Source organism: Streptomyces humicola (assembly GCF_024436035.1).
Taxonomy (GTDB): Bacteria; Actinomycetota; Actinomycetes; order Streptomycetales; family Streptomycetaceae; genus Streptantibioticus_B; species Streptantibioticus_B humicola.
This window is the reverse complement of record NZ_JANFNG010000002.1, coordinates 1-56,086: the sequence shown is the minus strand read 5'-3', so window position 1 is coordinate 56,086 and position 56,086 is coordinate 1. Positions and strand designations below refer to the sequence as shown.

General features: G+C 66.9%; 53 protein-coding genes and 6 pseudogenes. 31 read left to right on the top strand and 28 right to left on the bottom strand.

The window, feature by feature from the left end; translation table 11 throughout:
- Positions 1-438 precede the first annotated feature (438 nt).
- A complete protein-coding gene (locus NGB36_RS03685) occupies positions 439-897 on the bottom strand; it encodes a hypothetical protein (protein WP_255918583.1) in 459 nt (152 codons plus the stop codon).
- A gap of 497 nt (positions 898-1,394) precedes the next feature.
- Between NGB36_RS03685 and NGB36_RS03680 the strand changes: the two genes are divergently transcribed.
- Positions 1,395-1,688 carry a hypothetical protein gene (locus tag NGB36_RS03680; protein WP_255918582.1) on the top strand — a complete coding sequence of 98 codons (294 nt, stop codon included), beginning with the start codon at positions 1,395-1,397 and terminating at the stop codon, positions 1,686-1,688.
- A gap of 443 nt (positions 1,689-2,131) precedes the next feature.
- Entirely contained in the window at positions 2,132-2,653 is a 522-nt protein-coding gene (locus NGB36_RS03675; RefSeq protein ID WP_255918581.1) for a hypothetical protein, read from the top strand.
- A gap of 394 nt (positions 2,654-3,047) precedes the next feature.
- Here the strand turns inward: NGB36_RS03675 and NGB36_RS03670 are convergent.
- A pseudogene (locus tag NGB36_RS03670) lies at positions 3,048-3,483 on the bottom strand (transposase); the annotation flags it as partial.
- Positions 3,484-3,574: 91 nt separating this feature from the next.
- On the opposite strand from NGB36_RS03670, the gene NGB36_RS03665 reads away from it, so the two are divergent.
- Together NGB36_RS03665 and NGB36_RS03660 are read left to right on the top strand one after the other, a co-directional pair.
- Positions 3,575-3,793, top strand: a complete 219-nt coding sequence (locus NGB36_RS03665) for a hypothetical protein (protein ID WP_255918579.1) — start codon at positions 3,575-3,577, stop codon at positions 3,791-3,793.
- Positions 3,794-4,044: 251 nt separating this feature from the next.
- On the top strand, positions 4,045-4,557 hold the full coding sequence (locus NGB36_RS03660; RefSeq protein WP_255918578.1) for a hypothetical protein: 513 nt from the start codon (positions 4,045-4,047) through the stop codon (positions 4,555-4,557).
- Positions 4,558-4,796: 239 nt separating this feature from the next.
- Here the strand turns inward: NGB36_RS03660 and NGB36_RS03655 are convergent, their stop codons facing one another.
- Entirely contained in the window at positions 4,797-5,021 is a 225-nt protein-coding gene (locus NGB36_RS03655) for a helicase associated domain-containing protein (RefSeq protein ID WP_255918577.1), read from the bottom strand.
- Positions 5,022-5,059: 38 nt separating this feature from the next.
- On the opposite strand from NGB36_RS03655, the pseudogene NGB36_RS03650 reads away from it, so the two are divergent.
- Positions 5,060-5,631: pseudogene (locus NGB36_RS03650) on the top strand (IS6 family transposase); the annotation flags it as partial.
- Between the two features lie 203 nt (positions 5,632-5,834).
- On the opposite strand, the pseudogene NGB36_RS03645 reads toward NGB36_RS03650, so the two are convergent.
- Both NGB36_RS03645 and NGB36_RS03640 read right to left on the bottom strand, forming a co-directional pair.
- A pseudogene (locus NGB36_RS03645) lies at positions 5,835-6,637 on the bottom strand (cytochrome P450).
- A gap of 67 nt (positions 6,638-6,704) precedes the next feature.
- Complete coding sequence (locus NGB36_RS03640) at positions 6,705-7,541, bottom strand: DUF1259 domain-containing protein (RefSeq protein WP_255918576.1); 837 nt, start codon at positions 7,539-7,541, stop codon at positions 6,705-6,707.
- A 328-nt stretch (positions 7,542-7,869) separates the two neighbouring features.
- Here NGB36_RS03640 and NGB36_RS03635 point away from each other — a divergent pair, with 328 nt between their 5' ends.
- The gene (locus NGB36_RS03635; protein ID WP_255918575.1) at positions 7,870-8,073 is read left to right on the top strand and encodes a hypothetical protein; all 204 of its coding nucleotides are present in this window, start codon (positions 7,870-7,872) and stop codon (positions 8,071-8,073) included.
- A gap of 173 nt (positions 8,074-8,246) precedes the next feature.
- Here the strand turns inward: NGB36_RS03635 and NGB36_RS03630 are convergent, their stop codons facing one another.
- The 4 genes from NGB36_RS03630 to NGB36_RS03615 all read right to left on the bottom strand — a co-directional run bounded on the left by NGB36_RS03630 (position 8,247) and on the right by NGB36_RS03615 (position 10,409).
- Positions 8,247-8,393 (bottom strand): hypothetical protein, encoded by a 147-nt coding sequence (locus NGB36_RS03630; RefSeq protein ID WP_255918574.1) that lies wholly within the window; start codon positions 8,391-8,393, stop codon positions 8,247-8,249.
- A gap of 41 nt (positions 8,394-8,434) precedes the next feature.
- Positions 8,435-8,563: a hypothetical protein gene (locus NGB36_RS03625; protein ID WP_255918573.1), complete on the bottom strand. Its 129-nt coding sequence runs from the start codon at positions 8,561-8,563 to the stop codon at positions 8,435-8,437.
- Between the two features lie 329 nt (positions 8,564-8,892).
- Complete coding sequence (locus tag NGB36_RS03620) at positions 8,893-9,147, bottom strand: chaplin (protein ID WP_372509359.1); 255 nt, start codon at positions 9,145-9,147, stop codon at positions 8,893-8,895.
- Between the two features lie 1,043 nt (positions 9,148-10,190).
- Positions 10,191-10,409 carry a helix-turn-helix domain-containing protein gene (locus NGB36_RS03615; protein ID WP_255918572.1) on the bottom strand — a complete coding sequence of 73 codons (219 nt, stop codon included), beginning with the start codon at positions 10,407-10,409 and terminating at the stop codon, positions 10,191-10,193.
- Positions 10,410-10,540: 131 nt separating this feature from the next.
- Here NGB36_RS03615 and NGB36_RS03610 point away from each other — a divergent pair.
- A pseudogene (locus NGB36_RS03610) lies at positions 10,541-10,761 on the top strand (IS6 family transposase); the annotation flags it as partial.
- Positions 10,762-10,884: 123 nt separating this feature from the next.
- Here NGB36_RS03610 and NGB36_RS03605 read toward each other — a convergent pair.
- Both NGB36_RS03605 and NGB36_RS03600 read right to left on the bottom strand, forming a co-directional pair.
- Positions 10,885-11,871 (bottom strand): GDP-L-fucose synthase family protein, encoded by a 987-nt coding sequence (locus NGB36_RS03605; protein ID WP_255918571.1) that lies wholly within the window; start codon positions 11,869-11,871, stop codon positions 10,885-10,887.
- Positions 11,861-13,408 carry a tyrosine-protein kinase domain-containing protein gene (locus NGB36_RS03600; RefSeq protein WP_255918570.1) on the bottom strand — a complete coding sequence of 516 codons (1,548 nt, stop codon included), beginning with the start codon at positions 13,406-13,408 and terminating at the stop codon, positions 11,861-11,863. Before NGB36_RS03600 ends, NGB36_RS03605 begins: the two co-directional genes overlap by 11 nt.
- A gap of 157 nt (positions 13,409-13,565) precedes the next feature.
- Here NGB36_RS03600 and gmd point away from each other — a divergent pair, with 157 nt between their 5' ends.
- Positions 13,566-14,585, top strand: coding sequence for a GDP-mannose 4,6-dehydratase (gene gmd / locus NGB36_RS03595; RefSeq protein WP_255918569.1), 1,020 nt, complete (start codon positions 13,566-13,568; stop codon positions 14,583-14,585).
- A 1,033-nt stretch (positions 14,586-15,618) separates the two neighbouring features.
- Here the strand turns inward: gmd and NGB36_RS03585 are convergent.
- Complete coding sequence (locus tag NGB36_RS03585) at positions 15,619-16,656, bottom strand: glycosyltransferase (RefSeq protein ID WP_255919035.1); 1,038 nt, start codon at positions 16,654-16,656, stop codon at positions 15,619-15,621.
- 453 nt (positions 16,657-17,109) lie between these two features.
- Between NGB36_RS03585 and NGB36_RS03580 the strand changes: the two genes are divergently transcribed.
- Both NGB36_RS03580 and NGB36_RS03575 read left to right on the top strand, forming a co-directional pair.
- Positions 17,110-18,279 (top strand): lipopolysaccharide biosynthesis protein, encoded by a 1,170-nt coding sequence (locus NGB36_RS03580; protein ID WP_255918568.1) that lies wholly within the window; start codon positions 17,110-17,112, stop codon positions 18,277-18,279.
- Between the two features lie 124 nt (positions 18,280-18,403).
- The gene (locus tag NGB36_RS03575) at positions 18,404-19,597 is read left to right on the top strand and encodes a hypothetical protein (protein ID WP_255918567.1); all 1,194 of its coding nucleotides are present in this window, start codon (positions 18,404-18,406) and stop codon (positions 19,595-19,597) included.
- 48 nt (positions 19,598-19,645) lie between these two features.
- Here the strand turns inward: NGB36_RS03575 and NGB36_RS03570 are convergent, their stop codons facing one another.
- Positions 19,646-20,416 (bottom strand): transposase, encoded by a 771-nt coding sequence (locus NGB36_RS03570; RefSeq protein ID WP_255918566.1) that lies wholly within the window; start codon positions 20,414-20,416, stop codon positions 19,646-19,648.
- A gap of 627 nt (positions 20,417-21,043) precedes the next feature.
- Between NGB36_RS03570 and NGB36_RS03565 the strand changes: the two genes are divergently transcribed.
- Positions 21,044-21,286 (top strand): hypothetical protein, encoded by a 243-nt coding sequence (locus tag NGB36_RS03565; RefSeq protein ID WP_372509358.1) that lies wholly within the window; start codon positions 21,044-21,046, stop codon positions 21,284-21,286.
- A 659-nt stretch (positions 21,287-21,945) separates the two neighbouring features.
- Here NGB36_RS03565 and NGB36_RS03560 read toward each other — a convergent pair.
- The 8 genes from NGB36_RS03560 to NGB36_RS03525 all read right to left on the bottom strand — a co-directional run bounded on the left by NGB36_RS03560 (position 21,946) and on the right by NGB36_RS03525 (position 30,161).
- Complete coding sequence (locus NGB36_RS03560) at positions 21,946-22,869, bottom strand: FkbM family methyltransferase (protein ID WP_255918565.1); 924 nt, start codon at positions 22,867-22,869, stop codon at positions 21,946-21,948.
- 52 nt (positions 22,870-22,921) lie between these two features.
- Entirely contained in the window at positions 22,922-23,704 is a 783-nt protein-coding gene (locus NGB36_RS03555) for a glycosyltransferase (RefSeq protein ID WP_255918564.1), read from the bottom strand.
- Positions 23,701-24,882, bottom strand: a complete 1,182-nt coding sequence (locus NGB36_RS03550) for a glycosyltransferase (protein ID WP_255919005.1) — start codon at positions 24,880-24,882, stop codon at positions 23,701-23,703. Before NGB36_RS03550 ends, NGB36_RS03555 begins: the two co-directional genes overlap by 4 nt.
- A gap of 216 nt (positions 24,883-25,098) precedes the next feature.
- The gene (locus NGB36_RS03545; RefSeq protein WP_255919004.1) at positions 25,099-25,725 is read right to left on the bottom strand and encodes a class I SAM-dependent methyltransferase; all 627 of its coding nucleotides are present in this window, start codon (positions 25,723-25,725) and stop codon (positions 25,099-25,101) included.
- 116 nt (positions 25,726-25,841) lie between these two features.
- Complete coding sequence (locus NGB36_RS03540; RefSeq protein ID WP_255918563.1) at positions 25,842-26,756, bottom strand: glycosyltransferase; 915 nt, start codon at positions 26,754-26,756, stop codon at positions 25,842-25,844.
- Between the two features lie 272 nt (positions 26,757-27,028).
- Positions 27,029-28,270: a glycosyltransferase family 4 protein gene (locus NGB36_RS03535; RefSeq protein ID WP_255918562.1), complete on the bottom strand. Its 1,242-nt coding sequence runs from the start codon at positions 28,268-28,270 to the stop codon at positions 27,029-27,031.
- Positions 28,267-29,160, bottom strand: a complete 894-nt coding sequence (locus NGB36_RS03530) for a WecB/TagA/CpsF family glycosyltransferase (RefSeq protein WP_255918561.1) — start codon at positions 29,158-29,160, stop codon at positions 28,267-28,269. The genes NGB36_RS03535 and NGB36_RS03530 overlap by 4 nt, the downstream gene beginning before the upstream one ends.
- Positions 29,157-30,161: a UDP-glucuronic acid decarboxylase family protein gene (locus NGB36_RS03525; protein WP_255918560.1), complete on the bottom strand. Its 1,005-nt coding sequence runs from the start codon at positions 30,159-30,161 to the stop codon at positions 29,157-29,159. The genes NGB36_RS03530 and NGB36_RS03525 overlap by 4 nt, the downstream gene beginning before the upstream one ends.
- Positions 30,162-30,356: 195 nt before the next feature.
- Between NGB36_RS03525 and NGB36_RS03520 the strand changes: the two genes are divergently transcribed.
- Together NGB36_RS03520 and NGB36_RS03515 are read left to right on the top strand one after the other, a co-directional pair.
- A complete protein-coding gene (locus NGB36_RS03520; protein ID WP_255918559.1) occupies positions 30,357-30,965 on the top strand; it encodes a sugar transferase in 609 nt (202 codons plus the stop codon).
- A gap of 266 nt (positions 30,966-31,231) precedes the next feature.
- On the top strand, positions 31,232-31,768 hold the full coding sequence (locus NGB36_RS03515) for an arsenate reductase/protein-tyrosine-phosphatase family protein (protein WP_255918558.1): 537 nt from the start codon (positions 31,232-31,234) through the stop codon (positions 31,766-31,768).
- A gap of 20 nt (positions 31,769-31,788) precedes the next feature.
- Here the strand turns inward: NGB36_RS03515 and NGB36_RS03510 are convergent, their stop codons facing one another.
- On the bottom strand, positions 31,789-33,615 hold the full coding sequence (locus tag NGB36_RS03510) for a DUF4012 domain-containing protein (RefSeq protein WP_255918557.1): 1,827 nt from the start codon (positions 33,613-33,615) through the stop codon (positions 31,789-31,791).
- A 953-nt stretch (positions 33,616-34,568) separates the two neighbouring features.
- Positions 34,569-35,171: a hypothetical protein gene (locus tag NGB36_RS03505; protein ID WP_255918556.1), complete on the bottom strand. Its 603-nt coding sequence runs from the start codon at positions 35,169-35,171 to the stop codon at positions 34,569-34,571.
- A 621-nt stretch (positions 35,172-35,792) separates the two neighbouring features.
- On the opposite strand from NGB36_RS03505, the gene NGB36_RS03500 reads away from it, so the two are divergent.
- The gene (locus NGB36_RS03500; RefSeq protein WP_255919034.1) at positions 35,793-35,942 is read left to right on the top strand and encodes a hypothetical protein; all 150 of its coding nucleotides are present in this window, start codon (positions 35,793-35,795) and stop codon (positions 35,940-35,942) included.
- A gap of 755 nt (positions 35,943-36,697) precedes the next feature.
- On the opposite strand, the pseudogene NGB36_RS03495 reads toward NGB36_RS03500, so the two are convergent.
- The 3 genes and pseudogenes from NGB36_RS03495 to NGB36_RS03485 all read right to left on the bottom strand — a co-directional run.
- Positions 36,698-36,940 (bottom strand): annotated as a pseudogene (locus NGB36_RS03495) (DNA-directed RNA polymerase subunit alpha C-terminal domain-containing protein); the annotation flags it as partial.
- Between the two features lie 410 nt (positions 36,941-37,350).
- Entirely contained in the window at positions 37,351-37,809 is a 459-nt protein-coding gene (locus tag NGB36_RS03490; protein ID WP_255918555.1) for a hypothetical protein, read from the bottom strand.
- Positions 37,810-38,378: 569 nt separating this feature from the next.
- The gene (locus NGB36_RS03485) at positions 38,379-39,146 is read right to left on the bottom strand and encodes a GNAT family N-acetyltransferase (RefSeq protein ID WP_372509357.1); all 768 of its coding nucleotides are present in this window, start codon (positions 39,144-39,146) and stop codon (positions 38,379-38,381) included.
- 177 nt (positions 39,147-39,323) lie between these two features.
- Here NGB36_RS03485 and NGB36_RS03475 point away from each other — a divergent pair.
- Positions 39,324-39,470: pseudogene (locus tag NGB36_RS03475) on the top strand (putative ATP-grasp-modified RiPP); the annotation flags it as partial.
- A 30-nt stretch (positions 39,471-39,500) separates the two neighbouring features.
- Here NGB36_RS03475 and NGB36_RS03470 read toward each other — a convergent pair.
- Both NGB36_RS03470 and thpD read right to left on the bottom strand, forming a co-directional pair.
- Complete coding sequence (locus tag NGB36_RS03470; RefSeq protein ID WP_255918553.1) at positions 39,501-40,814, bottom strand: MFS transporter; 1,314 nt, start codon at positions 40,812-40,814, stop codon at positions 39,501-39,503.
- 431 nt (positions 40,815-41,245) lie between these two features.
- Complete coding sequence (gene thpD / locus NGB36_RS03465; RefSeq protein WP_255918552.1) at positions 41,246-42,148, bottom strand: ectoine hydroxylase; 903 nt, start codon at positions 42,146-42,148, stop codon at positions 41,246-41,248.
- Between the two features lie 333 nt (positions 42,149-42,481).
- Between thpD and NGB36_RS03460 the strand changes: the two genes are divergently transcribed.
- The 16 genes from NGB36_RS03460 to NGB36_RS03385 form a co-directional block, all read left to right on the top strand.
- Positions 42,482-43,036 carry a CGNR zinc finger domain-containing protein gene (locus tag NGB36_RS03460; protein ID WP_255918551.1) on the top strand — a complete coding sequence of 185 codons (555 nt, stop codon included), beginning with the start codon at positions 42,482-42,484 and terminating at the stop codon, positions 43,034-43,036.
- A gap of 361 nt (positions 43,037-43,397) precedes the next feature.
- Positions 43,398-44,381, top strand: a complete 984-nt coding sequence (locus NGB36_RS03455) for a helix-turn-helix transcriptional regulator (protein ID WP_255918550.1) — start codon at positions 43,398-43,400, stop codon at positions 44,379-44,381.
- Between the two features lie 67 nt (positions 44,382-44,448).
- Entirely contained in the window at positions 44,449-44,736 is a 288-nt protein-coding gene (locus NGB36_RS03450) for a hypothetical protein (RefSeq protein ID WP_255918549.1), read from the top strand.
- A gap of 394 nt (positions 44,737-45,130) precedes the next feature.
- Positions 45,131-46,381: a type III PLP-dependent enzyme domain-containing protein gene (locus tag NGB36_RS03445; RefSeq protein ID WP_255918548.1), complete on the top strand. Its 1,251-nt coding sequence runs from the start codon at positions 45,131-45,133 to the stop codon at positions 46,379-46,381.
- A gap of 30 nt (positions 46,382-46,411) precedes the next feature.
- Positions 46,412-47,365 carry a 4'-phosphopantetheinyl transferase superfamily protein gene (locus tag NGB36_RS03440; protein ID WP_255918547.1) on the top strand — a complete coding sequence of 318 codons (954 nt, stop codon included), beginning with the start codon at positions 46,412-46,414 and terminating at the stop codon, positions 47,363-47,365.
- Positions 47,365-48,915: a class I adenylate-forming enzyme family protein gene (locus NGB36_RS03435; RefSeq protein WP_255918546.1), complete on the top strand. Its 1,551-nt coding sequence runs from the start codon at positions 47,365-47,367 to the stop codon at positions 48,913-48,915. Before NGB36_RS03440 ends, NGB36_RS03435 begins: the two co-directional genes overlap by 1 nt.
- 67 nt (positions 48,916-48,982) lie before the next feature.
- Positions 48,983-49,246 (top strand): acyl carrier protein, encoded by a 264-nt coding sequence (locus tag NGB36_RS03430; protein WP_099918042.1) that lies wholly within the window; start codon positions 48,983-48,985, stop codon positions 49,244-49,246.
- On the top strand, positions 49,243-50,505 hold the full coding sequence (gene ectB, locus NGB36_RS03425; protein ID WP_255918545.1) for a diaminobutyrate--2-oxoglutarate transaminase: 1,263 nt from the start codon (positions 49,243-49,245) through the stop codon (positions 50,503-50,505). Before NGB36_RS03430 ends, ectB begins: the two co-directional genes overlap by 4 nt.
- A 64-nt stretch (positions 50,506-50,569) precedes the next feature.
- On the top strand, positions 50,570-51,103 hold the full coding sequence (gene ectA / locus NGB36_RS03420; RefSeq protein WP_255918544.1) for a diaminobutyrate acetyltransferase: 534 nt from the start codon (positions 50,570-50,572) through the stop codon (positions 51,101-51,103).
- Between the two features lie 60 nt (positions 51,104-51,163).
- A complete protein-coding gene (locus NGB36_RS03415) occupies positions 51,164-52,369 on the top strand; it encodes a cytochrome P450 (protein WP_255918543.1) in 1,206 nt (401 codons plus the stop codon).
- Positions 52,370-52,394: 25 nt separating this feature from the next.
- A complete protein-coding gene (locus NGB36_RS03410; RefSeq protein WP_255918542.1) occupies positions 52,395-52,592 on the top strand; it encodes a ferredoxin in 198 nt (65 codons plus the stop codon).
- Positions 52,589-53,830 carry an NAD(P)/FAD-dependent oxidoreductase gene (locus NGB36_RS03405; RefSeq protein ID WP_255918541.1) on the top strand — a complete coding sequence of 414 codons (1,242 nt, stop codon included), beginning with the start codon at positions 52,589-52,591 and terminating at the stop codon, positions 53,828-53,830. The genes NGB36_RS03410 and NGB36_RS03405 overlap by 4 nt, the downstream gene beginning before the upstream one ends.
- Positions 53,831-53,893: 63 nt before the next feature.
- Complete coding sequence (locus NGB36_RS03400) at positions 53,894-54,304, top strand: ectoine synthase (RefSeq protein ID WP_255918540.1); 411 nt, start codon at positions 53,894-53,896, stop codon at positions 54,302-54,304.
- A gap of 151 nt (positions 54,305-54,455) precedes the next feature.
- A complete protein-coding gene (locus NGB36_RS03395) occupies positions 54,456-55,229 on the top strand; it encodes an NAD(P)H-dependent oxidoreductase (protein WP_255918539.1) in 774 nt (257 codons plus the stop codon).
- A 26-nt stretch (positions 55,230-55,255) separates the two neighbouring features.
- Positions 55,256-55,390, top strand: a complete 135-nt coding sequence (locus NGB36_RS03390) for a group II intron maturase-specific domain-containing protein (protein ID WP_308288798.1) — start codon at positions 55,256-55,258, stop codon at positions 55,388-55,390.
- Positions 55,391-55,732: 342 nt separating this feature from the next.
- Positions 55,733-56,086: transposase (locus tag NGB36_RS03385; protein WP_255918537.1), on the top strand; the 354-nt coding region annotated here is incomplete at its 3' end.

The following is a 56,086-nucleotide window of genomic DNA, read 5'->3' as shown; positions in this document are numbered from 1 at the left end:
CGGCATCGGGGACGGCGAGGAGCAGGCACCGCACCGTGGAGGCGCGGAGCCCGCCGGGTACCAGCCGACGATCGTGACGCCCGCCGTCTGCAGATGCTTGCCCTTGATCCACGACGCTGAGCGTTTCCCCGGGGAGTATCGCGAAACGAGTCGCTTGGCGATGTTGCCCTCAAGGCGGTGCTCGCGGGTCCACTCCAGCGCTTCCTGGACTTGCCCGGGCCAGTACGGCGGGATGCGGATCCGGTCGGCGTCCCATCGGAGCTGCTCGAGCAGGGACCGGCGGGCGAGGTACGGCACATCGCGTGGGGGATCGCCTCCATCGCGGCGCTGCGGGGCCTGGGGCGCCGCGCCATCGTCGGAGCACAACATCACGGTCAACACCGACAGCTGATCATCCATAGGCCGCACACCATTGCCTTGCCTGGTGGTCGGAGGCGCTCAGGTGGAGGCGGGGGAGTACATCGCCGCGAGTGCCAGGATGATCTCGTACGTCACCGCCCAGTCGGCGACATTCCCGCTCTCGATGCGGCGCATGACCTGTGCCATGGCGCCCATGTCCTGGCGTTGTACGGCGCTGAGGTAGTCGGCGACGTACGCGGAGATCACGGCCCTGTCGGTGGGCGGCCGGCGACAGGGCGCATGCGGGACGAAGCTGCGGGCTCGCCGCGCGATGGAGTCAAACTCCTCACCAATCAAGGCCAGTTCGGGGCAGACCTTGCTCAAGACGTTGCGCACCTCGGCCGGAGCGTGGTCGGTGATCTGCTCGGCGAGCACGAGTAGGAGGTATCCGATGCCGACGGCACCGAGGCGGTCACGCACGAGGAACGCGATGCGGTCGGCCTTGGTGTTCTCACCGGTCGCCACGCGGCGGATGATGGCCACGGCAGCGGCGCGCACCGTCCTACGGTGCGTCTGTGTGAGCTTCACCGGTTCAGGGCCGCACGGCGCCGTCGGCTCAATCAGCTAGGCCTGGCGGTTGTGGGGTGCGGCGGATGCGGTCGATGGCCCCGCGTACGTCGCGCTCTCGGTGTCGTCCGTTCTCAGCCTTGGCGGTCGCCGTGCCATGCCCGGGACCGCGGCTGAGGGTGCGCGGCCCACAGCGGGCGGTCCGGGACGCCTCGGCAGCAACTGGCCCCGTCGGCGCATGAGCGCTGGTAGTTGTGGTGGCAGTTGGCTGCCGAATTTGATGATCTTCGAGCGGAACCGATTCCTGGAGTCGCGTCGGCTGCCGCCTTGCCCTCGATAGCCGTCATGAGTGAACTTCAGCATTCACCTATTTGGTCGATGTTCGTGTGCAGTTGAGCAGTGCGCCCGTAATCTACCATCAGACATCCCTCCTGATCCGCGCAGCCGAACTCGCATACCGGGAAGTAAACGGGAAAGGTGGAAGTTCAATGCTCAACGCCAAAATGAAGGTTGGGTACATCGCCGCAACAGCGGCGCTGACCGCAGCGGGAATCCTCGCGGGAGCCGGCAACGCCGCAGCGGATACCATTACCTGCTCGGACACTCTTCCGGCGCACACCAACGGAAACATCGCCAACGACGTACCGCAGCAGACCAACAAGGATCTCGGACAGGTCGCCGATTTGCTTGCATGTACCGTCAAGCAGGCAAACAATGGCCTCAACGGCGCGGACAATGATCAAGTTCGTCAAAATCCCTTGGCGACGCTGACAACGCGGTGACATCAAGGGAGGACCATTGCCTCACTGACAAGGGTGTTACGTGCATGCTGACGTGGGAGAAGGCATGATGTTCCGGGGTTGTGTGGGTCCAATGCCCCCACGGAACCCCGGAACGCCACAGATCCTGGCGGCGACCTGCATCCTCCGCGGAAGAGCTACCGCGACTCCGTAGAAGCCATTCGCCGACCAGAAGATCGTCAACCACTCCTCGATTCAGCACCGGCATCCACGTGAGTGCGGGCAAGCGGGCCGGACACTGCGGCTATTGGCGACAATCTACGACTGGCCTGCCGCCGCGCCGGACTGATCACCCGAAAGCGGCGCTCAACAAGCCTGGCCGCGACCGGGCCGTCTGCTGGAACCGAAAGACGGCAGTCCGTCGCCCCTCATGCGCCGCGTACAGCGGTGAACGTGTCGAACGTTTCTTCGATAAAGGAGGATGTATGAAGCGTAAAAAAGGCGTGCTCGTAGCCGCCCTTGCAGCGATCGTAGCCCCTCTGGCCGCCACACTCCCGGCATCGGCCACGGCAGCGAACAACGGTCCCGTCCTTCCGGACAGGGATCCAGCACATCATCGCGACGCGGCCGACCATCGCCCGCCGCCATGGACACCCGGCTTCATCTACGTGGATCCCCAAAATACGATCGAGTCCGGCATCGATGGCCACGTCTCGTTCACCGTGTTCGGCCGTCACCTCCCCCCGGCCCAGGAATTCTCCCTTTCAAGCCCAAGCCTTGATGCAGCATGTAGCGGACTGCAATTCGGAAACCACGAGGTGCCGTCCGACCTCAACGGCCGCTTCAACTTCGCGGGCTTCGCCAGCGGCTGCCGACCTGGGGTCTACATGATTGAAGCGACCGAAGGTGCTGCGCGTGTGGCAGCGAAGTCCGCCGCTGCGATGTTGGCAGCGTCCGTCGGGCGGACGTACTTCGCGCGGGTCGTCGTCGAGCCGCCCCGCCCCTGAGAAATCTGATGCGGATCGACACACACCCCACCACTCCAGCTCATTCCTTTGAAGGTGCCCTACTCCGTGCCGGTCAGGCACGACCCCCTCAACGGGCCAACGGACTCTCCTCGAGTGCGGCATCCGCCTTGCTCATGACCCCGAACTGTTTTCGACAGGGGTTTCGGAGCCACTCGAGCAACAAGATCGAGAACCGGTCTGCTCCGTCCGTGAAAGGGATGGAACAATCGAGTGACGTCTCCTGGAGTGGGAGCAGGACGCGGTTGCGGCGTGACTAGTCAAGGCCGAGAATCGTTGTGCTCAGGGAAGCGAAGCGCATTTCTCCTTGTTGCATCCCAGAGAAGCAGGCCCTGAACCTCATGGTTCCAGGGCCTGCTCCGTCCTCGGATGGGCACGAGGTGCGGTCCAGCGTCAGCGCGGCGACGAAGGAGTACGGCCAGCCAGGGATGATCTGCGCGGCCGCGCGGGACCGGCCGTGGACGTGGCAGAACAGCCGCTCCGGCGAGCAGGCGGCGTCCGATCGCAGCCACGGTGAGCACGATCCGCCCGCCGAAGCGCGGCAGAGGCTGCGATACCAGCAGGTCACGTAGGGCGTCAGTGTTGGGTCGGCCACGGTTCAAGGCCCCGTACAGCGAACCGTAGCCGCGCTGGTGCTCGGCGATCAGCGACAACTCGACCGGGGTCCTCACCGGGCCGTCCGCGCACAGCAGCGCGTCGGTCAGCTCGAAGAACGCATCTGCTCGCGCGGACAGAGCCCCGTAGAAGGCCGTCCGAAAGCGTGACAGTTCCGCGAACACGTCCCGTTCGCCGACCTGCGCCAGCACACTCATCACCACGGCCTTCCTTGTGAACTCCTATATTCGTCGCAGAGTTCAGGATCACGAGGAAGGCCGCCCTCGTACACAGGGATCACCCCAATGAGTGACCATACGACAGCTATCGATCGAGGCCGAGGTTAAGGATCAAGCTGAGGCCGCCGGGCGTCCCCTCGCCGACCTGATCGCAGGCCGGGTACGGGATACCGTCCCCATCACATCGGCGCTCACCCCCGGCCTGGTCGGCGATCCGGCAGGCGCGCATCGCGTGTTGGTGGATGCTGCGACGCGTGTTGGCCCGACCCAGAAGAGCGCGGCGGGGTGAACTTCGTGCGGATATGAGGGTGTGGGCTGGGGGGCAGCGGGTTCCGTCGGAGTGTAGCGCTGAGGAGAACCAGCCTGGCGGGGCACGGCTTCAGCGCATTCATTCATACTTCTCGTCCCGGGATCGAGTCGATGTGAAGATCGGCATGAAAAGTATCTTGAGTCCCGGGATTGTGTTGATCTGATAGACGGTCATAGCCTCTTTCCGCGACCCCTGGATGCGGCATCTTGGAGGTGAGGGAGGGGACAGTCATGCTCACCATTACGCTCAGCGCCTACCGTACGTTTCCGGCCAACGAGTACGGGCAGTCGTCCGCCGGCTGGCGACCTGGACTGACCGACGAGGAGGTCTGGGAGGCCGCTCGCGGCCGCTGGAAGCTCGGCATCCGCGCCGACAGCGAGCGGTTCGTCCTGTTCACAGCTGTGGGCATCGTCGTCCTGGCCGTTGAGATCGATGGCATCTCCGACACCGACCCCGACGGTCGGCGCACCATCAACGGCACGATCCTCAAGCCCGGCCACCCCGTCTACGACAAGTACGTGGGCGGCAAGGCGCCCGTGGGCAAGAGTCAGAACCCGGTCCGGTACTTCGACGCGCCCTTCGACCGGACGGTGTGCGCCTGCGGGTGTGGAACCGAGACCCCGACGGGGCGCAACTTCGTCGCCGGACATGACCAGAGGGCGATCCACGAGCGTATCGCCAAGGTCGGCGGGGTCGTCCCCTTCCTGGACTGGTTCGACAAGACGTGGGCCGAGTCCAAGTGAGCAACCGACGCTGAGTCCCGCGCCGGCACTGCGTGGGATGTAGCCATGCCCGGCAGCTCGGGCCACCCGCGGCCCTTCTTGTGTCAGCGGCGGCCCGCAGCTTCCTCGGCCGATCGCTGACGTTCCTGGGCTTGCTCCCTGGCCTGGCCAGAGCTGCTCCTGGGCTCATGCCCGGCGGCTGCGAACAGTCCGAACGCAAACCACGAGGCGCAGCCCCAGACGTCACTGCACCCAGGGCCTTACTCCCATCGCATCCCCAGCGCCGAGAGCTCCTCGACACGTTCCGGCGCCAGTCGGTCCTTGCGGGCCCGGCTGTTGGCGATGAACACCCCGAGCGTGTACCCGGTCCCCTCGACTTCTTCGGTATGCCGGTGGGGGACCTCCAGGTGGCCTTCCCGCTGCTGGTACTGGCGGGCGGCCGCCAGATTCGCTGCCCACTGCTGGGCGCGCGTACGTCGAGGCACCGCACGCGCCTGGTCGTCTCGTGCCGGGCCCCATTGTGACGGTCCGCCGCTGGTGCGCCAAGTTCGGGCAGGCGTACGCTGACGGGCTGCGCCGTCGCCGTCCCCGGCCCGGCGACAAGTGGCATCTGGACGAGGTCTTCGTGAAGATCAATGGTGAGCGGAAGTACCTGTGGCGGGCCGTCGACCAGGACGGGAACGTGCTGGACATCCTCGTCCAGGGGCGGCGGGACAAGGCCGCGGCCAGGCGGGCCTTCCGGCATCTGATGAAGAAGAACGGTGCGGTGCCGCGGTGATCGTCACCGACAAGCTCCGCTCCTACGGCGCCGCCCACCGGGAGGTCATGCCGTCGGTGGAGCACCGCTCCCACAAGGGCCTGAACAACCGGGCCGAGAACAGCCACCAGCCAACGAGGCAACGCGAGCGTGCGATGAAAGGCTTCCGCAGCACCGGCGGAGCACAACGCTTCCTGTCCGCGTTCAGCGGCATCTCACCCCACTTCCGTACCCGGCGGCATCTCCGCACCGCCGCCGAACACCGCTTCGAGATGACCATCCGCTTCACCATCTGGGACCAGGTCGCTGGCGCTATCGGCCGACCCGCCGCGGCCTGAGCACAGGGCCCGGCACCCGGTCCCACGACGCCCCCACGCACCGTCAGACGCCCACGCACCGAACAACGTGACAGTGCCCCCGCTATCCCTTCCGGTCGTATCTCGGCTGACCCCCAGTTCTACCTGATGGCTTACCCGTGCTTCCACGGCCCGCCTCAAGGGCGCTCCGCGTCGCCTTCAACCCGACCGCCACCGGTCCGGTCCTACCAGGCCACCGGCAGCTCGATCGGGAAGCGGCGGATCGTCTCCGTGTCCCAGCGCACCTCCTCCGGTGGGACCGCGAGCCTCAGCCCCGGGAAGCGTTCCAGCAGCCGACCGATGGCCACCTCCAGTTCCGCCATGGCCAGCGGTACGGCGATGCAGCGGTGTCCGCCCCAGCCGAAGGTCATGTGCGGCACGCAGGGCCGGTCGGGGTCGATGACGTCCGGGTCCAGGTAGCGCTCCGGGTCGTGGTTCGCCGGGTATGGCGGCTGTCCGGGCCAGTGGAGAACAGCTGGTGCACGTACTCCTGCATCCGGCGCCAGTCCTCCCGGGGAATGCCGAGCAGGTCGAAGATGGTCTGCCGGGGAAGCGGGTTCGACAAATGCTGCACCAGATCCGCCGGCTGCCCCTGCGCGGCCATCTCGTCGAGCAGGGTGTCCGCGAGCCGAATGATCGTCTGCCTCATCTGGTCCACGTGCCGCTGGGTGAACGCCTGGGACGCCAGGTGCCGCAGACGGCTGCTGTGCGGAGGGTCCATCACATTGATCGACTCCGGGGAGACGATGGGCTCCGGCGTCAGCCGCGGGTAGTCGGACCCGATGATCCCCGCCCGGCTGAACCGCTGGTCGGTGGTCACTTGGCGTACCCCGTCGAACCCGGTGACCAGCCAAGCGTCGGCGTCACCGTACGGCAAACGGATCCGGGTGAGGGAATCGCGGGCCATGAGCGCCGCGAGCGAGGGATCGAACTCCAGCCCCTTGCTGAAGTCGAACGGGCACGTGATTGCTTCTCTGCCAGGGGTCACCGCGCGGTTCTCCTTTTTCCAGCCGCCTTCGCTGCTCCATGCCCATGCGTTGTCGTCGCCCGGCTCGTCAGCCCCCGACCGGTACAACGTTGGTGGCGTCCACCGCGGCGCGCAGGCCCCGGGCGAGCCCGACGCCGTCCCCGACCGCCCAGAAGTGGATGAAGAACAGGCGGGGTTCGTCCCAAAGTCCGTGGCTGTACAGCTCGACGAGTTCGGCCCCGGCGCGCCGCAGAGCCATGAGGACGTCCTGGACCTCTCCGGCGATCATGGCGCAGTCGCCGTTGATCGCGGCCCGGCCGCCGCCCACCGGCTGGAAGTTGAACGCGGTGGTCGATCCCAGGCCCGAGGGCAGGACCAGGTCGCCGTCGATGACGGTCTCACGGCGGACGAAGGTGCTCTTGTAGATCCCGTCGTCGGCGCTGCCCTTGACGCCCAGCGCGGCATCGATGCCCGTAGTGTCCACGTCGATGGGCCGTGGCAGGCCGGAAGGTGCCGGGGACGGTGTGCCGGTACGGTCGAACGCCGCACGCAGGCCGCGCGCGATCACCACCGGGTCGTGGCCGTGCGCGTGGACGTGGACCCACCACACGTCGGGGATCTGGGCGAGCAGGTGCTTGTGGATCGCGGTCTGCTCGATCCCGTGCTCGTGCAGGACGTCGGTGAACTGCTGCAGTTCGCCCTCGGTAACCACCACATCGCCCATCAGCAGCGCGCCGCCGTCGGCGTAACGGACGAAGGCCACGTGCGACCCGAGAGCGAGCGCCGGTTCGACGACGACGCCGTGGGAGACCGCCACGAGGTCCCGGCGCGGAAGACCCGTGTGGTACATCAGGTTCCGCTTCATGTCGCCCGTCCGGCCCAGCACGTCGGCCACGCACGTCCAGCCCGACGGGGTGGTGGGCACCGGCTCGACCGGCCCGCGCCTCGTCTCCTTCGCCGCCTGGTCGGCCAGGGCCCAAGCGGGGGCCGGCGCCCTCGGCCAGCATCGGCGTCAGGGCGGCCGTGGCCAGCACCCGCCGCCGCGACGCACCCGCTCGCGGGTGGGTGTCCTGCTGTCGGTCCTCAGTCATCATGTGAGCCTCCTGGCGAGATGGAAGCACACAGGACAGCGAACACCCGCCGGCACCGCCACCGCTTGGGGCCAGGTGGGTGTGACTCTCATCGGTCCCTTCACTCTTACAAGCCCGAGCCTGGATGCGGCGTGCAGCGGGGACAAGTTCGGCAGCCACACGGTGACGTCCGACCTGAACGGCAACTTCAACTTCGCGGGTTTCGCGAGCGGGTGCCTGCCCGGAACCTACGTGATCGAGGCGAACGACGCCGCCGAGCTGGCCAAGCGGGCGGATCGCACGTACTTCGCGCGCGTCACTGGTGAGCCTCCTGGCGGTCGTTACGCCTCGGCAGGGAATCGTCTGGGTTATACGGCTCATCGGTGATGCGGCCGCGCCTGGCATCGGCGGGTACGGCGCTGTCATGTGCTGAGTGCGTGCTTTTGAAGCCGCATGCCAGGCAATGCCGTTGGGCTGCGTCCTGGTACCGCGAGCGCTCGTGGAAAGTGTTCGAAAAGCGGAGGCGAGTCCAGTCCGCGCGCTGCGGACGACGCGGGTGGCTACAGCACGGTGAACAGGTCGGCGGTAGCGAGGGCGCTTGGGCCGCCGGGCGCGGTGACGTTGCTGAGGCCGCGGTAGATGATGGGGCGGGTGACGCCGAACCCGTCGGCGATCTGTTGGACGGTGTCGTCGCCAGATTCGCACATGGGCCTTGAGTGTCGGAACGCGATTTTGGCGGCGGCGCTGATCAGGGTTCCGGCTCGGTCTTAGGCTCTTGGTCCTGGCCGGTGTCGGGCTCGCTGCCGCTTCCGTACGGGCCGAACGGCCCAAGCTCCTCGTCCCGGCGGGCGCCCAGGAGCAGGGCGTTGCCCTTCATGCGGTGCTCGTTCGGGATCACTGATCGGGCGCTTTGATCTGGCTCGGGAGGCGGCCCAGGCGGAGTTCTTGCAGGTCTGGGATGTGGTGGTGGAGCGTGTCCACCAAGGCGCCGAGAATCTTGGCGATGGACGTCATGGTGTTCTCCGGGTTGGGCAGCGTGGTGCGTGCCGCACGGGCGATCGCTGGCTCGGGCTCGACGGTGGTGGCTGTGCCCCGCCACCTGGGGCACGCACCAGGCGGCGGGGCACAGTGGTGGGAGGACTCCACGGCGCGGCTGGCCGCAGTCCTCCGGTCGGGTACGAGAGGAATGCGCAGCCTCTCGACGCGTCAGCGGTTGACGCAGGCGTTGCCCGCGGCGGGGTTGAGCACGCCGGTCTCATCGAGGGTGTTGCCGCGGAGGTTGATCTGGAGGTAGGTCGGCTCTTGAAGGAGGTTCCCCGACGCGACGCCGGGTGAGCCGACTGAGGCTCCTTCGGTGCCGGCGTTGGCGGTGGCTGTGCCTGTGGTGGCGATATGGCCGCACCTGCGGCGGTGGTGAGGGCGACCGCTGTGGCGATACGGGACATGGGTGGACTCCTTCACGTGACGGACGACATGCTGATCAGCACCCCCGGACAACCGGCGGCCTCCGGGGTGCTGGCCAACGACGCGGCGGTCGTTTCGGCACGGCCCCTGCGACTATTCGTGTGCATATGCCACACGCAGTGGCGAACCGCTCCCCCGAAGACGACCGCGAAGATCCGGGCTGCTTGAGTGCGCACCCGTGGGTGCGGCTACCGAGGGGCAGGCAAGGGCTTGCGGAGGGCTGGGGCGGCAGCGCCGAGGAGGTCTGCGAGCTGAGCTGCCGTGCGGGTCGGGCAACCGCCCAACTCGACATGGCCTAGCCCGTCGATGGTGGTGACTGCACGCAAAGACGGAAGCTTCACACCCACGAAGGCCAGGGCGGCCTGAAGCCTGCACGCCGCTTCTTCGGCAGCCTTCAAGGCGTCCCGTGCGCGCTGCTCCCGGTTTGCCTGCTGTCGTTCTCTATCTGTTGACGTTGGCATGGAATGCTCCGCATTGGCCTGTTTTCCGGTTTTTGGGAATGACGGGGTAAAGGTAAGGGCCTTGTGCGGGGCGACGCGATGGCGCGTTCTCGGTCACAGGCGCGCTCGGCCGCCCTTGGGCGGCGCCGGTTGCGTGACGTTCGTAGGACGAGCGCCGGGTTCGGCGCGCCGGGCTGACGGTGAGTTGCGCCTTTGAGCTGCGCCTTTGCGAGGGGTGCGGCGAAGAGTGTTGGCCAGTGGTTGACGTGATGGTGTGCGTTGTGCAGGGAGGTGTTGGGGCGCTGTTCCGGAGCGTCGCGATCCCCCGTCACTCTTGCGGGTGATGATCGACACACCGGCATATTGACGTAGGCGTATCGTGCTGGCGGCATGTTCGTTGAGCAGGTGCCCTCGGCTCGGGGAGGGGGCAGGCGGCTCGGTCCCCGCACGTCATGGTGCTCGCGGGGGCCGGGCTCCGCGTCTTCCTCGGACTCTGGCCCCTGCTCCTGCTCGTACGCGCCGCACCGGCCGGGTCGGTGCTCGCCAGGGGTGATGCCGGGCAGGACGCCGCCCCCTTGGTCGGGTGCGGTGGCAGTGGGATCACGACGGCTCCGCAGCCTTGCGGATCGCGCCGCCACGCGGGCGGAAGACCACCCCAGCGTCGGCGAGAAGGCGGTGCACGCCGCCGTAGGAGCGATCGGTCTGCTCGGCCAGGGCCCTGATCGAGGCACCTTGCGCGTACTTCGTCTTCAGTTCGGCGGCGACGCGGTCACGCTCGGGACCGGACCGAAGACGGCGGGCCGGAGACGTTCGGGACATGGGTTCCTCCCCTTGCAGGACGGCACGTGGTGACCATGATCCTGGGTGGCTGCGTCGGCGGCCAGCCCTTCCGGGTGGGCGGCCCAGCCCTCAACGCCCGGGTCAGTGAACGGGGACTGTGCATGACCGGGGAGTACAGCCACCGGCCCATCCGGCAACGTGAACGCGCATGAAGGGCTTCCGCTGCGTCGGCAGAACCCAACGGTTCCTCGCCGTATTCAGTGCGATCTCACCGCATTTCCGGCCCCGCCGCCACTTGATGACCGCACCCGACTACCGCACCGAGATGCAGCACCGCTTCACCACCTGGAACCAGATCAACGGCGCCACCGCCATGTCCGCCACGGCCTGATCCACAGCCCGCCACCCACCCCACCACGACCCGACACGCCCTCAACCGGCCAGCCCTTGGACAACTTGACAAGGTCGGACCGGCAGCTGCCCGGCAGGACGCGCGGGGACGATTGTTCAACGGTCACGCCTGCCAGTCCGCATATACTGCGGCGATTCCCTCGCGCAATGTGACGGCTGGCTTCCAACCGAGCCCGGTGAGGCGGGAGATGTCCAGGAGTTTTCTGGGCGTGCCGTCGGGCTTGGATGTGTCCCAGGCGATGCGGCCGCCGTATCCGACGACGGACCGTACGGTCTCGGCGAGTTGACGGATCGCGATATCCTCGCCGCAGCCGACGTTGACCGGCTCGTCGCCGTCATAGCTCCGTAGCAGGATTGCGCAGGCCGCGGCGAGGTCGTCGACGTGCAGGAATTCGCGGCGCGGGGTGCCCGAGCCCCACAGGGTTACCTCAGCCGCGCCGTCGCGCTTCGCCTCGTGGAAACGGCGGATCAGGGCAGGCAGGACGTGCGAGGTGGCGAGGTCGAAGTTGTCGCCCGGACCGTACAGGTTGGTGGGCATCGCCGAGATGTACGAGGCGCCGTACTGCCGACGGTAGGACTGAATCTGGACGATCCCGGCGATCTTGGCGAGCGCGTAAGCTTCGTTCGTCGGCTCCAGCGGGCCGGTGAGTAGCATTTCCTCGCGGATCGGCTGTGGGGCGAACTTCGGGTAGATGCAGGACGAGCCGAGGAAGAGCAGTCGGCCGACTCCGGCGGCGTACGAACCCGCGATCACGCTAAGCTGGATGCGCAGGTTGTCCTCGATGAACTGCACGGGGAAGGTGCTGTTGGCCATGATGCCGCCGACCCTCGCGGCGGCCAGCACTACCGCGTGCGGGCGGATGTCCGCCAGGAACCTGCCGGTCTTCTCGGCATCGCGCAGATCCAGCTGACCGCGGTCGCGGGTGATCACCTCATGTCCGTCGGCGATGAGCCGGTGGGTGACCGCCGACCCGACCAGACCACGGTGGCCGGCGACGAAAATGCGGGCACTCGACGGCAGCCAGACCTGCTCGTCTGCCCCGTCGACCGCCGCTGCAGGTGTCGCCTCCACGGCCGGCTCATCCGCCATGGCGGTGGTCGTGGTGGCCTCCGATCGCTCTTGCGGAGTCGGCGCCACCGCCGGCGAGGGGATGGTCGCTGATGGGTTCACCGATCGGACCGACTGGGCTCATCGTTGCGGACCGTTTCCATTTCCCTCTGCGGCATGACTGCGGCACCGTGAAAGGCTGGGAATTCGGCCGGCTTCGCAGTGGCCGGTAAGCGTATGCATATCCGTAGACTTTCCTCTCGCCTTTCACTGAAGCCATGTTCAAGACCGTGCCCAGGACGGGAGTGCCGCTACGCCGAAGGGCGTCCAGAGCAGCGACGACCTGGGTACGACCGGTGCGGGCAGCGCGGACCACCAGCACGTATCCGTCCACCACCTGAGCCATCGCCGCTGTGTCCGCGACAGGGAGCACCGGGGAAGTGTCGATCACGATGTGGTCGAACTCCTCCGAGAGAGTGCTGAGCATGGTGCGGAACTGCTCGCTGCCGAGCAGTTCCGTCGGATTGGGCGGCACCGGCCCACTGGTCAACACCATGAACGTGCCGGCTGACTGCAGCACCTGCTGCACATGTGCCTGCCCGATCAGACAGGTTGTCAGCCCGGCGTCCGGGACCAGACCGAGAGCGCGGGAGGCGGTGGGACGGCGCAGGTCCGTCTCGACCAGGCACACTTTGGCACCGGATTCTGCCATCGTGGCGGCCAGGTTGACCGCGACGCTGGTCTTGCCCTCGCCGGGAATCGCGCTGGTCACCGCGATTACCTTGAGTGGCCGGTCGACTTCCACAAATCGGAGGTTGGTACGCAACTGCCGGAAGCCCTCGGCGCGCAGACCGTGCATGTCGTCCCGTGCAGCCACCAACTGCCGGGAGTTGCGCGAGTCGTGCACGATTCCGCCGAGAACGGGCGGACCGTCCGCCGCGGCCAGGAAGGCGGCCAGATTCTGGCTGGTTCGCACTGAGGTGTCGAGCGACTCGCGCAGCACCGTGCAGCCGACGCCGAGGGCGAGTCCGGACAGCAGACCGAGCGCGAGATTGAGAAAAGGTCGCGGGGAGATGGGCGCGGCAGGCGCGGAGGCGGGCTCCGTGACGCTCAGTTTCACCGGCGAGACCTTTGCGCCGGTCGGCCTCTCCAACCCGCTGACCATCTCGGCGAAACGCTCGGCGACAGCGTTGCTGATCAGGCTCGCCCGACGCGGTGCGGTGTCGGTGACGGTGATGCGGAGCAGTACGGTGTCGAGCTTGGCCGTCGCTGTGATCCTGCGGGCCAGTTGCTCCGGGGTCATGTCGAGCTTCAGGGCCTTCACGACGGGCCGGGTCACCAGGGGGCTCGCCGCCATCTCGGCGTAGGACTGCACCCGCGCCTGGGTGAAGTCGTTGCCCTGATTGAGCTGGGATGTGTCGGTCCCGGCCTGGATGGACACGAAGAGCGTGGTGCTGGCCCGGTACTCGGGTGTGGCGGAGTAGGTGGCCAGTACGCCGAGCCCCGCGCCCAGCAGCGTCAGTGCAGCGATGAGGCGCCAGCCGCGAGAGAGGACCCGTAGGTAGTCGCGCAGATCCAAGATGTCCGTCCCCGGTCGGAGCCAGTGGGTGTGAATCACCACTGTATGGGCCGAATCGGATAAATGATGGTAGAAGACTACCAAATGATTAATTTTTGGTCGCCGGGTCCGTACGCTGACGGAATCCCATCTGACAGCCCACCAGTAGGGAGTGCGTGTGACAGCCAAGACAGCGCTCATCACCGGCATCACCGGCCAGGACGGGTCGTACCTTGCTGAGCTGCTGCTGCAGAAGGGCTACCAGGTACACGGAATCGTCCGGCGAGCCTCCACCTTCAACACGCACCGCATCGACCATCTCTACAGCGACCCGCACGACCCCGGGGCGCGCCTGTTTCTCCACTACGGCGACCTCACCGACGGCACTCGTGTCGCAGGCCTGCTGGAGAAGGTGCGGCCCCACGAGGTGTACCACCTGGCCGCCCAGTCACATGTCCGGGTCTCCTTCGACGAACCCGAGTTCACCGGGAACATCACCGGGCTAAGCACGACACGGCTACTTGAAGCCATTCGGGCGATCGGCCTGCCCTGCCGCTTCTACCAGGCGTCCAGCTCCGAGATGTTCGGCGCGACACCGCCACCCCAGCACGAGGGCACTGCCTTCCACCCCCGCTCGCCCTACGGGGTTGCCAAGGTGTACGCCTACTGGGTCACCCGGAATTACCGGGAGGCATACGGCCTCTACACGGTCAACGGCATCCTGTTCAACCACGAGTCACCGCGCCGCGGACCGACCTTCGTCACCCGGAAGGTGGCCACGGCCGCCGCCCGGATCAAGGCGGGTCTGCAGGACGAGTTGTACCTGGGCAACCTCGACGCCCGCCGCGACTGGGGCTACGCACCGGAGTACGTCGACGCGATGTGGCGCATGCTCCAGCAGGACGACCCGGACGACTTCGTCATCGCCACCGGCACGAGCTACAGTGTGCGGCAATTCGCCGAACACTGTTTCGCCCATGTGGGCCTCGACTGGCGCGACCACGTGCGCTTCGACGACCGCTACCTGCGCCCGTCGGAAGTCGATGACCTTGTCGGCGACGCTTCCAAGGCCGAGCGGATCCTCGGCTGGCGCCCGACCGTACGAGCGCCGCAACTGGCCGGCCTGATGGTCGATGCGGAACTGGCCGCTTTGCCGCAGACCACCACAGCGGACATCCCTGCCATGGCTGTGCCGTAACGGCGTGATCGGCGAGGTGCCTGCGTGCTCCTCAGACCCGAATCCGCAGGTAACCGGTGCCTTCGGGAGCTGATGGACGAACAAGTGCGTTCCTCGGGTTGAGATGATCGAGGGCGTCGAGTCCTGATCGTCCCTGCAAGAAAGGCACTCAGCGGGTGACCGGGGCTCCGCAGAAGCGAGGCTGTCCTAGTCCACGAAAAGGGGGTCTGATCTGCGGGAATGTGCTGCGACATGACGAAGGGGCGTGTCCCTAGGCGTTGGCATTAGTGCAGGTCAGCGGCCTGGACCCGTCAAGTCGACTCCGTGGCTGTCGCGTTGCAACTCACTACGCTACCGTCCCGAGCGCACCGCAGGGCCTGTCTTTGCGAGCATTCACTGAGTCAAGATGCTTGCATGCCAGGTCAATTCACCTGCCGAGAACCGTCCAAAGCGATGCGCTGAGCCGATGGCGGCAACGCGCTGACTGCGCGTGTCCCTAGTGCTAGTGACACGCCTCCGCCTAGATCAACATAGTATTCGTGCAGCCCTGCCGGCGGCTGCGGCGCCCACTCGGGCTCGGGGTGCGCACGCATGCCTTGAGGTCCTTCTTGCCGATGTCGAGTGCGGCGCACCTCTCGTGCTGCACGTCCATGAACCCCTCCGAAGGCCGTCGCGGTGTACTCGGGTGTGCCGTCCGGAGGGACCACAGGGCTGAAGAGTCTGGTCCACGTGCTCAAGCAACAATCGACCGATCCTGTCGACGATCCCCGACGCCAAACTGACACGACGAGCTCACAGGCATCACAGAACGCCGCGCACGCCAAGGGCCTGCCCGGGCGCAAGACCGACGTCGCGGACGCGCCGTGGCCGTGTCAGCTGGGCGAGTGCGGTCTGTTGAAGGCCTCCTTCGTGCCCCGGAGCCCATCCGGCATCTGCGTGACCTCACCCGCTACCGCTCGACCCTGGGATCGGAGCTCAGCCGGGAGGCCCAGCGACTGGAGAAAGAACTCGAGGATGCCGGGATCAAGCTCACGGCGTGCCGATCCGAAAGGACTTACCGGGCACGGCCGACGGCTGTCCGGACCGTCCCTCCCGAAAGTGTCGCTCCGAACCCGTTCGCCTCGAGCGTTTCGCGGATTCTCCTTACCCGCTCACTCCAGTCGCCCACCTCACGCATTCGTCGTAACGCGTTGTCCACGTGAGACTGCCACTTCTCCGGTGCGGCCAGGATGTCCAGCAACTGGTCGGCTGGAGCACTCCAGTCGACCTCGACCACCGGGTTGTATCCGATGAGCTCCACGAGCTCCGATGGCGCATGCCCGACGACAAGGCACCCTGACGCGATGCTCTCCAGGTAACGGTGCGTCATGGTCTCGACCTGTCCCGACCGGCGCGGATGCGTGATCGAGGAGGGGAAACATACAGAGACCACCGTATCTGATAAGCCATCACGCAAGGCCCGCTCGTCCGGGAACACCAACTGGTCACTCCAACTTGTATAGATGTGGCGGTGGCACCCACGCACTCGCACCGCCTCTCGCACTGCCTCATGCCACACCTCGAACCGTCGCCCGAGCTCCAGGACGCCGATTGACCTGTCGGCCAGCGGGCGCCGGGCAGTGAACCAGGACATTCGCGTGGCCTCCGGGAGGTGGACCACCTTGGAGTCCGGGAGCGCACCCGCTAGGAACTGCGCGGACTGTGCGGCGGTCACGAACACCACGCGCGGCCGGAGCGGTCGCAATCTTTGAACGTACTTACGCCATTGCGGCTCCCATACGTCCCAGCAGTATGGGACGACGTCACCCGTCAAGGCCGCCCCGTAGAGCTCCGCGAATCGTGCCCCCATCAGGGGTACGAGGACCGGCCCCCTGCGACGGCGCAGGGGGGACGGGAGCGCGATGTGGCCTTTGGCAAGGACCCGGCCGATTCGCCGGCTCACCGGGATCGGCTGGGGGACCGCTCCCTGGGCGGTCAACTCGGCAACGAGGTCCCTGACCGCGTAGTGCGATGGGTGTGTGTAAGCAGGGGGTACGGCCACACGGAGCATGGTCCGTTTGCGACGGCAGAGGCCGGTGAGAGCGATCTCCACTTCAGAAGCTCCTCTGAGGCGACGCGGGGATAGCAATTCCGAAAATACTCGCACATAATGCGCATCTACTTACAAACTATCAGTGATACATGCATGACCCTTCTCGCCAAGCCGCATCAACGGAGGCCGTATGCCCCTCGACATCCGGCCCTCTCACCTGGCTAAGTGGTGACGGGTTTTCGACCGTCCGAGAGGTCAGCGGAAGACCCACCGGACTCATCGACAGAGCCGGTCCATCGGACACCGGACGCTCCGAAGTCGGAGCCGCAGGCAGTACCCTCGGCTCCGCCGATCCCGCCGGAGGCCAAAACGCTCCCTGTCGCGCCGGCCGGCGGCAGGACGGCACCTCATCTGAGAGCCGCCGCCCGCTCGGTAGGCGTCAAAGCTGTGACCCTGCCCATCACCGCAGTCGCCATGCTGGTCACGACTCGGACCGTAGTGTCCTCTCTGGGAGTGCCCGGATACGCCCTTTTTGCGCTGGCCACCACGCTGACGGCGCTGTTGCCTCTCGGTGACCTCGGAGCCGGTGCTGCCGTCGTGAACGCGATGGCACGCAGCCGCGACGGGGACCGGGAGCCTTTGCGCCGTGCGATCACCTCGGGTGCGCGCGCCCTGATGTGCGCCGGCGCCCTCATCGCCGCCGTGGGTATCGTTCCGGCCTGCCTGGGGGTATGGACTCCTCTTCTCGGCCACACCGGACAACCGGGTGCCGACTCATGCGTCGCGGTCGCCTTCGCGTTGTTCGGCTGCGGCCTCCCGCTCGGCCTGGGCAAATCTGTCCTTATTGCACTGAACCGGGCTCACGTCGCCCTCATGCTGCAGGGGGCGGGAAGCGTGTTCGCCCTCCTGCTGCTGCTGACTGCCGCAGCCGTACACGCTCCCTCCGCGGCCTTCGTCGCGTCGGGCTTCCTGGCACAGTGCGCGGTGGGCGTACTCTGCCTGGTGTTGGGGAGCCGGCTCCTGGGAATGCCGTTGCTCCGCCTGATCGCGGACAGTGTCCGGCGACGTCAGCCCCGAGCGCGCATCCGCCATCTCGCCGTGCCGATGGTCGTCATCAACGCCGGGTCGGCGGTGGCCTACGCCACCGACCGGCTCGTCCTCAGCCACGTTGCCGATCCCACCAACGTCGCCGTCTACTCGGCCGGGGCGCAACTGTTCGCCCCGGTGATCGGCCTGATCAGCGTTGCGGGGATGCCGCTGTGGACGCTCTTCGCCCATCAAAGGGAGTCACAGGACGAGCCTTCCCGGCGCGATCTTCTCAGGCTGACCGCTCATTTCGCGGCAGGAGGACTGGTCGCCGCAGTGAGCGTCGTCCTACTCGGTCCCACGGTCGGCACGTGGATGATGCACGGCCGGATCCAAGTGGGCGCAGACCTCATGGCGGCATTCGCAGCCCTGCTGTTCGTCCAGGCCATCAACTACCCGGTAAGCATGTGGCTGACCGATGCCGCAGGCCTCCGCTTCCAAGCGGTCAGGGTCAGCATCATGGCGGCCGCCAATCTCGCCCTGTCCATCCCTCTCGCGCGCCTGATCGGTGCACCGGGCCCCGTGATCGGCTCGGTAGTCGCCTTCACCGCTGCCGTCTTTGTACCCAGCCTGCGAAAGGCCCTGTCCCATGCATGACACCACCGCGACACCCCCGCGCCACGAAATCCGCTCCATGCATCAGCGGTCGGCGAAAGCAGCGGTTGGCACACCACCACCCGCACCTGCCCCCCACGCACATGTCGCCCCGCCCACAAACGACATGCTGACCCCGATCGCTGCTGCGGTGCTCGGCCTGGGAACCGCATGGTCCCTGTACCCCAATGGCGGTGTGACGATCGGGCACGCCACCGCTTTGGCGATGGGACCCGTCGTCCTGACCGCCACGCGGCGATGGAAGCAGGGGCGCATGTGCCTGGCATTCCTCGCCCTGTGGCTGCTTGCGGCGGCGTTGACCGAGGTGATCGTCCACGACCCTCTGGGACACATGGTCTACGCACTGTGCCGCCCCCTCACCGTGGCGTTGAGCTTCTGCGCAGGAATGTGGGCGTTCCAACAGCACGACAAGGTTAAGAACACGTACATCGTGTCGCTTGCTGTCGGGCTGGTGGGAGGCATCGCGTTCGTTTCGACCGCAGGACTCGAAGCGGATCCGTGGAAATACGGATACGGTCCGGTGGGAAGCCTGGGGGCGGTCCTCCTGTCGGCCACGCTCCAAAGCCGGGGCAAACGTGTCCTCGCAGCATCGGTGATGCTGGCGGTAGCCCTACTGAACGTGGAACTCGGGTTCCGCTCAGAGTTCTTGATCGACTCCCTGGCCGGAGCGGTCGGCGTCCTTGCCTCCCGCGGCGGCTCGGGTACGGCGTGGAAGCGCTGCATGCTGATCGGAGCCAGTATCTGCGCGCTGGCAGGCGTCATCTACGTCTCGTACGGGCACATCGCCAGCAGCGGGCGGCTCGGCGTGCAGCAAGAAGCGAAGTGGGACGCACAGAGCCATATCGAGGGCGGCGCCCTGTTGGGAGCCCGACCGGCATTCGTTGCCTCCAGCGCCGTAATCGAGGACTCGCCGCTGGCAGGTCGCGGTGTGGCGCCGCAGGTGAGCCGGGAGACGCAGGCCGCATTCATGGAAAAGATGGACGCCATCGGCGTCACAGTCCACGAGGGCCTCACGCACTATTACTTCAGCCGGGGTCTCTTTCTGCACTCCGTACTTTTCCAACTGTGGGCCGAGACCGGGATCCTCGTACTCCCCGGACTGCTCTTCCCGGTGCTGCTCGTCCTGTGGGCACTGATCGCCGCGGTACGAGCGGGATCGGGGCCGGCTGCGCTGATCTTTTCCCTTGCCGTGGGACGATTGGGCTGGGACCTCCTCTTTTCGCCGTGGCCCCGGCTCCAGGGTGTGTACCTGGGGACTGCTGCAGCGGCTGCGGTGATCTACCTAAGGGCTGTCCCGTAAATGATCTACGGCCTAGTGTGGGTGTGGTCGGCTGTGGGTGCGCTTCGCCTATCCGGCGAGGTTGAGGTTGTGCAGGTGGGCGATTCCGCGCATGGCGTGGTGCACGCCGTCGCCCTTGAGCCGGCAGTCGCGCAATATCTTCCAGCCCTTCATGCGGGCGAAGACATGCTCGACGCGGGCGCGGACCCGTTTGTGGGACTTGTTGTGTTCTTGCTTCCACGCAGGCAATTCCTCGCCCTTCCTCCGTCGCCGGTGCGGGATGACCAGGCCGGTGCCGATGTACCCGCCGTCGGCGATCGTCGTGGTGTTCCCCACGGCCTCCTTCGCGCCGGACTCGCTCCAGGCCCGGCAGTCGTTACGGTTGCCGGGCTGCGGCCGGCCGACTACGACGACCAACCGGGTGTCGGCGTCGATCACGACCTGGTGGTTGGTCGAATACCGGTAGTTCTTCGACTGCTCGGCCACCGTGTGGTCGCGCGTGGGGACCAAGGTGCCGTCCACGATGAGCACCGCGTCCTTGCGGAACCGCTTACGCGGCTGCAGCGCCAGCAGCGGGCCAAGGTGATCGATGATCCGGTCCGCGGCGGACTTCGACACACCGAACAACGGGGCGAGTTGGCGCATGGTCAGGTTCGTGCGCCAGTAGGCCGCCACCAGCAGCACACGGTCTTCCAGTGGAAGACTCCACGGCCGGCCTCGCCCCGGCGCATCGGCGCCTTCACGCCGCAGCACGGTCACCAACTTCCCGAAGGCGCGCGGGCTCAGTCCGGAGAACGGCTCTATCCAGGAGGGCTCCGACGCCGTGATCACACCAGCCACACCCAAGATCATCCCACATCAAGATTACTTACGGGACAACCCTTAGCCCATCAGCAACGATCGTATGTGCCCACACGACTCTGAGAGGTCGGCTGCGAACGCGACCCGACGGGGCATTGTCCGGCCGGCCACGACTCACACCCCAACCTGGGTTCCGCAGCAGTAGGGCCGCCATAGTCCACGAAAACACGGGCTGATCAGCGAGAACGTCCGAAGGCATGGTGACGGAGCGTGTGACTGGGCGCTGGCATTCCTGCTGCTCAGCGCGTTAGGTTCGTCAAGGCCGTTATTTCGGAGCCGAGTTGCGAGACGTCGGCCTACTCGATCTCCAGCGCTCCTCCCTCGCCTCTTTCCGGGGATCAGCCACTCCAAGATCCTGACAAAGTGGGCAATCAGTCGCTCGGTTCTCTCCTATTCCGAGGGCAGATCGCCAGTGTCGCAGGGCGCTGACCAGGGCTACCTGGCCCTCGTAACACGCCTTCGCGCTGATCGTTTACACCTTCCTGCACGTCGGCAGTAGTCTTCGTGGACTATGCCAGCCCTACTGCTGCGGAACCCGGGCCCAATCCGCACGTAGCCGAAGCGAGCGGAGGCCGACGGACAGATAAGTGCCTTTCCTGTGATGAGATGATCGAGGTTCCTGCGCCGCGATCGTCCCCATGGCCCCCAGCCAGTCGCCGGGACAGGCTGCGCACGCAGGTCCCCGACCGCAAAGCGGTCCTCCGCCGCGTCTCCGCCGTCCTGGCCGGGCAGACCGACGAGTGGACCGAGCAGGGCCGCTACATCGGCCCCGACATCCTCGCCGAATGCCGCGGCCAGACCAGTACCAACCCCGGGGCGTCGCCGACGCCCCGGGAACTCGACCGGTAGGCCAATCGAGTGCCCCGCCTCAACCACCCCTCAGTCTCGGCGATACACCACGTCCGCGGACGCGACCGGAGTCAGACCATGGCGGGCACGGAAGGCTCGCACCTGCTCCGGTGCGATCCGGGCAAGGGCAGCGCGGATCGCCGCCGTCCGGCGGTTGCTGATCGGCCGCGGATCATGGACATGGCTGCCTGCCTCACCGCTGCCAGCCGGTCTCTTGGGCCAAGCTGGGCCCGCGCACCCTGCGGTCCGGCGGCAAGAACACCAGCAGCACCACCAAAGGGAGGCAACCCCTGGCCGCGGGGCGTGCTCGGCGAGGCCGCGACGGCCGCCGCCAAGACGGACACCCTCCTCGGACGCGCTACCGGCGCCTGGTCAAACGCGGTGGCCACAACAAGGATCTGGTCTCCGTCGCCCGTTCGATCCTGGTCATCGTCTGGCACCTCGTCAACAATCGACGCCACCTAGCAAGAGGTCGGCCCTGACTGGCACCAACGCCTGGCCGATCCGGTCCGCGGCACCCGTGACCTCGTCCGCGAACTCGAACGCCTCTCCCTCATCCCCGCCCGCACCGCAGCCTGACAACCCGACCGCACCAACCCCATTCGTCCGGCTCATGCCGCGCGGATGCGGCCGCCCGCCTGGCTGATCTTGATTTCTGATCAGAGCTGGTCGGCTCTTTCCGAGGGCGCGAAGACGATGTTTTCGTATCCGTACTCCTCTCTCAACTGGTGCGGGGCCGCACGGCCGTTGTGTAGTTCGAATGCGCGGTAGCCGAAGGACATGATGTGCTCGACCAGAAGCCGGCTGCGTGCGGCACCTGGCACGTCCATGTCACCCACTTCCAGCGACACGATCGGCCGCGGTCCGCTCAGCATGTCCTTCATTCCGCGAAGCACGTGCATCTCGGCGCTCTCCACGTCGATTTTCACCACGTCGGGAATGCACCCCTGGTCGCGCACGAAATCGTCGAGCCGCACAGCCGGGACAGAATATGTACGCTCGGTGAGATCGGCTCTCACCGATTCGGGGAGCCGGGCTCGAAAAGCGGAGTTGAACGCACTGAAACACGGCCCGTAATCATGCAAGTCAATCACTGAGGCTTCGGACCACACCGCCTTGTTGATCGGTGTGATATTTGGCTCCGTACCAGCATTCATCGTGAGGACGCTGAACGTCGACGGAGTCGGCTCGAACGCGAAGACTCGACCGGCGGGACCGACTGCCCTACTCGCCAGCATACTGAAGTACCCGACATGGGCGCCGACATCGATGAACGTCATGTCCCGCTGCAGGTGTCGGAGGTAGAACACGCTCAGGTCGTACTCGAAGAACCCGTTCCATCGCAATGAGATGGATACGTCGTCGGGCAATGTCACAACAATCCGCTGTCCCCATGGCGTACGGGCCTTCACCTGCAGGCTAAATCCATGCTGTTTCCATTTTTGCAGCCGGGACGGTGTGGGATAGGCGAGCCGTAGAGGATGGCGCAGCACGCGGTACCGGAGCCTGGTCCGACTGGCGCGGAACTGTCGGTCGAGGGCCCTTAGCGCACGCGTCCGGTCCTCGTCGATCACTGTGCTCATGGTTGCGTTCCCTGTCGGGCTCATAGCGTAATTCCCCTCGATTGGGGCCTACTTACCGGTCACATCTCTGGCCTGTTCGCATCTGTATGGCCCCCCAGGCTCGGCCGGCGTTCTTGACGACCGGCCACCAACAGCCTTCCCATGATCTCGCAACAGGTCCGAGGTATCGGCGCACGACAAGCCGAGGTTCACGGGTTGGCTCAGGGTTGTCGGCCGTCAAAGACGTCGGATGATAACGAAAGGAGGCGAGAAGTTGGGGGAGATATATGAGGGCGCCCTTTTGACGCAATCGGAGGTGCAGGTCGAAATCCATCGCGTAGCGCAACGACGAATCCAGCATGCCGGCCTCCTGGACAGCGCTTCTCCGGTACAGGGAACCGGGCTGCCAGACGAGGTTGGGACCGTACCTCATGAGGCTGGCTGCGAACTTCCCAGGACGCATGGTGTAAACGTGATCTCCTTGCGCGTCGATGACTCGGACCCTGCCGTAGACCATAACCGCGGCCGGACTCCTGTCGAGCTCTTCCACAGCGGCCGAAATCGAACCATCGGCAAGCAGGTCGTCATCACCCAGCCACGCGACATAGTCCGTCCGCGCGTCCTCCCAAGCCTGATTGATCGCATTGCTGATACCGTGGTCGTGTTCGACCATGAACTGGCATGAGTAATTTTCTGCGAGGGCACGGAGTCCTGGAGCCGCGGCGGCTGGAGCAACCATCACGATCTCGATGGACTCGTCCTGCCGACTGATCGATTCCAAGCACTGCTGAAGGTAGGGGAGGCGATGGCCGGTGGTCGGGACGGCCAGCCGAACACGTGGTGGCCTTGGTTTCATTCCGGATGCATCTCCCGGTCACTCTCAGAACAAATCAAGCCATTTGCCAGAAGTTTCTCGAAGAGCCGACGGCCTTGTCGGGAGAGATCAAATTTCTCCACCGCCAACTGCCTGGCGGCGTGACCCATTGCCTCCGCCATGGCGTCGTCGGAAAGGATGGCTTCCAGAGCCTCGGCAAGATTTCTTCTGTCTCGTCGTTGGACCAATAGGCCGGTCGTCCCGTGAATCAGGGTTTCTCGTAGCCCGCCCGTGTCGAATGCGATCACAGGACGGCCATGGGCTGCGGCCTCACAGGCGACCAGGCCAAGCCCTTCGGAGGCCCCCGAAGCGACGTCCACGCTCGGCACGCACAGCATGCGGTGCTGCCTCATCAGGGCAAAAACCGCCCTCTGCGACAGGCTCCCCGGGAAGCGAACCCTGGCACCGGGCGGCAGGCCTGCAGCCTGCTTCAGCAGGGCGCTCCGCTGCGGGCCGTCCCCCACCACCGTCACGTCGACCCGTCGACCACGAGCGATGTCCCCCACAGCCTGCAGCAGCAGGTCGCAGCCTTTGCTCTCGACAAGTCGGCCGACGAACAACACTGCGGAGCACTCCGCCGCGCTCCCGAGGTCGTCGCCGCTTGGAATCGGTACCCCCAGGTAGTGGACAGCGACCCGGGAGGGCGGCACACCGGATTCCAGAAGCCGAGTTCCCAGGAACTCGGACACCGGCAGGAAAAGCCGCACGTCCTCAACGAAACGCATCCAGTTCGCCGCGAGTTGACGCGTACTTCTCGATTGTCGGCGCTTGCTTCCGCGCAGCGTCAGCAGATCTGATCCGTGACACATCGCAACCAGTGGGACTCCGGCATTTTTGGTTACGTGCGCAATACGCCAGGCGCACTGCAGAAAGTGGGCGATCAAAACATCGGGGGCGAATGTACGAAGCGCGCCGCACAGGGCAGGGGACCTTCGAGTCGCTTTGAGGAGAATCGCTTGAGATCGTCCGAACGGACGATGGGATCCAAGTGCCCATGTGGTTCCCCGGACTTCGATGTCCGGAACGACATCGACACCGAACAAAGCAGCATCCACTCCACGCAATGCAGCAAGTTGGTTTGCGACAAATGTCTGGGAATAGGGTAGGATTTGTGGTGTGTACCAGGCGACTCTCGGCCTCACCTCAGTTGCCCTCTCCATTATTGACTCGGCTGCATCCGATGTCTGCGACGCCTTTGCCCGCCTGCGGGACTCCACGCGGGGGCACCTGAAATGCCATCGTACAGATGCCTTGACCTGACGGCACTTCATCTCTTCCCGAGTATGCGAAGACCCCGTAGTGGTGTCGGCTGCGAAACATCGGACCGCAAGCTGCTGATAGGTCAATGATCGGCCGATACCGCAGGCCGGGAGCTGTCAGTCGACTTCTGCTTCCACGATGAGCGCCCAGCTCTTTCGGGATTCCAGATTCCTGAAATTTGGATCGTCGCTGTGGCCTGGATCGTAGCGGCGCACACCGGTGAACCCGGCCGCTTCTAGTTCAGAACTGAGCGACTGAAAGTCCCAGAGATAGCCTCGGTGGTGACCGCATTCTTGGAAGGGGATACGCAGCAGGTCAACCGGGTGATGCGCTTCCCAAGCCGACCTGTCGATCGCTTCTCTTGTTTCCTCGTTATTCTTTACATAGAGCTCGACGGCGTATTCTACATCGGGGGTCGCCAACCTGATCTTCCCTCCTGGCGCCAGCGCCCTTCGCGCTTCTCTGAACATTATCCGGTTCGGCTCCATACGGATATGTTCGATCATGTTGTCGGCATAGACATGGCTCGCCGAGTCGTCCGGGACCGGCCAGGGTTTGGTGGCATCCATGTAGTATCGAGTGCGCCATGAAATATCGGTCCCGATCCAGCCGGGATGCCCGGTGCGATGTGCGCCAATTTCGATCTTGTACGGTTTGGTAACCACCGCCAGCGCACGTCTCAGACGAGCCTGGGCAATCGGGCGGTTCGCTCCGCCGACCATGAACTTGACGATTTCTCTCATGACAGCCACTCAGAAACGTTAACTGATTTCCCGGACCTGTCCTTCTCGCGGCTCTGCGTTTCGCAAGATTTCACACCGATGCGGTAGTACATCTTTCTGGGAATTGTGGTTGTTGGTCACCGTCGTGACCCGTTGCCGAGCATCCGATGCAGCCCATCGCAGAATCGGGTGGCCATCCCTTGGACGGTGTAGTCGGCGGAGTCCCTTAAACAGGCGGCACGGATCTGTTCGAGTCGGGAGCGGTTGCCGAGCAGGTCGACCACCGCTCCCGTGTACGACGTCACGTCGTCTGCAGTGACCAGGGAGTTGCAGCCGTCGGTCAAGTACTCGAACTCAGGGGCGTGCCAAGGCCAGTCGGTGGTGACGATGGGCGTGCGCAGGGTGAAGGAGTCCACCGCACACAGCCCGACTCGTCCGGGCATCAGCATCACGTCACTGACAGCGCCGAGCAGCGCGGTGCGCCGGCCCGTGGTGTGGCCCACGGCGACCACCGGGCTGCCTGGGCGGGAAGCGGCCTCCTCCACAAGATTCCGATCGGTGCCGTCCCCGGCTACCAAAAGGCGGAAGCCGGGCAGTCGACTCGCGATCCGGCGGGCGGATTCCAGCAGGAAGGGAATCCGCTTGGGCGCGTCCAGTCCGCCCAGAAACAGAGCCGTACGTCCGGTGACCAGGCCATACCTCTCGCGGAGCACCAACGTATCGGCGTACTCTGCCGTTCCCGGTCGCCGGGCACGGTCGGCGGTGGCGGACAACGCGGCGGTGTCGATGGAGTTGCGCACTACGGTGATGCGTTCCCGGGGAAAGCCTCGCGAGGCGACGTGTGCGGCTCCGCCCTCTGTGTAGGCGAAGAACCACGCGCCGCACCGTGTCAGCGTGTCCTTGGCAAAAGACTCGAGTCGGCTGGCCGGCTTGGTGTAAGTCCTGCCGTGGCCCCAGAAGGCCAGGCGGGGACCTCCCGACCTCACCCGCCCGATCAGTTGCGTCAGGAGAAGGGGGTACGTCTCCAGGTTGTGTAGTGCCTGCTCCAGCACGACCGCATCAGCGCAAGCCGCTTGCCGTTGCACACAGCGCCAATTCAGGTGCCGGCCACCCGGGACGGCGATCCGCCCGATGGGCACTTGCGTCGTGCAGGCGCAGGAAGACGCGTCACCTCTCGCCGTAAAGCCTGGTGGAGGAGGTCCGTGCAGCACCTCAAGCACAACGCCTTCGGCATTGAGAATGCCCTGCGCGAGGTCGAAGAAACGCGTGCGGTAGCCGGGAACGTACGGCTGTACCACAACGACGCGCCGCCGACTGGACTTACTCAGCATGTCGGCGCCCCGGCGGCGACAGCTTCCCGAGGGCCTGCGGCATGCCCTATGGCCTGTGAGTACACGGTGACCATCGCTTGCGTCCACGACCGGACGCTGTAGCGCTCGGCATGCACCCGCCGACAGTGCTCACGCAGACCCGGGAAGGTGCGGCCCGCCGCCGTGAGGATCCGTGGCAGATCATCAGCGTTGTGGTAAACAGCGCCCGTACCGTCGCGGGCCACACTGTCGGCCGCCCCCGTTCCGGCCAGGGCCAGCACAGGCACCCCTGCCGCCAACGCCTCCTGGCAGACCAGAGGCGCGCCCTCGAAACAGATGCTGGGGAAGACGAGACCGGTGTAGCGCGCGAGTACAGCGAGTACTTGCTCGCGCCGAAGCGCACCCAGCATCCGTACCCCGATCGGAGCGACGGCGCGGCAGGCCGATTCCAGCGGTCCGGAACCGACCACGTCGAGGGATTCCCCTTGCGGCCAGCTTCTCAGCAGCTGCACAATTCCCTTCTCCTCGGTCAGCCGGCCCACGAACAGCCAACGAGCACCCGTCCCGGACAGAGCCGGTGCGCTCTCCACCGAAAGGTCCCTTGGCACGTCGACGGAGTTCGGTACGACGACAAGTTTCCCGGCTGGCAACCCGAACCGCAGATAGAGGTCCCTGCTCCGCTCCGAGAGCGTCACCAATCGGTCGGCGCGGCGCAGCAGGGGATGGGCTGCTGTCCCTGCCCGACCGGCCCATGCGAGGGGAAGTGTTGCGCTGCGCATGCCTCGGTAGCAGCCATACCGTACCCCTGCCCACTGGTCGCCATCAGGGCATGCCGTGCAGATCTTGCCATCCCGGAAGAGCGTCCCGGCGGCACAGGCCGGTCGGTAATTGTGCAGGGTGGCGACGAGCGGGCCGCGCCAGTGTTTCAGCCAGCCGGTGCCGAGGTTGGGAAAGAGGTTGTGCACGTGGACCACGTCCGGGCGAAGGCGCTTCAGCTCGGCCAGTGGAGATCGCCCACGACCGGTTGCCACGGTCAGGCCCGCGCGCGCTGCGTAGAACGGTGTTGCCTGGAGCTCGTCGGTATGGGCGGCGACAATGGAGACGCGGTGTCCCGTCTGACGCAGTGCCTTGGCTTGATCGACGACCGCCTGGTTCTCCCCGCTGGGGCTCGCGGAGCGGTAGAAGCTGTGCACCAGGGCGACATGCAGGCGGCGGGGGGGCGGGACCAGATGGGGGTGACTACCTGTTGCCTTCATGTCCGCTCCTCCCGCCCAGCAAGGAACCCGATGTTGCGGGACGTCGAGCGCACCGAGGGCGCGGCCGTCCACGACACGCCATCACCCATCGCCTGCCGGGCGACACCGCCGAGGAAGCGGGCGTTGCCGAAGAGATAGCGGCGCCACAGCCGGCGTGGTTCGCAGCCGAGGCGGAAGGCCCACTCCAGTCCCCGGCGTTGCACCCACCGTGGGGCCTGGCGTTTGTGGCCGGCCACGAAGTCGAAGGCGGCGCCCACCGCCACGGTCACGACCGGGAGCGCAGCCGCGAGGTGCGCCGCCCGGATGTCCTGCTTGGGGGTTCCGAGGCCGACCCAGACGATGTCCGCGCCGGCGGAGGCGATGGCCTCTTCCTCGGCGCGCAGTTCTCCGGCGGTCAGGGGCCGAAACGGCGGCGAGCAGGTGCCCACGATCTGGGATCGGGGGAAGCGCTGGAGCAGTTCTGTCCGCAGCGCGTCCAGAACCTCAAGGGTGGAACCGAGCAGGTAGTGCCGGAGTCCGGCGTCCTGTCCGTGCGCGAATACGTCCAAAAACAGGTCGGGACCATACACCCGGGTGGCGGGCAGGGACGAGCCGCGGTGCAGCAACTGGTTGGCCCAGACCACCGATTGGCCGTCGGGGAGGTTCAGATCGGCGCTGCCCAGGATGCCGTGGAGTCGCGGATCGCGATCGGCGAGGGCGAGGGTGTGGGCGTTGCACAGGTGTACGTCACTGCCGCAGGCGTCGGTGGCCGAGCGGGTGTCGCGGTGGTGCCGGGCAAGCCGGACGACCTCGCGGGCCGCGCTCTCGCGGGTGTGGGCGGTGATGGGTACGCCGAGGCAGCTGACGGTGGGAACCGTGCGGTCGGGCACATCGGCCACCAGGACCGTCACGAGGCCGCTCCTGCCGTGAGCGCCGATTCGGGCGCCGGGAGTGCGGCCTCGCGCCCGGCCGGAGCGTCCTGGTTCAGGCGATTACTCAAGCTGGTGATGGTCTCACGCAGCCCCTGCTCCACGTCGGTCGTCGGTTCCCAGCCCAGCAGTTCGCGGGCAAGGGTGATGTCAGGGCGGCGTTTCTCCGGGTCGTCCTGCGGCCGGGGCACCAGCTGGATCTGCGAACCGGAGTCGGTGAGCTCGATGATCCATCGAGCGAGGTCGAGCATGGAGACCTCGTGCGGGGTGCCCAGGTTGATCGGGCCGCCGTGGGGGCTGGCCATCATCTGCACCAGTCCGCCGACCAGGTCGTCGACGTAGCACAGGGAACGGGTCTGGGTGCCGTCACCGGTGACGGTCAGGGGTTGCCCCTCCAGCGCCTGGCGGACGAAAGTGGGAATGGCCCGGCCGTCGTCGGGACGCATGCGGGGGCCGAAAGTGTTGAAGATTCTGACGAGCTTGGCGTCCACGCCGTGGCTCCTGCGGTACGCCATGGTCAGCGCCTCGCCGAACCGCTTGGCCTCGTCGTAGACCGAGCGCGGTCCCACCGGGTTGACATTGCCCCAGTAGTCCTCGCTCTGCGGGTGGATCTGCGGGTCGCCGTACGACTCGGAGGTGGAGGTCAGCAGGAACCGCGCGTCCTTCTCAGCGGCTAGGTCCAGGGCGTGCCAGGTGCCGGTCGACCCGACCCGCAGCGTCTCCAGGGGCAGCCTGAGGTAGTCCGCGGGCGAGGCGGGCGAGGCCAGGTGGAATAGGGCGTCAATCGAGCCGTCCACGTGGAGGCCCTGACAGACGTCCAGGTATTGGAACCGGAAACGGGGATGCTCCATCAGATGATCGATGTTGTGCAGACCGGACGTCAGGAAATTGTCCACACACACGACGTCACTGCCGCTGGCGAGCAATCGTTCGCACAGGTGGGAGCCGATGAATCCGGCCCCGCCAGTCACCACAGCACGCATGGGAGTCCTCTCGCTGACGGGCCGCGGACACCGTGAGCGAGTCGGCCCGAAGTGTCAATAGCAGAATGCAGGCTGACGTATGTTTACATTGATATGTCTATTATATGCAATTTCGCCGCGACGAACGGGCGACCCCCACCCGCCGTCAGGGCGGCGCACGCCCCCTGGTCGGCCTAGGCAGTAGGAGAGGTCGAGATGTCTGGATCAGCCGCCAAGGCAGTCAAACGGGCTATCGACGTCCTGGGTGCCGCGGTCCTGATCGTGCTGCTTTCCCCCGTCCTGCTCGCCGCGGCAGTCGCCATCAAGATCGACAGTCCCGGTCCCGTGCTCTTCCGGCAGCGCAGAACCGGCATGCGCGGTGAGGGGTTCCAGGTATTGAAGCTGCGTACCATGCGGGTCGGTTCCGAGCGGCAGCGACACACCTTGGCTGATCGCAACGAGACCGACGGGCACCTGTTCAAGATCCGCGAAGATCCGCGTGTCACCAGAGCGGGTCGCCTGCTGCGCCGCTTCTCGCTGGATGAACTGCCCCAGCTGTTCAATGTCTTGATGGGCCACATGTCGCTGGTCGGACCGCGGCCGCTGCCGCTGGAGGACTCGTCGTTCAGCGAACAGGCGAGCCGCAGGCTGCTGGTCCGCCCCGGGCTCACCGGGCCGTGGCAGATCAGCGGCCGGTCCACCCTCAGCTGGGAGGAGACCCTGCGGCTGGACCTGATGTACGTCGATACATGGTCGCTCCGCCTGGACCTGATGATCCTCGCGCGCACCCCGAGGGCGGTGCTGCGGGGAGAGGGGGCCTACTGAGGAAACGAGCAGCTCTGCCCCGGCTTCCGCAGTGGTCCTGGCGAACGTTGAGGCTTCGTCGGCCATCGTGGCCCGTCGAGCGTCGCGACGACCTGCGAAAACGCGAACGATCCTGCTGTCCAGGTGGTGCGGTCAGCCCGCTCACCTTGCAGTGACGACCCGCAGGGCGGACAACCGGACGCGACCTTCGCTGCAATACTCCTGTCATGCCCGGTCTCTCTGCCCCGTCGGCCCGAGGACACCGAAATCCGCCTTTCCGGGTGCTCATGGTCTGCACAGGCAACCTGCACCGCTCGCCGCTGGCCGAGCGTCTGCTGACGGCCCGCTTGGGCTCGTCCCGGGGGATGTTCCGGGTGACCAGTGCCGGCACAGCAGCCAGGCCGGGCGACCCTATGGATCCGGTGGCTGCGGCTCTCCTTGCCGAGTTGGGCGGGGACCCACACGGTGCCGTCGCCAGCCGGCTGACCGCGGAACTGGTGGAGAACGCCGATCTCGTACTGGGCGCTACGACGGAGCACCGCGATGCAGCGGTGAGGCTGTCACCCGTGTGGGCACTGCGGCGGACTTTCACCTTGCGCGAGTTCGCCCGGCTGCTGCGGGCCGATGATGCCGCCGGGGTGGCGGGGCCTGCGGACCGGACTGCCCTGCTGGTTCGGGGAGCATCGGCCCGGCGGGGTGCGGAGGGCCGCGCCGAGGACGACGACGTGGCCGACCCGTACGGCGCGCCCGATCAAGTGGCGCGGTCGTGCGCAGGACGGATCGCGGAGTCGGTCGAGCGGATTGTCGAAGCGGTACGCGGCTGACCTGTGCAGGCGAGCGGACGTCAACCATTGCACCGGAGGTTCGGCCGCACCGCGTAACGGAAAGGCCGCACCAGCCGCTGGAGTAGGAGGACCGGCGGCCGCGTGGAAGGAGGTTCCACCAGGTACAGCCTGAGCGTGCGAGTCGATTGCCGGGGAAGCTCCACGTCCAGCGTGAACACCGGATGCCCGCGCTCAGTAGTAACGTTCGCCAGCGCGATCCGGCCGTCCAGCGTAGCCTCGGCCAAGCCTGCTCCGGTGCTCGCGTAGTAGGAGACCAGCAGCCGGTTGTCGCCCGGCCGGGTGGTGTACGGCGGCGCGTCCACTCTCTGCGTGACGTACGCGGGGAGCCTGGTGGCGGGGGCCCGGTTAGTGAGCGCCACCGTCACGGTGACGTCCCGCCCGTCCCGTCCGCACCGTCCCGCCTCCCAGTCCAGCCTCCGGTCGAGGTAGTAGTCGAGTTTCGTCCCGGCCGCGTTGTTGACCACCAGCCCCGCGAAGGGTTCAGGGCCTTCCGGCAGGGCGCCCGCGAAATTTTCCTGCTGGAGCTCCCGTTGCTCGGACGGATGAGCGCTCCACGCCATGACCCGCCCCCTTTTCAGTTCTGTCCGCAGAGCGGACAGCAAGGCAGGGTAGTGCCGCCTGTCGGCACTGAGGAGTTTTCCAGCGGTGGCCTTGGCCACGTCGGTGAAGAAGCTCTTGCGCTCCATGGTGTCCGCGATTGCCGCGTAGCTGGAGCGTTCGGTCAGGTCCACCACGTTGCCGGCCGACACGGCGGTGCCGTCGGCCAGGCGCGCCGGACCGGTGACCGCGAGCAGCCCGGCCATCGCCCTCGGGTCGAGGGCGATGACGCCGTCGACTTTCTTGCCGCTGTGCCGCGACCAGGAGTCCGCCCAGATCTGCGCGGCGTACGGGAAGTGCGGACTGAGGTTGGCATTAACCCAGGTGGTGGTTGGGGCGTTCTGTGCGTAGTCGGCGGCGAACTCCTTGCCGAGATTCACCGACGCGCGGGAGCCAGCCATAACCGTGTCATTGCCGAAGTCCCCAAATTTCAGTTTCCCCTGAATGGCCGTCAGTACGGCGAACGCACCGGGCAGTCCTCCGGTACCGCGGGACTCGGCGGTGTTCTGGAAGATCACCAGATATCGCCGTTCACCCTGTCCGCCCATCATGGCGGGAACCACACGCGCTGCCGCGGCGGCGTCGGCCGTCGCTGGCGCGAGCCGGTCGAGCTGACCGGTGAGCTGCGTACGGGCCCGGTCCGCGGACGGGAGCCAGGTGCTGCCCGGAAGCTCGTCCGACTGCGTTCGAATGTCGGACGCCACCTGCGCGGCGCGGTTCAGGGACGGAGCCTCGCGGCGCAGGGCAGCGAGGTCGATGGGGCTTCCGCCCGCCCGCGCGTCGCCCGTGAGGCCGTCCGTGAGACGTAGCAGCGGGGGTAGCACCTCTGCTGTGACGCGATGGGTGGCCCAGGCCGCTCCACGTACGGTACGCACAGGGTCGCCCAGGAGGGGGACCTGAGCGGCCAGATACCAGGCCGGGCCAGTGGTGTAGTGGTGGGCCCGGGCGGCGTGGGCGGCGGCGGAGCGCAATTCGGGCGCCAGAGAGCCGAGGCCCCGCGCCCCGGCTCCCGCGGGATTCGCCGTCTTGAGGCTTTCCATCGCCGTCAGGCTGCGCTGGGCGGCCAGCAGTTCGGCACGCGCCAGCACACCGGTGACCGCGACCCATGCCGCCCCGGCCGCCAGCAGGGCCAGGACGCCCCATAGCAATGGCCGTGCCCGGCCATCGAGACGTGGCCAGGCACGGCTCTCGCTGTCGATCTGGTGGCGGGTTCCCCGAAGGAAGCGCATCGGCGGCTAGGCCCACCCATCACCGGTGCAGGCTGCGACGACGGCGCCGGTGCATGAGGTACGAGCCACCGCCGAACGCACCCAGCACGGCGGCCAAGCCGGCCGCGATCGTGGTACGGCTCGGACCACTTTCCCGCGGCGTAACCTGGCTGGCCACCGGTGCCGCGCTGATACTCGTGGACGTGGTGTCCGCCGCTCTGATGCGGAACAGTCTCCGTACGGTGACCGACTTGGATAGATAGTGTCCGGATGACAGCCCGGTCAGGGAGAAGGTATGCGGGCCGGGCGTCGTGTTCCTAGGGATGATCACGCCCCCCGACGCAGTGCCGCGCCGGTCGGCTCGGACAATTCTCAGCTGCCTTGTGTCGAGCCTGACTGCGACCTTTTCCCTTGCGGTAAAACGCGTACCGAGGAAGTACAGCGGGAGGCCGGCGAACGGCCGCGTGGTACTGAGGAACAGAGATCCGGGCCCTGGCGGGTACGGAGCAGCGGCGGCCGGTGTCGCGACCACGGTCGCGGGAACGGCGAACAGAGCGGCGACGGAGGTTGCCGCCGCGACGCGTCGAAGCGCGTTTATGGACATCGTGACCGGGCTCCTTCAACTGGGACGGCGCGTCCTGCGGCGAAGGACAGCAGTAGAGACGGACGGGGCACAGTGATACATATGACGTAACCGGCCCCGGATATCGGCCTGGGCGGCAAAACACCCTGATGGCGGACCTGAGTTCCAGGCCGGCGCCGATCGCCCCTGACTGACAGCCCGGCCAAAGTTCGAGGAGCCTGCCCCGGCTCGTGTGGGTCGGAGCACTCGTCCCGACCCCGCCGCGCCGCGGGCCCCTACGACTCGGGTGTCGGATGGTTCGTCAGGGAGGCTGGCCCCCGGTGCCGCTCGGCAAGGGTGCGGAGCATCCCGCCCACCGCACCTCGCCTGACCACCCACCAACCCACCCTTCTTATGGCCTGCTCATGACCAGCACGTCCGCCACCAGGCTCGCCTGCGGGCGGCGGACGGCAGCGTAGAAGGCGTCGATATCCACGGCTGCGGCCTGCGCCAGCTGCTCGACCTGCCGTTTACCCAGCGAACATCCGGTGGCACGGGCGATCGCCGCGCTCGCCGCAGTGAACGATCCGCGCGCCGCCTCCAGCGCAGCCAGCTTGCGCAGCCCGTGCGAGTGCAGCCCCACCGGCAAGTTGAGCACCTCATCAGCCGGATACAGGTTCCGTGCTCCCTTGGCGCGGTAGGCCAGCCGCTCCACCGTCACCTCGCCGAAGACCGTCGCTAACTGGCGGGTGTGGCAACGCTCCACGAAACGGCGTTCCACCTGGTCAGCACCGGTCCTCGCAGACTGCCGCTTCTCCCGCACGGTCCGAAGGTCGAGGTGATCTTGCAGCAGCGTGCGCATCAACTCCCGCCCGGCTGCACCGATCTGCTCCTCAAGCTCCGCGTGCGTGCTCTGCCGCACCTGCGGAGCGGACAACTGGGCCACTATCGCCTCGAGCCGCTCCCGCGATCGCGCGAAGTCCCCGCCCTCGAGCCTGACGGCGTAGCCTTCCATCCAGGCTCCTTCTACTCGTTCAGGTGTCAGCAACTCGAACGTAGCGAGAAGGAGCCTGCTCTATCGGCAGAACCCAGGCATCGTCCCTGGTCATCGTTCCCTCCAACAGAGCCGCACCCGATCGGTATACCGGGTCGAGTGCGGCAGGCCGCTCACCGATTCGCGGAGTGTCGCACAGGGGAGACGCAGTAGCGATCATGGGGCGCGCTTGGGCTGGTGGTCGCTCGCCGGGGGCTGGCGGCTGGCAGGCCGGGCACCGTTTGTCACGGCCTTGGCGGGTGACGACGGTGCCCCGGCGGCGGCACCTGTCGCAGTTTCAGGCTCGGGCGATGTCAATAGTGACATCCCTCACACTTAACTGCGTTTGTCCGGCAGACGGGGCATCGTCGCATTCACCCCGCGCCCGGGCGCCTTCCGGAGGTACCGGCTCCACGGGGTCCAAGACGATCGGATGGTTCTAGGCGTGCATGGTTTGTGCATGGTTTGTGCGTGATCATCCCGCTGACTGCACCGCCCGAGACACCGCCCTATACGGCCTTACCCGGCTTACCTGCCACGACCACCTACGTGCCAACGACGACACCGAGGGGCCGCCTGATGGATGCATTCACCACTGGTCTCATGCAGCGCATAAGGAGCACGGAACACGATCTGAAACGGGCCCGCGAGGACGGTGACGACTTCCTCGTCGAGGTGGAGCAGGGCGAGCTGGACGATCTGCGCCGGATCGCCGCCAAGCACGGCGTCCAGGTGGCGGCCCGCGGGCGATAGCGGTGCAGATGCAGCGTTCCGTCTATCGCACAAAGCGAGCCGACCCGGACCGACTCGCCACAGGCCCCCACGGCGCGACTCAACGAGGAGGAACGATCCCCATGGCCATATCCTGCACCCCCGACCAGTTCCGCAAAGCCCACGGCGACCTCGGCCGATGGTCAGCCGTCGACTTCGAAGTCTTCGAGCACCTGATCCAGTTCCAGGCCGTTACATCCCCGGTGCGCTCGCCGGACCCGGACCGTCCTCCCAGCGACACCGGGGCGGCCGGAGATAGCACTACACGATCTTGCTGATCAATCGACCGGATTGGCTACGGCCTGCTGGCCAGCCGCTGGCCGAAGCCGGCAGCCGGCCCACAGTCGACGGCAGAGGCCACCGGGCTCCAGCATCGGTAGCGGCGCGCCTCAGACGCCTGCCGAACTCGACGCGTACCCGTGGCAGGCCGCCCTCGACGCACTCCCCACCTGACTCCGCTCGCCAGGACCCAGGACGGGCCCCGGGGGATGCCGGAGGGGTCACCCGCATGGCAGCTTTACCGCGCGGCTACCTGCGGAGCGGAGGCACACTGAGCCTACGGATGCCCGGGAGTCCGGGTGCCACGCCCTCCCGGCAGGACGGGCCACGATAGCGGTCAGCACCTGGCGTGCTGGCCGCTCACGTGTCGCCCGAGTCGGTCGGTGGTGAGTTCGGCGCGCCGGGTTTCGGTGGTGGACAGCCGGACCCCGGGCTTCCCTCGGAGCCGCTGTGCGGTTTTAGTACTGCTCGGTTTCGATGAACCCGGTGTCGTCGGTGCCGTAGGCGGTGGTGGTGGGGTCGAATCCGGGCGGGCTGTCTTTGAAGGCCAGGCCCATGCCGGCCAGTTTCGCTTTGACCTCGTCGATCGATTTCGATCCGAAGTTGCGGATGTCGAGCAGGTCGGCCTCGCTGCGGCCTACGAGTTCGCCGATGGAGTGGATGCCTTCGCGTTTGAGGCAGTTGTAGGAGCGGACGGTGAGTATGTCGATGACGGGCAGCGACGTCTGTCGGTGAGTTCCAGCAACGACTGGGTGGGGTCGGCGTCTGGAATGTCGATGAGTTTCAGCAACACCGCCGGGGCTGCGGTCAGTCTCTCTTCCCAGCGAAGTTGGTCGCCGCAGATGCCGCTGACCTCGGTGGACTGGATTGGCTGAGACAGCCGTCACGGACAGGGATACCCCGCTCGCTGGACGCCCCGGCGGCGACGGCGAGCTATTCCGCCGTGTCAGCCGAAAGCTCCCGGACAAAGTCAGCCTGCTCGTCGGCCATCCAGCATTCGGTGGCCAGGCGGGCCACGGTCATGCAGGCATGAGTGTGACCCGCCGCGCCGTCTGCTGGTCGCAGCCGTGTCCTTCAGGGTTTCCGAGCTGGAGCCTCAGCTCGCCCGGGCTTACAGCCCCCGATCCTGCTGCTCGAAGTGCTCATAGAGTGTCGGCACTGCCCAGAAGATTGTGGCAAGCAGCCAGCCGAAGGCGACGAGACTGCCGATGTCCTGCGCCCCGGACATGTTCGTCGACGATACCTCGGTGTGCCGGCGCATCACCGCGAAGAACATAAACAGGAATGGCAGCACCAGTGCGGTGCCGCTGCCGCCAAGGAACAACGTCCACCCGCGGGCTGTTCGGATGGGGTGCTTCGCGATGTAGCCGATGATGCTCACAGCCATCACGATGACCGCTAGGGCGCCGAACGCCAGGCCCAGTACCAAGAAGGTCACGATGCTCTCGACCACCAGGTAAGTGACGCCCATCGCCGCGAAGCCGACGATTGCAGCACTGTGTCCCTCGCTCATGATTCCCCCTAGGCTGGCCAGCAGGATGTCAGGCACCAGCATGTGCCACGCCAGCATGCCACTGCCAGGTATTGTCCGGAAGTATCCGGGTAACCTCGGACAGCGGTAATACTCTCTCCCCCCACCGACACGCGCCCCGGGCGTCAACGCCAGCACGGGGCTGACGACGATCCGTCATGTGACTTGGCTCGGCTAGCAGTTCGACACTGCGAACCGGGCCCGGTGGCGCCCCGTTGGAATCCACGTCTCCACGCGGGGGCCTGACGTCCCACCAACCATCCGCTTTGCACCTCCTTTGCCGGTTTCGCCGCGTAGCGGCGTCGTTCACCGCGAAGCGGTGAGCTCCTGATGATCTGCGGGCATTTGGCGGTGGTGGTTCGGCTTGGTGATGTCAGTGCTGTGGGTGTGGGGTTTATGCTGTTCAGCGTGTTGTGGTCGGGGATTCGAGTAGTGACACGTATGCCGATCTGGTGCTGACGTTTTTGGTGATGATGTAGGTCGGTTGGGTGCCTTTCGGTACAGCATGGGGCGTGTTGACGCTGGTCATCCCTGAAGGGGCAGGGCCCGGACGGCTGACAGTGCCTTGTCTACGCCCCAGACTGCCGCCTTACCGAGCAGCCCTGGCGTCAGGCCGTCCGGATCCGGTCTCGCACCTCCGGCCGCACCTTGAACCCGGCCGCCTTGTACGTGGCGACGCCGCCGACGTTGGAACTCGGCGTGCACACACGTACGCTCGACGAGCCCATCTCCCGCAGCGCGGCCGCCCCGGCCACGGTGATCGCCCGGCCGTAGCCGCGACCACGGTGGTTTTCGTGGACGCCCATTGGCTCGACTAGCCCCGGCTTCTCCGGGCCGGCCGACCACACCGTCACCACCGCCGCCACGCTGCCCTGGTCGTCATAGGCGCCCAGGCAGCGGGCGTCGGCGTAGAACGGGCCCGCCGACATCGCGTGCCAGTACTCGCGCGTAGGCCGCGAGGTGTTGAACGCCGACCGCAGGACGTCGGCGAAGTCCTGTGCCTGCTCCGGGCCGATCGACTTGATCCGCACGCCGGGGTCCTCCACCGGCTCGGTGAGGTCGCGGAAGAGCGGCGTCCACGGCTCGTCGACGCCCCAGCCCTCTTTGCTCAGCAGGTCGTGGAGCAGCAGGCCCAGCGGCGCCTCGATGGACACCGCTCCTTCCGGCAGCACGCCGCGCTCAGGCAGCGAGAAGTCCTTGACGAGCCGCCGCGCCAAGTCCTCATCCTGGAAAGCGTCCGGAGCGACCGTCATCCGCACCAGCGTCGGCGAGTCGAGCATCCCGACCGCGAGAATCCGCGACCGAGTTCGGCGAGGTCGCGGGCGGAGACCGCCCGGGCCCCGGCGTGCTCGGCCGCGTCGAAGTACGCCACCCACTCGGGGACATCGTCGCCGAGCCCGTCCGCCAGGAGCTTGTCGGCGTCGCCGAGGTGCCGGTCGGCCTGGCGCTCGTCGCCGAGGGCTGCGTGTACCCGCCCGGTCTGCGAGGCGACCAGCGCCTTCGTCGCGGGCAGCGCGGCCTTCTCGACGCTTGCACCCGAGGCTCCGTGGGCGATGCGGCTGGTCACCAACCGGCTGTCGGTCGGCCCGCCGTCCTACGCGACGGTGACGCTTGACGCGACCACGCAGACCGCCCGCTACACCGACACCGTCGGCCAGCCGGTAGATCGCGGAACGCGGGTGGTCACCGGCGGACCGGTGGCCACCCGCGTGACCCGCGAGGCGCTCTGGCTACGCCTTGAAGACGCCCCGGTTGCAGCGCAGCGCCGCCACGACGACGGCGATGATGACCGCCGTGATGACGGCCGTCCCCACGACCGAGCCGGTGGCGGCGAAGATGCCACCGAAGCCGGCCACGCCCAGCGCCGCACCCACCGCGAGGGCCGTCTCCTGGAGGGCCGCGGCGCGCGCGACGTCCTTCGGCGGGACGCTGCCCAGCAGGTAGGCGTCGCCGGAGGCCATGGAGACGCCGACGCCGAGGCCGATCAGGAAGCTGGCGGGCCACAGGCCGACGAAGGCGGCCACGATGAGGCCGACGGCGCAGGTGGCCAGGCTGACTTGGAGCATGTGCACCGCGGTGAAGCGGGCCTGGACCTTGTGGAACGCGAACCCGCCGAGGGAGACACACAGGGCCAGGACCGAAACCGGCAGGATCGACAGGATCGAGTCGGCCTCCGCGCTGAACAGGAAGACCGATCCCGTGTAGCTGGCGGAACTCACGACGAGCGCGAGGGAGGGCGCGCCGAGCCGGGAGAAGCTGAGCATTCGTACGTCGATGAGCGGGTCGCGCGAGCGGAGCTGCCGCGTGCAGAAGACCGCCAGGACCAGGCAGCCCGCGACCGTCGCGAGGAGGCGCCCGAACGCGGTGCCGTGGCTCTGCAGTCCGGCCACGAAGAGTCCGAAGCCCACGAAGGCGAGGGCGGAGGAGGCGACGTCGACCTTGGTCGACGAGGCCTGCCCCAGGGTGATGCCGCGCAGCAGCGCGGTGGCGAGCACCCCGCACACCAGGGCGACGGCGGCGGGCAGCCAGAAGAGCATCGTGTAGGCGTCCATGCCGACGAACGCCCGGCCGATCAGGGGTCCTGTACCGGCTCCGATGGCGTACGTGGTGATCCACAGGGAGTAGCCGAGGGTGCGCTCCGACGTCTCGGGCAGTCCGCCGATGACCGAGGCGACGCTGGAGACGATCAGCGCGTAGCCGAAGCCTTGGATGAACCGGCTCGCCGTCCACGTCGTCGCCGAGTCCAGCAGTGCGGGACTCGCCCCCGCGAGAGCGAAGACGAAGAGGCCGGTCGCCAGCGTCACGCCGGGACCCAGGCGTGCGCCCAGACGCGAGCCGAGGACGACGCTGGAGGCGAGGGCGATCGTGTACCCGTCGATGAACCACAGGCGCCATGAGTCGGTCAGGACTGGCAGGTCGTAGGCGATGGAGTTGAACAGCGTGGAGTCCACACCGCCCAGGAACATGGGGACCAGCAGCAGCGGGAAGAGGACCTTCTTCGACACGGCGGTGGACCGCGCTGGAGCAAGGACAGTTCCGGTCATGGCAGACCTCGTCTCAGTTGGCTTTCTTCGGCGAGCGCAGCAGGAGGAGGCTCCTTGCGACGACGCCCGGCAGGACTGCTAAATCCGCAGTCGGTCTTCTCTCTCCGAGCCCGGTGGGACGTGCGTGCGCTGCGCGGTGGGCGGCAGGGCACTCAGGGCTGGTTTTCGAGGGCGCCATGAAGTCTCCGAGTCGGGAGGTGAACCATCTAAGGCGGTTCTACCATTCCGTGATGCTTCCGGCAACCGGCCAAGCCGGTTCCACGCTCCTGCCTGGGGCGCCGCGCGAGTAACGTGTCGGAGGCCGACCCTGCGACGGACCGGCGGCCGGAACTACGCGAGCCGGGCCCCGGCCCGTGCGGCGCCGGGAGAGGGGGCGCGGACACGGCCGGGGCCAGCACGGCCTCACCTGTACGGCGACGGGCGCGGGTGCCCTACATGCCTCGCGGGGAGGGGAATTCGCGGTTGCTGAGGTACTGCGGACGCGGCGCGTCCGCGGCGTAGGGCGCCCCCAGTGTGTTCTCCACGCTGTTGTAGACGATGAAGATGTTCGAGCGTGCGAACGGCGAGAGGTTTCCGTTGGAGCCGTGCAGCAGGTTGGAGTCGAACATCACCGCGGAGCCGGCGGGACCCGTGATCTGTTCGATCCCGTGCTCCTCCGCCATGCGCGTCAGGTGCTTGCGATCCGGGGAGCCGACGCTGGGGGCGGCCACGCGGAGCGACTCCTTGTGGTAGTTCTGCGGGGTGGCCCCGACCGTGGGGACGAACGTCTTGTGGGTGCCGGGCATGACCATGAGCGGGCCGTTGAACGGGTGGTTCTCGGTGAGGGAGATCGAGACGCTGAACGCGCGCGGCCGGGGCATGCCGTCCTCGGAGTGCCAGGTCTCGAAGTCGGAGTGCCAGTGGAACGGGGCGCCGCCGAACCCTGGCTTGTAGTTGACCCGGCTCTGGTGGATGTAGACCTCGGAGTCGAGCACCTGGCGGGCGATGTCCATGAGCCTGGGCGACCGGAGCAGCTCGGCGAAGATCTCGCTGACCTTCTCGACCTCGAAGACGGAACGGACCTCGTCGGACTCCGGTTCCAGGATGACGCGCTCGCTCGCGAGCAGTGCCGGGTCCTCACCGAGGCGCCGGAGTTCGGAGAGGTAGAGGTCCACCTCCTGCGCGGAGAGCAGGTCGTCGAGGACCAGGTAGCCGTTGGAGTCGTACTGCTTGAGCTGCTCGCCGTCGAGCGGGCCCGGAGCCTCTCCCCACACCGACGGGTCCGTCCGCGGCTTGGGAACGGCCTCACCGAGGACCCGGGTCGGATACAGGTCGGGACGCTGAGCGACAGTCATGTGCTGTTCTCCTTTTCAGGGGAGCGGCGGCTTTTTCTGCCCGTACAGGAGCGCAATTCATCGGCTTGCAGGGCGCGGGGCCGGAATTCCAAGGCCTTTCTTTCTCGCGGCTCATTGGTTCGTTCTCCGGTCCTTTCGATACTGCAAGCTCTCAGAGAGTAAAGAAAAGGGTCTACGAGTGTCCTGAATCGTCCTTGGCCTAATCAGGACCGCGAAGTGCACCGTCCGCCCACGGAGACGCCGACGCGGAGTGCCGTGCCCTCCAGCAGCGCGGAACCGCCTGGATCGGTTCTCTTGCTTGTCCTCGACATGGTAACCGGCTAAGGTGGTTCCATGTCCGTCAAGCGTTTCCCCGAGTTCCGTCTTGGCAAGGTGCTGGCGACCAGCTTCACGGCGACCCTCACAGAACGCTGCGGTGAACCCGTCGAACGCGTTCCCGTCCCCGAGCGGCTGGTCGACTGGTTGGCGGTCAACGGGCTCAAGGTCGACTCGTGCAGCGATTCCCAGCTGGAGCATGCTCGTCAACTGCGTGAAGCGATCCACGAAGCCGCTACCGCCGTCGCGACGCAGATCCCCCCTCCCGCCGCGGCCATCCAGGTCATCAATGACTGCAGTACGGGCGGCCAGGCCTCGGCGATCCTTTCGCCCCAGGGCGAACACGAGTGGCACCTGGGTTCCGCCTCCGTCGGGGACGCTCTCAGCGTGATCGCCGCCGACGCGGTCGACATCATCTCGGGCGCGCGCGAGGGGAGGATGGCGTTGTGCGCGTCCCCCACGTGTCGGGCCGCCTTCTTCGACACCAGCCGGGGCGCCACACGCAGATGGTGCGAGATGAACACCTGCGGGAACCGCGAAAAGAAGGCGCGCTACCTCGCCAACAAGCGCTAGGACTCGAGCCGCGCCGGCTGAAGCCGCACCGTACGCGGTTCTACGCCGACGCCCCAGCCTCCTGGCCGTTCCTCCCCGTCAGGGAGGCGCCCGACCTAGTCGCACGGTGGATGGAGCGCCTCGTGTTCGACCGTCGCGAGCAGGTAGCCGCGCCGTCGTCGCTCATCGCGACCGCATCCAACGCCAGCACTTGCCTGGTGCGTTGGAAGCGGCTCGCGCCGCGGAGTGCTGCTCGCAAGTTCGGAATGCTGTCGCTCGACAACCGTCGGGCGCTGTTGACGACGACAGCAGGGCGTCGTTGCCACCAGGCTCCCGCGCCCCCTCGTCCCGCCACCGCACGCAGATGCAGAGAGGGAAGCACATGCTGGACGTTCTCAGGATCGACGCCACGGCGGAAATGGTCTACCGCGAGATGCTGGCGCATCCGCAGGAGGGCGTGGCCGAGCTGGTGCGCAGGCTCGAACTGACCGAGCAGGAAGTACGGGCGGCACTCGACACCCTCGGCGAGCTGGCCCTGGTGCGCCACTCCCTCGAAGACCCCCAGAGCTTCCACGTCGTGGAACCTCACCTCGCCGCGGAGATCCTGCTCGCCAAGGAACGGGCCGAACTCGCGGCGCAGCAGCAGCGCGTGCAGGAGGTCCAGGCCGCCGCCCTACAGCTCAAGTCGGAGTTCACCCATGGGAGCCCCGAGGACGAGGTGCACCGCCTGACCGGGGTCGACTCCGTACGCGACTACCTGGCGGCGCTGCACGACAAGGTCCAGGACGAGCTGCTGACCTTCGCCCCGGGCGGAGCGCAGACGGAGGCCAACCTGCGCAGCTCACGCCCGATCGCGGACGCCCTGCTCGCGCGAGGGGTGCGGATGCGCACGGTGTACTTGGACAGCGTCCGCAACGATCCCCTCACGGTCGCGCACGCGGACTGGCTCGCCGAACGCGGCGGCCGCATACGCACCGCGCCCTCGCTGCCGAACCGCCTGATCATCTGCGACAAAAAGATCGCCATCGTCGCCGTCGACGCAGACGACACCTCGGCCGGGGCGGTGGTCCTCCGGACGGCTGGAGTAGTGTCGTCCCTGTACGCCCTCTTCGAGAATATTTGGCAGGCCGCCCACCCCATAGGGGAGAGCACTCAGTTGAGTGACGAACAGGGCCTCAGTCCGCAACAACTGGAAGCCCTGAGGCTGTTGTCCCTCGGGCACACCGACGACTACGTTGCGGCGCGGCTGGGCGTGTCAGGCCGGACGGCACGCCGGATCGCCACGAAGCTCATGGGCCACCTCGGCGCGCGAAGCCGGTTCCAGGCCGGCCTGCACGCGGCTGCTATGGGCCTCATCCGGCCGTGACGGCCCGTACGTCGCCGATCGACAAGCAGTCGAAAGGGAATGACCATTCGGACAGGACACCCCACTCATGTACCTCGTACAGCTCACCCTCGCACCCTCGGGCGATGCCCACCCGCCCGCTGAGCTCAAGCAGGCGCTCCACGACGCGGCGCCGGACGTCGTCGAGCACGTCAGCGTTCACACACAGACGCGGCCCTACCTTGTCGTCAGCCTCTTCCTCCGCGCCGCCTCCCTGGACGAGGCCGAGAGGGCGGCGAAGCGGATCTGGCAGCATGCAACCACCAGCTGCAGTCCTCTGGCCGCCTGGTCCCTGCGGCGGGCCGAAGTACCCCTCCACCCCTACGACGTGGAGTGAGCCCGACTCCTCCCGACGCCCGTGCCACGCGCCGCTGCTGCCGTGCCCGGGCGGTGCGTGGGACCTGCATGCACATTTTTGCGTGTCCCAAACGGTCCAGCCTGGAGAATGTCCTGATCGCCGTGGCCCTTTGGCTGGATGACTAATCCGACCGCAGTCCTGAACAGGTCAGGACCCATTCAGGCCAACCGTTCGTCCTTCCCTCGCCGCTGCGAACATCGCAGACTCGTTATCGCCGAACAGCAAACCAGCGAGAGGCGAGTCATGAAAGAGCGAATGTTCATCTCCGATAGCTCACCGGTGAGGAAGGGAATTCCTTGCCTCTCACCCGAAGACGACGGCGGGTGGCAGTGACGGTATGACGACCTCGAAGAACAGTGTCCAGGGAAATTCGATGGCGGATCTCGCCGAGGAGTACGGCACCCCGCTGTTCGTTTACGACGCGGACGTCCTCGCGAACACGTACCGCACGTTGCGCGGCCTGCTCCCCGCCGGCGCCGACATCTTCTACTCGCTCAAGGCGAACCCGAACATCAGCGTCTGCGCCCTGCTGAACTCGTTCGGTACGGGAGCCGAGGTCTCCTCCTACGCCGAACTGGCCACCGCCCTGCGGGCGGGAGTCGACCCTGGCGACATTATCTTCCTCGGCCCCGGCAAGGACGAGAGGGAGCTCACCGCGTGCGTCGAAGCCGACATTCACGCGATCGTCTGCGAGTCACTGGACGAACTCGACCTGCTCGACTCGCTGTTGGCAGCGGCAAAACGTGACGACTTCCCGGTACTCCTCCGGGTGAACCCGGCCTTCGACAGCAAGGGGTCCGGACTGGCCATGGGCGGTAAGCCCCGGCAGTTCGGCATCGATGAAGCCGAACTGCGCGGTTCCAAGCACCGCCTCGCGGCCCTCCGTAACGTCCGAGTGAAGGGCGTGCACGCGTACATGGGGACGCGGTTTCTTAACCACGAGGACGTCGTCGAGAACACCCGGCGCATCCTCGCCACCGCGGAGGACCTGGCCGGACAGCTCGGTTTCCCCCTGGAGACCGTCGACTTCGGCGGCGGACTCGGCGTCGCCTACTTCGACAACGAGAAGGACCTGGACCTCGATGCGCTGGGCGCCGGCCTCGCGGAGGTCATCACTCCCTTCTCGGTGCGCAACCCAGACTGCCGGATGATCATGGAACTGGGCCGCTTCCTCACCGCCACGGCCGGTACGTACGTCGTCCGCGCCCGCTACGTGAAGGAGTCCATGGGGGAGAGCTTCGTGGTGGCCGACGGCGGCACGAACCACCACATGGCGGCCGTCGGCGTTGGCAGCTTCGTCAAGCGCAATTTCCCGGTCCGCCACCTGGAGGACCGGGCCGCGGGAGCCTCGCGCTCCTACAGCGTGACCGGGCCCCTGTGCACGCCCAACGACGTGGTGGCCAAGAAGGTCCACCTGCCGGAAGTGCGACCGGGAGACCTGCTCGCGGTGGAGCGGTCCGGAGCCTACGGGCCGACCGCCTCGCCCGGCCTCTTCCTGAGCCACGGCTTCCCGGCCGAGGTGCTCGTCCACGGCGGGCGCGCCCACCTCATCCGGGAGCGCGACACGACGGAGGACCTGCTAGCGAAGCAGCACCTCGTCGATCTCCGCGCCGCGTCCGCCTGAACACGTGATCCGTACGGACACCTGATCCGAATGAGAACCGCAGCGAAGCAAGCTGCGCGAGTCGGACTGGACGTACTCGACCGCTCCGAACTCCGCCGCCTCATCGAACGACCCTGGTTCTTGCGCTTCAGTTTCGCACCGGAGGAAATAGCCCACGCCGAGACCCTCGGCGAAGACCGCCGCCTGGAATTCCTGGCCGGCCGGTTCGCCGCCAAAGAGGCCCTCCTCAAAGTCCTGGGAATCGGATTCCTCCAAGGTGTGACGCCACGGGAGATTTGCGTGGAGCACACCACGCACGGCGCCCCTGTCGTCCACCTCCGCGGACGAGCCGCGCAACTGCCCCCGTCATCCGTCTCAGTCTCCATCACTCATAAGCAGAACGTCGTGGCCGCCGTCGCCATCAGCCTCCCCGAGGCCCTTGGTACGACCGCCGACGACCCCACCGGCGAAGCCGCCGGAAACGGACGAACCGAACCCACCGCACCGAAGGAGCTTGACGCCTTGCCGCCGCCGAACACTCCCGCGACCGCGACCATCGGGACCAGTACCCGCGACGAGCGAGAAGCGCAGACCACCGCCTTCCTCCGCGTACGCGTCGGCCAGGAAGAGGCTCACTACGGGGGCAACCTCGTCGACGGTGCGCGCATCCTGCGTCTGTTCGGCGACCTCGTCACCGAGATCACCGTCCGCACGGACGGCGACGAAGGACTGCTGGCCCAGTACAGCGACATCCGCTTCACCGCACCCGTGAGGCCTGGCGACTACATCGAGGCGCGCGCACGGCTGGTGCGCCAGACTCGACTGCGCCGCGTGGTCGAGCTGGAGGCGCACAAGGTCATCCGCGCCAGCCCCGAAGAGGCCGACAGCGCCGGCGAGGTCCTCGACGAGCCTCAACTCGTGTGCACTGCGACCGCCATCACCGTTGTACCCCACCGCCGGGCGCACACGTCGACCGCCCGCACCTCCACGGCCGAGGAGGCCTGATGCCCCGCACTCCGCAGCTCCTGCACGAGATACTGGACCAAGCCGCCGACCGCGATCCGGATTCGACCGCACTGAGTTCGCGCGATCGCGCCCTCACTTACCGGGAACTCGCCACCGCCACCACCGCCATGGCCGCCCGCCTGCGACGCGAGGGCCTGCGGCGCGGCGACCGGATCATCGTCACCGCCTCCGACGGCATCGGCATCGCCATCATGGTCTACGCCGCCTCGCGCGTCGGCGCCGTCTTCAGCGTGCTCCACGAGCAAGTACGCGGCGGGCCGCTGGAACACGTCCTGCGCGACTGCGAGCCCGCGCTGCTGGTCTCCGACGACCTCGACGCCGGACGGACCGCCGCCGAGCACGGCATCCGCTCCCTCGTGCTCGACGAGCTCGTGCGCACGGCACTCGAGGCGGACACCGCCGAGGCCGCTACCCCCGCCGGCCCGAACGCTCTAAGCGTGGACCCCGTCAGCCTGATCTACACCTCGGGCACCACCTCCCTGCCCAAGGCCGTGGTCAGCACCCACCAGCAGGTGCTATTCGCCGTCATCGCTATCCAGGAGTGCCTGGAGTACCGCAGCGACGACGTCGTCTACTGCCCGCTCCCGCTCTCCTTCGACTACGGCCTCTACCAGGTCTACCTCGCGGCCCTCAGCGGCGCCCGGCTCCATCTGGCCACGGTCGCCGAGGTCGGCCCCCCGCTGCTGCGCAGCCTGGAAAAGGCGGGCGCCACCGTCCTGCCCTCCATGCCTTCCGTCTCGGACCGACTCGCCTGGCTGCTCGGCCGCAGCAGTGGCGGGCCGGGCCGCCTTCGCCTGCTCACCAACACTGGTGCGGCGCTCTCCGAGCCCACCATGACCGCGCTGCGCGCCGCCCTGCCCCACCTGCGAATCCAGGTGATGTACGGCCTCACCGAGTGCAAGCGCACGGCGATCATGCCCCCCGATGGGGACCTGGACCACCCGGGCTCCTGCGGGCTGCCGCTGCCGGGCACCGAGGTCTTCATCGTCGACGACGACGGAGACCGGCTGCCCGCGGGAGAGATCGGCCAGATCGTCGTGCGCGGCCCCAACGTCATGGCTGGGTACTGGCGCCGCCCCGAGCTGACCGCCGAGCGCTTCCCGCGCACGGAGGGGCTGTTCCCCGAGCTGCGCACCGGCGACTACGGCTGGCAGGACAAGGACGGCTACCTCTACTTCTCCGGCCGCAGGGACGACCTCTACAAGGAGCGCGGGTTCCGCCTGAGCACCACCGAGGTCGAGGCCGCCGCGACCCGGGTCGACGGAGTGACCTCTGCCGCCGTACTGCCTCCCGAGGGCAAGCGGACCGCGCTCCTCGCCGTCGTCGCGGACGTCACCGCCGACCAGGTACGCGAGGGCATGCGGGACCACATCGAACCCTTCAAGATCCCGCGCCGCTGCGTCCGCCTCGACGCCCTGCCCACCAACGGCAACGGCAAGGTCGACCGCAAGAAGCTGGCCGCCCTGATCGAACAGGACCCGCCCGCCTCGGTCACCACAGAGGCCCTCCAAGCGCGCCTGGCCCACTGACCCTCGCACGCCCCACCAGAGCAACGCCCGAGAACGACAACCACCCGATACACGTGAGGAACTGACCATGGACCGCCAGCACGTCGTCACCGCCCTCGAGAACGCCCTCACCGACGTCCTGGAGCGCCCCGTCACCGGTCTCACCGGCGACGTGAAGCTCTTCGCCGACCTGCACCTGGACTCCACCACCATGCTCGAGATGCTCATGTTCCTCGAGGACTCCATCGGCCTGGTCGTCGACCCGGAGGAGCTGGACGCGGACGACTTCGTCTCCGTGGACACCTTCACCGACTTCGTCCTCGCCACACAAGGCGAGCAGGTCGCGGCATGACGCTCACCCAACCCGACCTCAGCGTCTTCACGACCCTGGAGTCCGAGGTACGCAGCTACTGCCGTAGCTGGCCCACCGTGTTCAACCGCGCGCAGGGTAGCCGGATGTACGACGAGGACGGGCACGAGTACCTCGACTTCTTCGCCGGGGCCGGTTCCCTCAACTACGGCCACAACAATCCCGTGCTCAAGCGCACCCTGCTCGACTACCTGGAGCACGACGGCGTCACCCACGGCCTGGACATGTCCACCACGGCCAAGCGCGCGTTCCTCGAGTACTTCCAGAACACGGTGCTACGCCCCCGGGACCTGCCCTACAAGGTCATGTTCCCGGGCCCGACGGGCACCAACGCCGTCGAGGCCGCCCTCAAGCTGGCCCGCAAGGTCAAGGGCCGCGAGTCGATCGTGTCGTTCACGAACGCCTTCCACGGCATGTCGCTCGGCTCACTCGCCGTGACCGGCAACACGTTCAAGCGGGCCGGCGCCGGCATCCCGCTGGTGCACGGCACCCCCATGCCGTTCGACAACTACCTGGACGGGCAGACCCCGGACTTCATCTGGTTCGAGCGGCTCCTGGAGGACCAGGGCTCGGGCCTGAACCGGCCTGCCGCCGTCATCGTCGAGACGGTCCAGGGCGAGGGCGGCATCAACGTCGCCCGCGCCGAGTGGCTGCAAGCCCTCGCCCGGCTCTGCCGCCAGCACGACATGCTGCTGATTGTCGACGACATCCAGATGGGCTGCGGCCGCACTGGCGCCTTCTTCTCCTTCGAGGAGGCGGGCATCACGCCTGACGTCGTCACCTTGTCCAAGTCGATCAGCGGCTACGGACTGCCCATGTCGCTCTGCCTGTTCAAGCCGGAGCTCGACGTGTGGGAGCCGGGCGAGCACAACGGCACCTTCCGCGGCAACAACCCGGCCTTCGTCACCGCGACCGCCGCCCTCAACACCTACTGGAGCGACGACACGCTGGAGCGGCAGACTCTCGCGCACGCCCAGACCATCGAGGCCGCGCTCCACGACACCGCCGCACACCACAGCGGATCGGCCTACCGCGGCCGTGGGATGGCCTGGGGCCTGGAGCTCGCCGACCCTCGGCACGCGGGGCGCGCCTCACGCCGCGCCTTCGAACTCGGGCTCCTCGTGGAGACCTCCGGGGCCCACGACGAGGTCTTGAAGCTGCTGCCCCCGCTCACCATCACCACCGACGACCTCGACGAGGGACTGCGCACCGTGCAGCGCGCGGTCTACGAAACGGCGTGACCACGCCCGCCACCGACATGAGAGACACCCGAAAGAAAGGCCCCGACCCGACATGACGATCACCATGCCCACTCCCGCCGCCACGGAGCCGAACACTGCCGGGAAGAAGCGGGCCGTCTTCCGCGCACCGATCCCACAGGACGGACCCGCCGTGTGGAAGATGGTCGAGGACACTCCCGGCCTGGACTCCAACAGCCTCTACTACTACTCACTGTGGTTCCGGGACTTCGCCGACGGCTCGCTGGTCGCGACCGTGGACGACGAACTCGTCGGCTTCCTCACGGGCTACCGCCGCCCCGAGGAGCCCGAGACCTACTTCGTGTGGCAGACCGCCGTCAACCCGCGCCACGGCATCCCGTTTCTCGGCGTCAAGCTCTTCCAGGAGGCGGCCGACCAGCAGGTTGCCAACGGCGCCCGGTACGTCGAGGCCACTGTCTCCGCCGAGAACAAGGCGATCATCATGGTGCTGAAGCAGTACGCGAAGAAGCACTCGGCCCCCGTCGAGACCCGCGTGCTCTTCCCCAGCTCCCTCTTCGCCGAAAGCGAGGGCCACCACGACGAGGTCCTGTACCGCATCGGCCCGCTGACCGCCGGCTGAACCGTGCCGCCCGTCACTGGTCCGAGCAGCACCGCATCCGACGACTGGGAGCCGACCGCCATGGCCACGCAACCCACGACACTGCACCTCGACATCAGCAACGCCCACTTCCGCATGGACTCCGAGGACGTGCGGAAGGCACGAGACACTCACTGGTACGCACGTACGGACTGGGGCATCGCCGTCCTGCGCTACGAGGACAGCAGCGCCCTCCTGAAGAGCCCCCTGTTGACGCAAGGATCGGCCAAGTGGCCCGCCCAGCACGGGGTCGTCGAAGGACACTTCGACGAGTGGTGGCAGAAGACCCTGCTGGTGCTGGAGGGCGGCGAGCACACCAGAATTCGCCGCCTGGTGAACCCCGCCTTCTCGCCGCGCCGGATAGCGCCCCTGCACGCGAAATTCCAGGCCCTGGCGGCCAGCCTGGTGGATGAGTGGATCGAGGACGGGCGCACCGAGTTCGCAAGCCGGTTCGCCGCACCGTACGCGACCAGGATTCTGTGCGTGATGCTGGGCATCAACGAGAACGACTGGAAGAAGATCCACGAACTCGCCTCTACCATCGGCCTCGGCCTCGGCATCACCATCCAGGAGAACATCGCCCGGATCGACCAGGCCATCGTCGAGCTAACCGAGTACGCCGAGTCCCTGGTCCGCAGCCGCAGGGAGTCCCCCAAGGGCGACATCCTGAGCACCCTCGTGGAGACGAGAGACGAGGACGCGGGCAAGCTTTCCGACAAGGAGCTCATCAACCTCATCATCCTGTTGATCTTCGCGGGCATCGACACGACCCGGAACCAACTGGCCCTGAGCGTCGAAGCGTTCTCCAAGCATCCCGACCAGTGGGAGAAGCTGGCATCGGACCCCGAGCGCTACTCCGCCGCGGCGGTCGAGGAGGCGCTGCGCGTCAACCCGATCGGCCGCTGGATCTCGCGCGAAGCGGCGGAGACGTTCCAGTACAAGGAGCGCACGATCGAGAAGGGGACCACGCTCCACCTCTTCACCATGACGTCGGCCACTGACCCGGCCGCGTTCGACGACCCCGACCGCATCGACCTCGACGCCGAGCGCTCCCCGCACTTCGCGTTCGGCGGCGGACTGCACCACTGCCTGGGGCACTTCGTCGCCCGTGCGGACATCGGCGTGGCCCTCTCGACGCTGGCCACGCGACTGACCGACCTGCGCGTGGAGGAGGACGCCGAGTGGCTACCCGACTCCGGCAACACGGGGGCGGTCGCGCTGCCCATCACGTTCACCTCGCGTTCCTGAACCGCGCTTCCGATCGGAGGAGACCATGAAGATCACCGTTGACGAGGTCAAGTGCCAGAACCACGGCCTGTGCGCCATCTCGGCGCCGGACCACTTCGAGCTCGACGCCGACGGGACGCTGACGTACCAGGAGACGTTCGACGAGGAGAACCTCGACGCGATCGAGGACGCCATCGACTCGTGCCCCTTGCAGGCGATCGTCATGGACCGTGACGCCACATGACTGGCGCAGCGCCGCGCATCGGCATCGTCGGCTCCGGCATAGCCGGCCTGCAGGCAGCCCAATCGGTCCTCACTTGCGACACCGGGGCCAAGATCACCGTCTTCGGGGACGAGACCCACCGCACGTACAACCGGCCGGGACTCACGAAGAAGCGGTACCCGCCGTCGGCCGACCTCAAGGCGGCCATCACCGAGGACCTGAGAGTCAGGGGGGCCGAGACCAGCGCGCTCGACTGGCACCTCGGCACCCGCGTCGAGACGGCGGACCTGCGCGGCAGAGTCCTGCACCTGAGCACCGGCGGAACGTTCGCCTACGACGGCCTGGTAGTCGCCTCGGGAGTACGCCCGCGGACCGCCGCCGGCGACGACGAGGAGTGCGCCTCGCACACGCACAAGACGCTGCGCGGCCTGGACGACGCGCACTCCATCCACCAGGAGCTCCATAAAAGAGAACTGGTGACGATTGCGGGCGCCGGGTTCGTCGCGTGCGAACTGGCCTCGTTGGCCAAGGAGTACGGCTGCGACGTGGTCATGCTCGAAGCGATGAGGCACGGGCCCTTCGAGAGCATCCTGGGCAAGGACGTCGCGCGAGCGCTCGGACGGTGGGTCACCGCGAACGGCGTCACCCTGCTCACGGGCGAGGCCGCGAAGGAGCTCCTCTGCGACCGCTCGGGAAGGCTGTCCGGAGGCGGACACTCGGCGCCGCCCCTCTGGGCGGCGTCCGAACGACCGCTCTTCATCGAGGCCATCGGCAGCGTTCCCAACGTGGAATGGCTGGACGGGAACGGCCTGGACCTGTCTGACGGAGTACAGGTCGACGAATACATGCGCGTACTGGGGTGCGAGGGCGTTTTCGCGGCCGGTGACATCGCCCGCTATCCCGACCCGTGGGGCGCGGAAAACCTGACCCGCATGGAATTCTGGAAAAATGCGATTGACACCGGCAATATCGCCGGGAAGGCGCTAGCGTCGTCTCTGGGATACGGATCGAAGATGTCCCGGATCGCATACTTCCCCAGCATGGCCACCGAAATATTCGGACTTCGCATCCAGATCGCGGGGAACCCCAGGAACGCGAACTCCATGGAGATCGTTCACGGCGACCTCGAACGCCCCGGTGACGGAGTCCTCGTCACGTACCTGCGGGAGAGCGCGATCGTCGGAGCGGCCTACCTGGACAGAGGGGCCCGGTTCAACCGCCTCTACATCGAGCTCCTGAAGTCGCTGAAAACGCGCTAGCCCTATCGAGCTCACCTCATTTGTCACAGCACCAAGAATTCATGAACGATCAGGAGGAATATCATGCAGGTTCGTAGGATTTCGGAGATCGAAGGTACTGACCGCGATGTCACAGCGGCGAGCGGCGCGTGGCGCAGCAAGCGCATCCTGCTGGCTTCGGATGGATTCGGGTACTCAGTTTCCGAGACCGTCGTGTACGCCGGAACTGAGACCGACATCTGCTACGCGAACCACGTGGAAGCCGTCTTCTGCATCTCCGGGAAGATGATTCTGGTCGACCGCGACGAGAACGAGGAACACGTCATCACGCCCGGCACTCTCCACATCCTGGACGACGCCGACAACCACACGATCAAGCCGATCGAGGACAGCACGTTCCTGTGCATCTTCACCCCGGCCCTCACTGGCCGTGAGGACCACGACGAGAACGGGGTCTATCCGCTGCTGACGGACGAAGTGGTGGAGGCCAAGTAGGCCGCGCCGCATCCCCCGCGCATCCCCGGAGTCCCCGCCAGGCCAATGGGGGGGACTCGGCGTCACGGCGTCCGGGACGCCCCGGCGGCGGGTTACCCCAGGACGGGCCGGGTAGGTGCGCACGATTGGATCTGCCAGAAGGGAATCTACAGTGAAAGTCCTGTGGCTCACCGCCCACCCCGAACCCCGTTCCCTGAACGGCTCCTTGTACCGCGATGGTGTCCAACACCTCCTGGACCAAGGGCACGAGGTGCGCACCAGCGACCTGTACGCGATGAAGTTCGACCCGGTCGTCAGGGCCAGTGACTTCTCCCACCCCGACGGCGAGCGACTCGTCGTCGGCAGCGCGGCCCAGCAGGCCTTCGAACGGGGCGAGCTATCCCCTGACATCTCCGTCGAGCACGACAAGTTGTCCTGGGCGGACACGCTCGTCGTGCAGTTCCCCTTGTGGTGGTACGGGATGCCGGCCATCCTCAAGGGCTGGTTCGACCGCGTCTTCGTCGGCGGGTTCGCCTTCGGCGTCCGCGACGCCCGGGGGCGCCAAGTGCGCTACGGCGAGGGGGCGCTCGCGGGTAAGCGCGCGATGGTCGTCGTCAGTGCCGGTGCTCGGGAGGCGAGCCTCGGCCCCCGCGGCGTCAACGGTGAGCTCAACGACCTGCTCTTCCCTCTCCAGCACGGCACGCTGTGGTACGCGGGGATCGAGGTCCTGCCCCCGCTGCTCGTCCACGGAGCCGACCGCGTGGACGAGGTCGCGTACGCCTTCCACGCGAACGTCCTGCGCCAGCGTCTCGAGGACCTTCCGCACACCGGACCGCTGCCGTTCCGCCACCAGAACGGCGGCGACTACGACGAGAACCTGGTCCTGCGCCCCGAACTCAACCCGCACGCCACGGGGACCGCCGCCCACTACTGCACCGAGAGCTGACGACGAGGCCGTCCTCGTCAGTCGCCGTGGAAGAACAGGGCGAGCGCCTAGTGAGGATCGACCAGATCCTTCGCGGCTGGGCCAACTACTTCAAGCACGCCGTCGCCAAACACACATCCAACTCCTTGCGGTCGTTCGTGTGGTGGCGGTGGTCAACATGATCACGTATCGGCGACGCATGACGTGGACGGCTCTGCGCCGACAGTTCAAGGGCTCCATGGGCTGGCGGCAGATCGTTCTGGAAGGTGCCGGACTGTTCAACATCGCCTCGGTGACGGCTACGTCGGGCCGACCGCGAGAACGACAGAGCCCTGCCCCGGGCGGGGAGAGTAACGGCTCCCCGCCCGGGGCACCTGGCATTCATAGAGCCAAGACCATGAGACCCTGTTTCAAGGAAGATTGATGGTCTGGCGCATCTCCGCTACCTTAGGGCGTGTATGAAGTCGTGATCAATCTTGCCGATCCGGGTCCGCGTGGAAGGCGGATCCGGTAGGAAGTCGATCGTGACGCGTAGGCAACTCACCGACGAGCAGTGGACGTTGATTGAGCCGTACCTGCCGATAGGCGAGTACGATCCGTATCCCGAGCGGCTGCGGGATCAGTTCGAGGGTGTGATCTGGCGGTTCAGGGCGGGTGCCCAGTGGCGTGAGATGCCGGGCGAGTTCGGTCCCTGGCCGACCGTCTACGGACGCTTCCGGGTCTGGCGGAACGCCGGTGTCTTCACCGCCTTGCTGGAGGGGTTGATCGCCGAGGCCGCCCGCCAGGGCAAGGCGGACTTGTGGCGGCGTCGTTCACCGCGAAGCGGTGAACCTTTTGAGTGCGAAGCACTCAACTCCGCGCGGAGCGCGGTTCCTGAC

What these genes read in the sequence shown, in the direction of transcription:
- NGB36_RS03680 (WP_255918582.1), top strand. Translation starts at nt 1,395, where the DNA reads ATGCTCAACGCCAAAATGAAGGTTGGGTACATCGCCGCAACAGCGGCG.
- NGB36_RS03675 (WP_255918581.1), top strand. Translation starts at nt 2,132, where the DNA reads ATGAAGCGTAAAAAAGGCGTGCTCGTAGCCGCCCTTGCAGCGATCGTA.
- NGB36_RS03660 (WP_255918578.1), top strand. Translation starts at nt 4,045, where the DNA reads ATGCTCACCATTACGCTCAGCGCCTACCGTACGTTTCCGGCCAACGAG.
- NGB36_RS03630 (WP_255918574.1), bottom strand. Translation starts at nt 8,393, where the DNA reads ATGTGCGAATCTGGCGACGACACCGTCCAACAGATCGCCGACGGGTTC.
- NGB36_RS03625 (WP_255918573.1), bottom strand. Translation starts at nt 8,563, where the DNA reads ATGAAGGGCAACGCCCTGCTCCTGGGCGCCCGCCGGGACGAGGAGCTT.
- NGB36_RS03615 (WP_255918572.1), bottom strand. Translation starts at nt 10,409, where the DNA reads ATGTCCCGAACGTCTCCGGCCCGCCGTCTTCGGTCCGGTCCCGAGCGT.
- NGB36_RS03605 (WP_255918571.1), bottom strand. Translation starts at nt 11,871, where the DNA reads ATGGCGGATGAGCCGGCCGTGGAGGCGACACCTGCAGCGGCGGTCGAC.
- NGB36_RS03575 (WP_255918567.1), top strand. Translation starts at nt 18,404, where the DNA reads ATGCTGACCCCGATCGCTGCTGCGGTGCTCGGCCTGGGAACCGCATGG.
- NGB36_RS03565 (WP_372509358.1), top strand. Translation starts at nt 21,044, where the DNA reads ATGATCGAGGTTCCTGCGCCGCGATCGTCCCCATGGCCCCCAGCCAGT.
- NGB36_RS03560 (WP_255918565.1), bottom strand. Translation starts at nt 22,869, where the DNA reads ATGAGCACAGTGATCGACGAGGACCGGACGCGTGCGCTAAGGGCCCTC.
- NGB36_RS03555 (WP_255918564.1), bottom strand. Translation starts at nt 23,704, where the DNA reads ATGAAACCAAGGCCACCACGTGTTCGGCTGGCCGTCCCGACCACCGGC.
- NGB36_RS03550 (WP_255919005.1), bottom strand. Translation starts at nt 24,882, where the DNA reads ATGGAGAGGGCAACTGAGGTGAGGCCGAGAGTCGCCTGGTACACACCA.
- NGB36_RS03545 (WP_255919004.1), bottom strand. Translation starts at nt 25,725, where the DNA reads ATGAGAGAAATCGTCAAGTTCATGGTCGGCGGAGCGAACCGCCCGATT.
- NGB36_RS03535 (WP_255918562.1), bottom strand. Translation starts at nt 28,270, where the DNA reads ATGAAGGCAACAGGTAGTCACCCCCATCTGGTCCCGCCCCCCCGCCGC.
- NGB36_RS03525 (WP_255918560.1), bottom strand. Translation starts at nt 30,161, where the DNA reads ATGCGTGCTGTGGTGACTGGCGGGGCCGGATTCATCGGCTCCCACCTG.
- NGB36_RS03520 (WP_255918559.1), top strand. Translation starts at nt 30,357, where the DNA reads ATGTCTGGATCAGCCGCCAAGGCAGTCAAACGGGCTATCGACGTCCTG.
- NGB36_RS03515 (WP_255918558.1), top strand. Translation starts at nt 31,232, where the DNA reads ATGGTCTGCACAGGCAACCTGCACCGCTCGCCGCTGGCCGAGCGTCTG.
- NGB36_RS03510 (WP_255918557.1), bottom strand. Translation starts at nt 33,615, where the DNA reads ATGCGCTTCCTTCGGGGAACCCGCCACCAGATCGACAGCGAGAGCCGT.
- NGB36_RS03505 (WP_255918556.1), bottom strand. Translation starts at nt 35,171, where the DNA reads ATGGAAGGCTACGCCGTCAGGCTCGAGGGCGGGGACTTCGCGCGATCG.
- NGB36_RS03500 (WP_255919034.1), top strand. Translation starts at nt 35,793, where the DNA reads ATGCAGCGCATAAGGAGCACGGAACACGATCTGAAACGGGCCCGCGAG.
- NGB36_RS03490 (WP_255918555.1), bottom strand. Translation starts at nt 37,809, where the DNA reads ATGCTGGCGTGGCACATGCTGGTGCCTGACATCCTGCTGGCCAGCCTA.
- NGB36_RS03470 (WP_255918553.1), bottom strand. Translation starts at nt 40,814, where the DNA reads ATGACCGGAACTGTCCTTGCTCCAGCGCGGTCCACCGCCGTGTCGAAG.
- thpD (WP_255918552.1), bottom strand. Translation starts at nt 42,148, where the DNA reads ATGACTGTCGCTCAGCGTCCCGACCTGTATCCGACCCGGGTCCTCGGT.
- NGB36_RS03460 (WP_255918551.1), top strand. Translation starts at nt 42,482, where the DNA reads ATGTCCGTCAAGCGTTTCCCCGAGTTCCGTCTTGGCAAGGTGCTGGCG.
- NGB36_RS03455 (WP_255918550.1), top strand. Translation starts at nt 43,398, where the DNA reads ATGCTGGACGTTCTCAGGATCGACGCCACGGCGGAAATGGTCTACCGC.
- NGB36_RS03450 (WP_255918549.1), top strand. Translation starts at nt 44,449, where the DNA reads ATGTACCTCGTACAGCTCACCCTCGCACCCTCGGGCGATGCCCACCCG.
- NGB36_RS03445 (WP_255918548.1), top strand. Translation starts at nt 45,131, where the DNA reads ATGGCGGATCTCGCCGAGGAGTACGGCACCCCGCTGTTCGTTTACGAC.
- NGB36_RS03440 (WP_255918547.1), top strand. Translation starts at nt 46,412, where the DNA reads ATGAGAACCGCAGCGAAGCAAGCTGCGCGAGTCGGACTGGACGTACTC.
- NGB36_RS03435 (WP_255918546.1), top strand. Translation starts at nt 47,365, where the DNA reads ATGCCCCGCACTCCGCAGCTCCTGCACGAGATACTGGACCAAGCCGCC.
- NGB36_RS03430 (WP_099918042.1), top strand. Translation starts at nt 48,983, where the DNA reads ATGGACCGCCAGCACGTCGTCACCGCCCTCGAGAACGCCCTCACCGAC.
- ectB (WP_255918545.1), top strand. Translation starts at nt 49,243, where the DNA reads ATGACGCTCACCCAACCCGACCTCAGCGTCTTCACGACCCTGGAGTCC.
- ectA (WP_255918544.1), top strand. Translation starts at nt 50,570, where the DNA reads ATGCCCACTCCCGCCGCCACGGAGCCGAACACTGCCGGGAAGAAGCGG.
- NGB36_RS03415 (WP_255918543.1), top strand. Translation starts at nt 51,164, where the DNA reads ATGGCCACGCAACCCACGACACTGCACCTCGACATCAGCAACGCCCAC.
- NGB36_RS03410 (WP_255918542.1), top strand. Translation starts at nt 52,395, where the DNA reads ATGAAGATCACCGTTGACGAGGTCAAGTGCCAGAACCACGGCCTGTGC.
- NGB36_RS03405 (WP_255918541.1), top strand. Translation starts at nt 52,589, where the DNA reads ATGACTGGCGCAGCGCCGCGCATCGGCATCGTCGGCTCCGGCATAGCC.
- NGB36_RS03400 (WP_255918540.1), top strand. Translation starts at nt 53,894, where the DNA reads ATGCAGGTTCGTAGGATTTCGGAGATCGAAGGTACTGACCGCGATGTC.